Source organism: Pseudomonas sp. 382, assembly GCF_002759075.1.
Lineage (GTDB): Bacteria > Pseudomonadota > Gammaproteobacteria > Pseudomonadales > Pseudomonadaceae > Aquipseudomonas > Aquipseudomonas vlassakiae.
In genome coordinates, this window is the sequence record NZ_PEMX01000011.1 from 112,778 (window position 1) to 169,237 (window position 56,460).

General features: G+C 63.7%; 49 protein-coding genes and 11 tRNA genes (2 of these 60 only partly in view). 49 read left to right on the forward strand and 11 right to left on the reverse strand.

Translation table 11 applies throughout. The features are described from left to right. The 4 genes in view from mltG to CQW31_RS14955 are tightly spaced (at most 30 nt apart) and all read left to right on the forward strand, a layout consistent with a single transcriptional unit that may run on beyond the window. Positions 1–770 carry the 3' portion of an endolytic transglycosylase MltG gene (gene mltG, locus CQW31_RS14940; protein WP_054883754.1) on the forward strand. It extends 358 nt beyond the left edge of the window, so the window shows 770 of its 1,128 coding nt (coding positions 359–1,128); the start codon falls outside the window, past its left edge; the stop codon is at positions 768–770. A gap of 9 nt (positions 771–779) precedes the next feature. Further along, positions 780–1,412, forward strand: a complete 633-nt coding sequence (gene tmk / locus CQW31_RS14945; RefSeq protein WP_099814828.1) for a dTMP kinase — start codon at positions 780–782, stop codon at positions 1,410–1,412. Then, the gene (locus CQW31_RS14950; RefSeq protein WP_054883756.1) at positions 1,405–2,391 is read left to right on the forward strand and encodes a DNA polymerase III subunit delta'; all 987 of its coding nucleotides are present in this window, start codon (positions 1,405–1,407) and stop codon (positions 2,389–2,391) included. The genes tmk and CQW31_RS14950 overlap by 8 nt, the downstream gene beginning before the upstream one ends. A gap of 30 nt (positions 2,392–2,421) precedes the next feature. Further along, positions 2,422–3,204, forward strand: coding sequence for a TatD family hydrolase (locus tag CQW31_RS14955; protein ID WP_054883757.1), 783 nt, complete (start codon positions 2,422–2,424; stop codon positions 3,202–3,204). Positions 3,205–4,214: 1,010 nt separating this feature from the next. Here the strand turns inward: CQW31_RS14955 and CQW31_RS14965 are convergent. Continuing rightward, positions 4,215–5,348 carry an aminotransferase class V-fold PLP-dependent enzyme gene (locus CQW31_RS14965; RefSeq protein WP_099814829.1) on the reverse strand — a complete coding sequence of 378 codons (1,134 nt, stop codon included), beginning with the start codon at positions 5,346–5,348 and terminating at the stop codon, positions 4,215–4,217. Between the two features lie 71 nt (positions 5,349–5,419). Between CQW31_RS14965 and CQW31_RS14970 the strand changes: the two genes are divergently transcribed. The 5 genes from CQW31_RS14970 to CQW31_RS14990 all read left to right on the forward strand — a co-directional run bounded on the left by CQW31_RS14970 (position 5,420) and on the right by CQW31_RS14990 (position 8,891). After that, positions 5,420–6,055, forward strand: a complete 636-nt coding sequence (locus CQW31_RS14970; protein WP_054883760.1) for a TetR/AcrR family transcriptional regulator — start codon at positions 5,420–5,422, stop codon at positions 6,053–6,055. Between the two features lie 107 nt (positions 6,056–6,162). Then, on the forward strand, positions 6,163–7,131 hold the full coding sequence (locus CQW31_RS14975; protein WP_099814830.1) for a GTP 3',8-cyclase MoaA: 969 nt from the start codon (positions 6,163–6,165) through the stop codon (positions 7,129–7,131). Between the two features lie 66 nt (positions 7,132–7,197). Then, entirely contained in the window at positions 7,198–7,803 is a 606-nt protein-coding gene (locus CQW31_RS14980; protein ID WP_099814831.1) for a DUF4823 domain-containing protein, read from the forward strand. Positions 7,804–7,813: 10 nt separating this feature from the next. Then, positions 7,814–8,374, forward strand: a complete 561-nt coding sequence (locus CQW31_RS14985; protein WP_054883763.1) for a DUF1285 domain-containing protein — start codon at positions 7,814–7,816, stop codon at positions 8,372–8,374. A gap of 100 nt (positions 8,375–8,474) precedes the next feature. Further along, positions 8,475–8,891 carry a cupin domain-containing protein gene (locus tag CQW31_RS14990; RefSeq protein ID WP_099814832.1) on the forward strand — a complete coding sequence of 139 codons (417 nt, stop codon included), beginning with the start codon at positions 8,475–8,477 and terminating at the stop codon, positions 8,889–8,891. Between the two features lie 123 nt (positions 8,892–9,014). On the opposite strand, the gene CQW31_RS14995 is transcribed toward CQW31_RS14990, so the two are convergent. Together CQW31_RS14995 and CQW31_RS15000 are read right to left on the reverse strand one after the other, a co-directional pair. Next, positions 9,015–9,090: transfer RNA gene (locus CQW31_RS14995), tRNA-Asn, on the reverse strand. A 62-nt stretch (positions 9,091–9,152) separates the two neighbouring features. Next, positions 9,153–10,349 (reverse strand): amino acid aminotransferase, encoded by a 1,197-nt coding sequence (locus CQW31_RS15000; protein ID WP_054883765.1) that lies wholly within the window; start codon positions 10,347–10,349, stop codon positions 9,153–9,155. A gap of 287 nt (positions 10,350–10,636) precedes the next feature. Here CQW31_RS15000 and uvrB point away from each other — a divergent pair, with 287 nt between their 5' ends. After that, the gene (gene uvrB, locus CQW31_RS15005; RefSeq protein ID WP_099814833.1) at positions 10,637–12,652 is read left to right on the forward strand and encodes an excinuclease ABC subunit UvrB; all 2,016 of its coding nucleotides are present in this window, start codon (positions 10,637–10,639) and stop codon (positions 12,650–12,652) included. 144 nt (positions 12,653–12,796) lie between these two features. Here the strand turns inward: uvrB and CQW31_RS15010 are convergent, their stop codons facing one another. After that, positions 12,797–14,287: an MDR family MFS transporter gene (locus CQW31_RS15010; protein ID WP_178075572.1), complete on the reverse strand. Its 1,491-nt coding sequence runs from the start codon at positions 14,285–14,287 to the stop codon at positions 12,797–12,799. Positions 14,288–14,336: 49 nt separating this feature from the next. Then, the gene (locus CQW31_RS15015) at positions 14,337–15,392 is read right to left on the reverse strand and encodes an HlyD family secretion protein (protein WP_054885732.1); all 1,056 of its coding nucleotides are present in this window, start codon (positions 15,390–15,392) and stop codon (positions 14,337–14,339) included. Positions 15,393–15,534: 142 nt separating this feature from the next. Here CQW31_RS15015 and gltX point away from each other — a divergent pair, with 142 nt between their 5' ends. From gltX to CQW31_RS15080, 12 genes are all read left to right on the forward strand, one after another. Then, on the forward strand, positions 15,535–17,016 hold the full coding sequence (gene gltX / locus CQW31_RS15020) for a glutamate--tRNA ligase (protein WP_099814835.1): 1,482 nt from the start codon (positions 15,535–15,537) through the stop codon (positions 17,014–17,016). A gap of 334 nt (positions 17,017–17,350) precedes the next feature. Next, positions 17,351–17,426 (forward strand) — tRNA-Ala (locus tag CQW31_RS15025). A 72-nt stretch (positions 17,427–17,498) separates the two neighbouring features. Further along, positions 17,499–17,574: transfer RNA gene (locus CQW31_RS15030), tRNA-Glu, on the forward strand. Positions 17,575–17,627: 53 nt separating this feature from the next. Then, positions 17,628–17,703, forward strand: a tRNA-Ala gene (locus CQW31_RS15035). Between the two features lie 42 nt (positions 17,704–17,745). Next, a tRNA-Glu gene (locus tag CQW31_RS15040) sits at positions 17,746–17,821 on the forward strand. 64 nt (positions 17,822–17,885) lie between these two features. Beyond that, positions 17,886–17,961, forward strand: a tRNA-Ala gene (locus CQW31_RS15045). A 42-nt stretch (positions 17,962–18,003) separates the two neighbouring features. Continuing rightward, positions 18,004–18,079, forward strand: a tRNA-Glu gene (locus CQW31_RS15050). Positions 18,080–18,252: 173 nt separating this feature from the next. Further along, the gene (locus CQW31_RS15055) at positions 18,253–18,792 is read left to right on the forward strand and encodes a TetR/AcrR family transcriptional regulator (protein ID WP_054885734.1); all 540 of its coding nucleotides are present in this window, start codon (positions 18,253–18,255) and stop codon (positions 18,790–18,792) included. 24 nt (positions 18,793–18,816) lie between these two features. After that, positions 18,817–19,644 carry an alpha/beta hydrolase gene (locus CQW31_RS15060; RefSeq protein WP_054885735.1) on the forward strand — a complete coding sequence of 276 codons (828 nt, stop codon included), beginning with the start codon at positions 18,817–18,819 and terminating at the stop codon, positions 19,642–19,644. Positions 19,645–19,750: 106 nt separating this feature from the next. Further along, positions 19,751–20,185, forward strand: coding sequence for a thioesterase family protein (locus CQW31_RS15065; protein ID WP_099814836.1), 435 nt, complete (start codon positions 19,751–19,753; stop codon positions 20,183–20,185). A gap of 51 nt (positions 20,186–20,236) precedes the next feature. Continuing rightward, complete coding sequence (locus CQW31_RS15070) at positions 20,237–21,208, forward strand: tRNA-dihydrouridine synthase (RefSeq protein ID WP_099814837.1); 972 nt, start codon at positions 20,237–20,239, stop codon at positions 21,206–21,208. A 225-nt stretch (positions 21,209–21,433) separates the two neighbouring features. After that, positions 21,434–21,877, forward strand: coding sequence for an Hsp20 family protein (locus CQW31_RS15080; RefSeq protein WP_054885738.1), 444 nt, complete (start codon positions 21,434–21,436; stop codon positions 21,875–21,877). A 44-nt stretch (positions 21,878–21,921) separates the two neighbouring features. Here the strand turns inward: CQW31_RS15080 and CQW31_RS15085 are convergent, their stop codons facing one another. Both CQW31_RS15085 and CQW31_RS15090 read right to left on the reverse strand, forming a co-directional pair. Next, on the reverse strand, positions 21,922–25,218 hold the full coding sequence (locus tag CQW31_RS15085; RefSeq protein ID WP_099814838.1) for a PAS domain S-box protein: 3,297 nt from the start codon (positions 25,216–25,218) through the stop codon (positions 21,922–21,924). A 62-nt stretch (positions 25,219–25,280) separates the two neighbouring features. Continuing rightward, complete coding sequence (locus tag CQW31_RS15090) at positions 25,281–26,159, reverse strand: LysR family transcriptional regulator (protein WP_099814839.1); 879 nt, start codon at positions 26,157–26,159, stop codon at positions 25,281–25,283. A gap of 131 nt (positions 26,160–26,290) precedes the next feature. Here CQW31_RS15090 and leuC point away from each other — a divergent pair, with 131 nt between their 5' ends. The 21 genes from leuC to CQW31_RS15195 all read left to right on the forward strand — a co-directional run bounded on the left by leuC (position 26,291) and on the right by CQW31_RS15195 (position 46,391). After that, positions 26,291–27,724 (forward strand): 3-isopropylmalate dehydratase large subunit, encoded by a 1,434-nt coding sequence (gene leuC / locus CQW31_RS15095; protein ID WP_054885741.1) that lies wholly within the window; start codon positions 26,291–26,293, stop codon positions 27,722–27,724. Continuing rightward, positions 27,721–28,365: a 3-isopropylmalate dehydratase small subunit gene (leuD, locus tag CQW31_RS15100; protein WP_054885742.1), complete on the forward strand. Its 645-nt coding sequence runs from the start codon at positions 27,721–27,723 to the stop codon at positions 28,363–28,365. Before leuC ends, leuD begins: the two co-directional genes overlap by 4 nt. 85 nt (positions 28,366–28,450) lie before the next feature. Continuing rightward, positions 28,451–29,215, forward strand: coding sequence for a class I SAM-dependent methyltransferase (locus CQW31_RS15105; RefSeq protein WP_099814840.1), 765 nt, complete (start codon positions 28,451–28,453; stop codon positions 29,213–29,215). Positions 29,216–29,269: 54 nt separating this feature from the next. Next, a complete protein-coding gene (leuB, locus tag CQW31_RS15110) occupies positions 29,270–30,352 on the forward strand; it encodes a 3-isopropylmalate dehydrogenase (RefSeq protein WP_054885744.1) in 1,083 nt (360 codons plus the stop codon). 63 nt (positions 30,353–30,415) lie between these two features. After that, on the forward strand, positions 30,416–31,528 hold the full coding sequence (gene asd, locus CQW31_RS15115; protein WP_054885745.1) for an aspartate-semialdehyde dehydrogenase: 1,113 nt from the start codon (positions 30,416–30,418) through the stop codon (positions 31,526–31,528). Positions 31,529–31,747: 219 nt separating this feature from the next. Beyond that, positions 31,748–32,752 carry an aspartate-semialdehyde dehydrogenase gene (locus tag CQW31_RS15120; RefSeq protein WP_054885746.1) on the forward strand — a complete coding sequence of 335 codons (1,005 nt, stop codon included), beginning with the start codon at positions 31,748–31,750 and terminating at the stop codon, positions 32,750–32,752. Positions 32,753–32,824: 72 nt separating this feature from the next. Then, the gene (locus CQW31_RS15125; RefSeq protein ID WP_054885747.1) at positions 32,825–35,518 is read left to right on the forward strand and encodes a FimV/HubP family polar landmark protein; all 2,694 of its coding nucleotides are present in this window, start codon (positions 32,825–32,827) and stop codon (positions 35,516–35,518) included. 137 nt (positions 35,519–35,655) lie between these two features. Further along, positions 35,656–36,510, forward strand: a complete 855-nt coding sequence (gene truA / locus CQW31_RS15130) for a tRNA pseudouridine(38-40) synthase TruA (RefSeq protein ID WP_099814841.1) — start codon at positions 35,656–35,658, stop codon at positions 36,508–36,510. Positions 36,511–36,571: 61 nt separating this feature from the next. Further along, the gene (locus tag CQW31_RS15135; protein WP_054885749.1) at positions 36,572–37,192 is read left to right on the forward strand and encodes a phosphoribosylanthranilate isomerase; all 621 of its coding nucleotides are present in this window, start codon (positions 36,572–36,574) and stop codon (positions 37,190–37,192) included. A 222-nt stretch (positions 37,193–37,414) separates the two neighbouring features. After that, positions 37,415–38,308 (forward strand): acetyl-CoA carboxylase, carboxyltransferase subunit beta, encoded by an 894-nt coding sequence (accD, locus tag CQW31_RS15140; RefSeq protein WP_054885750.1) that lies wholly within the window; start codon positions 37,415–37,417, stop codon positions 38,306–38,308. After that, on the forward strand, positions 38,308–39,594 hold the full coding sequence (gene folC, locus CQW31_RS15145; RefSeq protein ID WP_099814842.1) for a bifunctional tetrahydrofolate synthase/dihydrofolate synthase: 1,287 nt from the start codon (positions 38,308–38,310) through the stop codon (positions 39,592–39,594). Before accD ends, folC begins: the two co-directional genes overlap by 1 nt. Before the next feature lie 4 nt (positions 39,595–39,598). Continuing rightward, positions 39,599–40,270, forward strand: a complete 672-nt coding sequence (locus CQW31_RS15150; protein ID WP_054885752.1) for an SPOR domain-containing protein — start codon at positions 39,599–39,601, stop codon at positions 40,268–40,270. Between the two features lie 242 nt (positions 40,271–40,512). Then, the gene (locus tag CQW31_RS15155) at positions 40,513–41,070 is read left to right on the forward strand and encodes a CvpA family protein (protein WP_054885753.1); all 558 of its coding nucleotides are present in this window, start codon (positions 40,513–40,515) and stop codon (positions 41,068–41,070) included. A 42-nt stretch (positions 41,071–41,112) separates the two neighbouring features. Next, on the forward strand, positions 41,113–42,618 hold the full coding sequence (purF, locus tag CQW31_RS15160) for an amidophosphoribosyltransferase (RefSeq protein ID WP_054885754.1): 1,506 nt from the start codon (positions 41,113–41,115) through the stop codon (positions 42,616–42,618). Positions 42,619–42,633: 15 nt separating this feature from the next. Further along, a complete protein-coding gene (locus CQW31_RS15165; protein ID WP_054885755.1) occupies positions 42,634–43,845 on the forward strand; it encodes an O-succinylhomoserine sulfhydrylase in 1,212 nt (403 codons plus the stop codon). Then, positions 43,845–44,615: an SDR family oxidoreductase gene (locus CQW31_RS15170; RefSeq protein WP_165837365.1), complete on the forward strand. Its 771-nt coding sequence runs from the start codon at positions 43,845–43,847 to the stop codon at positions 44,613–44,615. Before CQW31_RS15165 ends, CQW31_RS15170 begins: the two co-directional genes overlap by 1 nt. Positions 44,616–44,763: 148 nt before the next feature. Continuing rightward, a tRNA-Val gene (locus CQW31_RS15175) sits at positions 44,764–44,839 on the forward strand. A gap of 67 nt (positions 44,840–44,906) precedes the next feature. Beyond that, positions 44,907–44,983 (forward strand) — tRNA-Asp (locus tag CQW31_RS15180). 99 nt (positions 44,984–45,082) lie between these two features. After that, positions 45,083–45,159 (forward strand) — tRNA-Asp (locus CQW31_RS15185). 140 nt (positions 45,160–45,299) lie between these two features. Next, positions 45,300–45,376 (forward strand) — tRNA-Asp (locus tag CQW31_RS15190). 190 nt (positions 45,377–45,566) lie between these two features. Beyond that, positions 45,567–46,391 (forward strand): DUF2242 domain-containing protein, encoded by an 825-nt coding sequence (locus tag CQW31_RS15195; RefSeq protein ID WP_054885757.1) that lies wholly within the window; start codon positions 45,567–45,569, stop codon positions 46,389–46,391. 224 nt (positions 46,392–46,615) lie between these two features. Here CQW31_RS15195 and CQW31_RS15200 read toward each other — a convergent pair whose 3' ends face one another. Both CQW31_RS15200 and CQW31_RS15205 read right to left on the reverse strand, forming a co-directional pair. Then, a complete protein-coding gene (locus CQW31_RS15200) occupies positions 46,616–47,656 on the reverse strand; it encodes an AraC family transcriptional regulator (RefSeq protein WP_099814843.1) in 1,041 nt (346 codons plus the stop codon). A gap of 4 nt (positions 47,657–47,660) precedes the next feature. Next, positions 47,661–48,779: a nitrilase-related carbon-nitrogen hydrolase gene (locus CQW31_RS15205; protein WP_099814844.1), complete on the reverse strand. Its 1,119-nt coding sequence runs from the start codon at positions 48,777–48,779 to the stop codon at positions 47,661–47,663. A gap of 186 nt (positions 48,780–48,965) precedes the next feature. On the opposite strand from CQW31_RS15205, the gene CQW31_RS15210 reads away from it, so the two are divergent. Further along, the gene (locus CQW31_RS15210; RefSeq protein ID WP_099814845.1) at positions 48,966–51,002 is read left to right on the forward strand and encodes an NADPH-dependent 2,4-dienoyl-CoA reductase; all 2,037 of its coding nucleotides are present in this window, start codon (positions 48,966–48,968) and stop codon (positions 51,000–51,002) included. 53 nt (positions 51,003–51,055) lie between these two features. Beyond that, entirely contained in the window at positions 51,056–51,940 is an 885-nt protein-coding gene (locus CQW31_RS15215; protein WP_099814846.1) for a 1-aminocyclopropane-1-carboxylate deaminase/D-cysteine desulfhydrase, read from the forward strand. Here CQW31_RS15215 and cybB read toward each other — a convergent pair. Then, positions 51,931–52,476, reverse strand: coding sequence for a cytochrome b561 (cybB, locus tag CQW31_RS15220; protein WP_054885762.1), 546 nt, complete (start codon positions 52,474–52,476; stop codon positions 51,931–51,933). The genes CQW31_RS15215 and cybB overlap by 10 nt on opposite strands. A gap of 56 nt (positions 52,477–52,532) precedes the next feature. Next, entirely contained in the window at positions 52,533–53,513 is a 981-nt protein-coding gene (locus CQW31_RS15225) for a DUF1853 family protein (RefSeq protein WP_099814847.1), read from the reverse strand. A gap of 88 nt (positions 53,514–53,601) precedes the next feature. Between CQW31_RS15225 and CQW31_RS15230 the strand changes: the two genes are divergently transcribed. The 4 genes in view from CQW31_RS15230 to CQW31_RS15245 are tightly spaced (at most 13 nt apart) and all read left to right on the forward strand, a layout consistent with a single transcriptional unit that may run on beyond the window. Next, positions 53,602–54,492, forward strand: a complete 891-nt coding sequence (locus CQW31_RS15230; RefSeq protein ID WP_054885764.1) for an NAD(+) kinase — start codon at positions 53,602–53,604, stop codon at positions 54,490–54,492. Then, positions 54,492–55,463, forward strand: coding sequence for a metallophosphoesterase (locus CQW31_RS15235; protein WP_054885765.1), 972 nt, complete (start codon positions 54,492–54,494; stop codon positions 55,461–55,463). The genes CQW31_RS15230 and CQW31_RS15235 overlap by 1 nt, the downstream gene beginning before the upstream one ends. Beyond that, positions 55,460–56,338 carry a rhomboid family intramembrane serine protease gene (locus CQW31_RS15240; protein WP_099814848.1) on the forward strand — a complete coding sequence of 293 codons (879 nt, stop codon included), beginning with the start codon at positions 55,460–55,462 and terminating at the stop codon, positions 56,336–56,338. The genes CQW31_RS15235 and CQW31_RS15240 overlap by 4 nt, the downstream gene beginning before the upstream one ends. Before the next feature lie 13 nt (positions 56,339–56,351). Then, positions 56,352–56,460 carry the start of a YeaC family protein gene (locus tag CQW31_RS15245; protein WP_054885767.1) on the forward strand. The gene runs 152 nt beyond the window's last position, so 109 of the gene's 261 nt are visible here — the first part of the coding sequence; the start codon lies at positions 56,352–56,354; the stop codon falls past the right edge of the window.

The window sequence follows — 56,460 nt, forward strand, 5'->3', positions numbered from 1 at the left end:
CCTTCCGCCAGGTGCGTTCGGCGGTGGCCAGGCATGAAAAGCTCAAGCACACCCTGGATGGCCTTTCCGACGCTGAAGTGATGGACAAGCTCGGCCACACCGGCGTGTTCCCTGAAGGCCGCTTCTTCCCTGATACCTACCGCTTCGTGCGTGGCATGAGTGACGTCGAGCTGCTGCAGCAGGCCTACATGCGCCTTGACGAAGTATTGGCCAAGGAATGGGCCGAGCGCACCACTGACCTGCCTTACCGTGACCCCTACCAGGCCTTGATCATGGCCTCGCTGGTGGAGAAGGAAACCGGTATCCCTCAGGAGCGTGGGCAGATCGCTGGCGTCTTCGTCCGCCGCCTGCGCCTGGGCATGATGCTGCAGACCGACCCGACGGTGATCTACGGCATGGGTGAGCGCTATAACGGCAAGATTTCCCGCGCCGACCTGCGCGAACCGACGCCTTACAACACCTACACCATGACCGGCCTGCCACCGACACCGATCGCCATGGTCGGGCGGGAGGCGATCCATGCCGCGCTCAACCCAGCCGATGGCACCAGCCTGTACTTCGTTGCCCGTGGCGATGGCAGCCACGTGTTTTCCGATGACCTGGACGATCACAACTCGGCGGTGCGTGAGTTTCAGCTCAAGCGTCGTGCGGATTACCGCTCCAGCCCGGCGCCGCAAAGTGCGCCTGCAGACGCGGCCGAACCCGCCGAGCAGGATCCTGCCAGCGACGCCGCGCCGGCCGACGCGGCTACGCCCGACGAACAACATTAAGGACTGCCAGTGAGCGGCTTGTTTATTACCCTTGAAGGCCCCGAAGGCGCGGGCAAGAGCACCAATCGCGATTACCTGGCTGCGCGCCTGCGCGAGCTGGGCCTGGACGTGGTGTTGACCCGCGAGCCTGGCGGTACGCCGCTGGCTGAAAAAATCCGCGAGCTGTTGCTGGCTCCAAGCGCTGAAGTGATGGCCGCAGACACCGAACTGCTGCTGGTATTCGCTGCCCGTGCCCAGCACCTGGCCGAAGTGATTCGCCCGGCGCTTGCCCGGGGCGCGGTGGTGCTTTGCGACCGCTTCACCGATGCCACCTACGCTTACCAGGGCGGCGGCCGTGGCCTGTCGGTTGAGCGTATCGCTGCGCTGGAGCAATTCGTCCAGGGGGATCTGCGCCCGGATCTGACCCTGGTCTTCGACCTGCCGGTGGAAGTCGGCCTGGCCCGTGCTGCCGCCCGCGGTCGCCTGGACCGTTTCGAGCAGGAAGGCCAGGCCTTCTTCGAAGCTGTGCGCCAAGCCTATCTGCAACGCGCCCATGGCGCGCCGCAGCGCTACACCCTGCTCGACGCCGCCCAGCCACTGGAGGCCGTGCAGCGCGCCATCGATGCGCTGCTGCCGGGCATCGTGGAGCGTTGCCGTGGCTGAGGCCTACCCTTGGCAGCAGGCGCTGTGGCAGCAACTGGCCGGGCGTGCCCGGCACGCCCACGCTTACCTGCTGCACGGGCCGCAGGGCATTGGCAAGCGCGCCCTGGCCGAGCGGCTGATGGCGCGCCTGCTGTGCCAGCAGCCGCAGGCGCTGGATGCCTGCGGGCAGTGCAAGTCGTGCCTGTTGCTCAAGGCCGGTAGCCACCCGGATAACTTCGTGCTGGAGCCGGAGGAGGCCGACAAGCCGATCAAGGTCGATCAGGTGCGCGAACTGGTGTCGTTCGTCGTGCAGACGGCGCAGCTGGGCGGGCGTAAAGTGGTGCTGATCGAGCCGGTCGAGGCGATGAACGTCAACGCTTCCAACGCCTTGCTCAAGAGCCTGGAGGAGCCTTCGGGCGATACCGTGCTGCTGCTGGTCAGTCATCAGCCCAGCCGCCTGTTGCCGACGATCAAGAGCCGCTGCCAGCAAGTCGTCTGCCCACAGCCCAGCCTGGCGCAGAGCCAGGCCTGGCTGGCCACGGCGTTGCCCGACAGCGACGAGGCCGAGCGCGAAGAGCTGTTGACCCTCGCCGCCGGTTCGCCGCTGATGGCGGTCAGCCTGCAAGCGCAAGGTGTACGTGAGCAACGGGCCTTGGTGACTGACGGGGTGAAGAAGCTGCTCAAGCAGCAGCAATCGCCCAGTCAGCTGGCCGAGGCCTGGAGCAATGTGCCGTTGCTGTTGCTGTTCGACTGGTTCTGCGACTGGTCGCACTTGATCCTGCGCTACCAGTTGACCCAGGATGAAGCGGGGTTGGGCTTGGCCGACATGCGCAAGGTGGTGCAGTACCTCGCGCAGAAGGCCCGTCAGGGCAAGGTGCTGGAGGTCCAGGCATGGATCCTCGAACAGCGCCAGAAGGTGCTCGGCAAAGCCAACCTCAATCGTGTACTGCTGTTGGAAGCGCTGCTGGGCCACTGGCTGCAGCTGCCCGGTTCCCGCTGACTTTCCATCTTTTCATGTGTGCCGCCTCCCATGCTCGTAGATTCCCATTGCCATCTCGACCGTCTTGACCTGAGCGCCCATCAGGGCTCCCTCGATGCTGCCCTGCAGGCAGCGCGCGAGCGTGGGGTCGGGCATTTCCTGTGCATTGGCGTCAGCGCCGAAAATGCCGGGGCGGTGAAGGCGCTGAGCGAGCAGTACGCCGATGTCGACTGCTCGGTGGGCGTGCACCCGCTGGACCTTGCGCCGGGCGAGACGCCGGCACTGGAGTGGCTGCTGCGCGAGTTGGCGCACCCGCATGTGGTGGCGATTGGCGAAACCGGCCTGGACTACCACTACGAGCCGGAAGCCGCCGAGTTGCAGCAGGCGTCGTTCCGCCTGCACCTGGAAGCCTCGCGGCAGACCGGCAAACCGGTAATCGTGCATACCCGTGCGGCGCGGGCCGATACCCTGGCGCTGTTGCGTGAAGCGAACCTGCCGCAGGCGGGCGTGTTGCACTGCTTCACTGAAGACTGGGACATGGCCAAGGCGGCGCTGGACCTGGGTTACTACATCTCGTTGTCCGGTATTGTCACCTTCCGCAATGCCGATGCCCTGCGCGAGGTGGCGCGGCAGGTGCCGGTCGACCGTCTGCTGGTGGAAACCGACTCGCCGTACCTGGCGCCGATCCCGTATCGCGGCAAGCCGAACCTGCCGCAGTATGTACGGGAGGTGGCGGAGTATGTGGCATCGTTGCGTGGGGTCAGCTACCAGCAGCTGGCGGAGCAGACCACGGGCAATTTCAAGCGCCTGTTCCCGCTGGCACGAGTGGCCTGAGTCCAGACCAATTGCTTTTGCTTTTGCTTTTGCTTTTGCTTTTGCTTTTTGCTTTTGCTTCTAAGCGCGCGGTAGATCAGGCGACGCAGAGTGCGACTTCAGGAGGCCGAACGCAGGCGTCTGGAGGGCCAGGGTGCGCAGCACCCCTTCGGCGTAGCCGAAGGCGCGAGATGTAGACTTGCGCAGCAAGTCGTAGGCCGCGCGGGCCCGGAGGGCGCCGGAGTGAGGGGACCCCGGAGCGCAGCGCAGGGGCCGGATGATGGGAGCGGGGGTTTTTGCCTACTTTTTGCCCAGTCAAAAAGTAGGTCGCCGTAAAGGCGAAAAGCTGATTCAGCGCCACCATGGCGAATGAATGTAGACCTGATTTGTAAGCCCACTTCCAAAGCCAAAAGCCAAAAGCCAAAAGCACGAGCGCGATGGTTTTGATTTTTTTCGCATACATTCATTTGTGATGGCGACGCACAGTCACCTTTCCGCCCTTACGGCGGGTCACTTTTTGTCAAACGCGACAAAAAGTAACCAAAAAACGCTGGCTCCCATCATCCGGCCCCTGCGCTTCGCTCCGGGGTCCCCTCGCTCCGGCGTCTTCCGGGCCCGCGCGGCCTACGACTTGCTGCGCAAGTCTACATCTCGCGCCTTCGGCTACGCCGAAGGGGTGCTGCGCACCCTGGCCCTCCAGACGCCTGCGCTCGGCCTCCTGAAGTCGCATTTCGCGTTGTCTGAACTATCGCGCGCTTAGAAGCAAAATCAAAAGCCAGAGCCAGAGCCAGAGCCGGAGCCGGGCGGCTGGTGCCGGGCAAAAAAAACCCGGGTTCTGGGGGGGGAATCCGGGTTAAGACCATTAGGAGTAAAACAAAGGTACGCGGTCCCTGAGCACCTTTATCGGCGCGCCACTTGGGGGGGATGCGCCGCGCCAACACTTCAAGTATTAGCCAGCTTTGGCGCAGTGCCAGTGCTTCTCTGTTCGTTTTTTAAACAGATTTGGAATACGTCCGCTGTCCCTTCCTCCCTCAGCGCATGGCCAAGCGCCGTATTTGCTGGACAGCTTCGTCGATCAGCTGCTCACTGGTATAGAAATGTGGCGAAAACCGTATACCTGGCCCTCTCAGTGCGCAGATCGTCTGCTCCGCCATCAGGCTTCGATAGACAGCCGTGCTGTCCTGCCCCGCAAGGCTGAAAGTGACTATGCCCGCCCGTTTTTCCGGGGATACCGGGCTATGCAGGTGTACGCCGGGAATACTGGCCAAGCCCTGAAGCAGTTGCTCGACCCGCAGTTGCAAGTGCCGGCCAACCTCTGCCATGCCTATCTCCTCCAGCAATGACAAGCTGGCCTCCAGGGCGCACGCCCCCAGCATGTTCGGGCTGCCGCATTCAAAACGCCTTGCGCTGCGTGCCGGTTGCCACTCGCGACGGTCGAAATCGCCCAGCTGTTCGAGCATATGCCAGCCATAAGCGTGCAGCTTCAACTGCGGGCGCAGTGCCGCCCGGCAATAGAACAACCCCATGCCCTCAGGGCCCAGCATCCACTTGTGGCCGTCGGCCATGGCGAAGTCGCACTGAGCGTGCTGCACGTCGAAAGGCAGGGCGCCGATCTGCTGGATGGCATCGACGCAGAACAGGACATGACGTGCTTGACACCCCTCGCCAAGGCGGGGCAGGTCCAGGCGCAGGCCGCTGGCGAACTGCACGGCACTCACTGCCAGCAGGCGTGTACGCGGGCCGCAGGCCGCGAGCAGTGCCGCTTCAGGGTCAGGCCCGGCGAGGCTCACCTTGGTTACCTCGACGCCATGCTCGCCCAAGGCTTCCCAGACGACCCGGTTGGAAGGAAATTCCTCGTCGCTGATCACCACTTGGTCACCGGCTTGCCAGTCGAGGCCGAACGCGACCAGCGAAAGCGCCTCTGACGTGTTTTTCACCAACGCGATGTCTGCCTGGGACGGGGCGTTGACCAGGCGTGCCAGCCTTTCCCGCAGCCTGCGTTCGGTGGCCAGCCATGCCGGGTAGTCGCTTGCACCCAGGCGCACGTTGACCTGAGCAAAGCGTGCCACCGCCTCGCTGGCCCGGCGTGGCCAGGGCGCGATGGCCGCGTGGTTCAGGTAACGCAGCCCCGGCGCCTGGGCAAACTCATCGAGAAACATAGACATGGTTGGATGATCCGTGCAATTTGCTGCAAGTTAGGCATAATAAACCGCTTCAATGTCATCCAGTCCTTCCTATGCAGAAAGAACCTCGTAAGGTCCGTGAGTTTCGCCGTCGCGAACAGGAAATCCTCGATACAGCCTTGAAGCTGTTCCTCGAACAGGGTGAAGACAGCGTCACTGTCGAGATGATCGCCGACGCCGTGGGGATCGGCAAAGGCACGATCTACAAGCACTTCAAGTCCAAGGCGGAGATCTACCTGCGCCTGATGCTCGACTATGAGCGCGACCTGAACGCGCTGTTGCACTCGGCCGATGTCGATCGCGACAAGGAGGCGCTGTCGCGCGCCTACTTCGAGTTCCGCATGCGCGACCCGCAGCGCTACCGGCTGTTCGATCGCCTGGAGGAGAAGGTGGTCAAGGGCAACCAGGTACCGGAAATGGTCGAGCAGTTGCACAGCATCCGCGCTTCCAACTTCGACCGCCTGACCCAGCTGATCAAGGGCCGCATCAGCGAAGGCAAGCTTGAAGACGTGCCGCCGTACTTCCACTACTGCGCCGCCTGGGCGTTGGTACATGGCGCCGTGGCGCTGTACCACTCGCCGTTCTGGAGCAACGTGCTGGAGGATCAGGAAGGCTTCTTCCAGTTCCTCATGGATATCGGCGTGCGCATGGGCAACAAGCGCAAGCGTGATCCGGAAGCCACTCACTAAAGGCACTTGTCGTCAGCGGGTGAGCCCGGGGTGTAAAGGGGACTTGCAAAAACTTGAACCATGAGTCAAGTTTTGCCAGCCCCGATTCATCCATGCCGGAGTCATCCATGATCGTCGATCGTCAAGGCAGGCGTTTTCGCAACCTGCGCGTCAGCCTGACGGCTGCCTGTAATTACGCCTGCAGCTACTGTGTGCCGGACGGCAAGCGCCTGGTAGCAGCCCAGGATGAACTGTCCGCGGATGCCCTGGCGCGGGGCGTGGCTTACCTTATCGAAGCTGCTGGTATCGAGCGCTTGCGCATAACCGGTGGCGAGCCATTGGTCAGCCCTCGACTGGATGCCTTTCTGGCGGCGGTAGCCAAGCTCGACCTTGACGACATCACGCTGACCACCAATGGGCAACTGCTCACCCGCAAGCTGCAACGACTGCAGGCGGCCGGTATTCGCCGCTTGAACGTGTCCCTCGATACCCTCGATCCCCACGCGTTCCGCCGCATCGCACGAGGCGGTGACCTGGCCAGCGTGTTGGCAGGCATGGATCAGGCCAGCGCCATGGGCATGCGGATCAAGGTCAACATGGTACCGATGCGTGGGCAGAACCTCGACCAGGTGTTGCCGATGCTCGATTACTGCATGGCGCGGGGGTTCGAGCTGCGTTTCATCGAGCTGATGCGCATGGGGCACCTGGCCCGCGACAACAATGCCTTCCTGCAGCAGTTTGTCGGGCTCGATGCCTTGCTCGATGTGATCGGCGGCCGGTATGGCTACCAACAGGTCGACGCACCGCCGGATGCCACGGCGCTGCGCTACCAGATCCCGGGGCATGGCCATTTCGGCGTCATCGCCAATGAAAGCGTGCCGTTCTGCCGCACCTGCTCGCGGCTGCGCCTGTCCTCTACCGGCTGGCTGCACGGCTGCCTGTCCTCCGGCAATCGTCACTTTATCGGCGACCTGTTGGAGAAACCCCGTCATCAGGCGCTCCCTGGCTTGCAGCGGCTGCTGGTAAAAGCCCTGGCAGACAAGCAGGAACTGGCGTTTTCAGGGGGGGTAATGGTGATGAAGGTGATTGGCGGCTGAAGCTGGCGCAAAAGCTGCATCCGCCGGCTATTCGCCGGTTTTTCGTCACCGGTCACTGGAGGAAAGATGCGTAGCCTGGTCTTGCTGCTGACGCTGATGGCGTTGGGCGGTTGCATGAATGTCAGCGATATGGGCGAGGGCGTCCGTTACCACATGAGCGATGCCGGCTTGCTGGACCACAGCGATACCCGTCGTACCCTGTCGATTCGCCTGCAGCCTGATTCGTTCATCTTCATTGGCCAAGGCGCATTCATGCCGCCAGGCAAGGGCCCGCTGCCGAAGCAGAATGCCGTGGCCGATGAGGCCTTCAAGAGCTTCGTCGAGTACTTCCCGCTGGTGCGTCGCGCCCAAGGCCCGCTGGGGCTTGAAGAAGCGATTGTCCAGGCCCGCTCGGTGGGCGCCGACTACGTGTTGTATACCCGCTTCGCTCGCACCGATGACCGCATCGGTAATGGTGACGAGTGGTATGACGAGCAGGCGGTCGACCGCCTGGGTTGGGATACCGGGGTGGTGCAGATGATGCTGATCGAGACCAATACCCGCTACTTGATCGACACCGCACGGATCAAGAGCCGCGGCGGTTTGTTGACGTTCCACGACCAGTCGCCACAGGATTTGCTTGGCGCACCGATGCGCGAGTACGCTCGTAGCCTTCTGGGCATGAGCGAGTGAGGGCGGGGCGATGACGGATTCCGGCAAGGCCAACGATCTGTTGGCGCAAGTTCCCAAGCACAAGGGGCTGCCGCCGGTGCATCTGTGGAACCCGGATTTCTGCGGCGATATCGACATGCGTATTGCCCGCGATGGGACCTGGTACTACCTGGGTACGCCCATCGGGCGGAAACCTATGGTTCGCCTGTTCTCGACAATCATACGCCGCGATGGCGATGACTATTTCCTGATCACCCCGGTGGAGAAGGTCGGCATCCGCGTCGATGATGCGCCATTCGTGGCCGTGATGCTTGAGGTGGTGGGCAGTGGTGAGGCGCAGGTGCTGCGCTTTACCAGCAATGTCGAGGATCAGGCCGAAGCGGGGCCGCAGAACCCGTTGCGGATCGAGATCGATCCCGATACTCAGGAGCCGTCGCCCTATGTGCTGATGCGCAGCAATCTCGAGGCGTTGATCCATCGCAATGTGTTCTACCAACTGGTCGACCTGGCGGTGCCACGGGTAATCGATGGCGAGGAGTGGCTCGGGGTGTGGAGCCATGGCGTGTTCTATCCGATCGGGCGCAATTGCTGAGAGCGTTCCGGCTGGCCCCCTGCTTTTCCTTCTGATTGGCCGTTTGCACCCCGTGCCGCCGGGCCTAACCTGCAGGCAATCGCCAGTCAGGAGAAAGCCCATGAAATCTGCCAACTTTTCGTTTGCCTTGCTTATTGCCGCTGGATTGCTGGGTGGCCAGGCCACAGCCTGGGCCCACGGCGACGCCGCAGAACAAGTAAAAGTCCTTCAGCGACAACAGCCCTCGAATGCCCCAGGCAAGAGCGCCGTCATGCTCACAGTCAGCTATGCCCCCGGGCAAGCTTCACCTGCCCACCAGCATCCGGGGGCGGTAATGGCCTATGTGCTGGAAGGGGCGGTGATATCGAAGCTCAACGACGAACAGGAAAAGACCTACAAAGCCGGTGAATACTGGTACGAAGCGCCCGGCACCGAGCACAGCGTTTCGCGAAACGCCAGCAAGACCCGGCCTGCCAAATTGCTCGTATGGAGTCTGGTGGATGAAGGCAAGCCGGTGACTGAGCCGGTCAGGAAGTGATGTGTGGGCCCTGAGGTGCCTGGCTGGAGATCTTTGGCGCCTGAGAAATCGAGCGCCGCAACTCTTTCGCCATGCAACGAAAAAGCCCCCGATGCTTGCGCATACGGGGGCTTTCTCAGTGTTTGGCTCCGCGACCTGGACTCGAACCAGGGACCCAATGATTAACAGTCATTTGCTCTACCGACTGAGCTATCGCGGAATCTGCGCGTATCTTACCGATTGCCAGGAGGAAGTCAAGCGACCTCCTGACAAATCAATCAGTTACAGAACTTCAACGATGGCCTTGGTGACCACGTGAATGTTGCTCTGGTTCAGCGCGGCGACGGCGATGCGACCGGTGTCCAGCGCGTAGATGCCGAAGTCGTTCTTCAGACGGGCAACCTGCTCAACGGTCAGGCCCGAGTAGGAGAACATGCCCACCTGGCGGCCGACGAAGCTGAAGTCTCGCTTGGCGCCGTATTCGGCCAACAGCGCGACCATCTGCTTGCGCATGCCGTGGATGCGTTCGCGCATCTCGCCAAGCTCCGCTTCCCACATCTGGCGCAGCTCGGCGCTGTTGAGCACGGTGGCGACGATGGTCGCGCCGTGGGTCGGCGGGTTGGAGTAGGTGGTGCGAATCACACGCTTGACCTGCGAGAGGACGCGGGTGCTTTCGTCTTTCGAGGCGGTGACGATCGACAGCGCGCCGACGCGCTCGCCGTACAGCGAGAACGACTTGGAGAACGAGCTGGAAACAAAGAACTCCATGCCCGACTCGGCGAACAGGCGCACGGCAAAGGCGTCTTCGCCGATGCCATCACCGAAGCCCTGGTAGGCCATGTCGAGGAATGGCACGTGGCCCTTGGCCTTGACCACTTCCAGAACATTCTTCCAGTCGTCCAGGGTCAGGTCGACGCCAGTCGGGTTGTGGCAGCAGGCGTGCAGCACGACGATCGAACCGGACGGCAGGGCGTTGAGGTCTTCGAGCATGCCGGCGCGGTTGACGTCGTTGCTCGGCGCGTCGTAGTAACGATAGTTCTGCACCGGGAAACCCGCGCTTTCGAACAGCGCACGGTGGTTTTCCCAGCTCGGGTCGCTGATGGCAACCACGGCATTCGGCGAAACACGCTTGAGGAAGTCGGCGCCGATCTTCAGAGCGCCAGTGCCGCCCACGGCCTGCACGGTGACCACGCGGCCAGCGGCCAGCAGTGGCGATTCGGCACCGAACAGCAGTTTCTGTACGGCCTGGTCGTAGGTGGCGATACCATCGATCGGCAGGTAGCCGCGCGAGGCGTGCTGGGCTGCACGCTGGGTTTCGGCTTCGATCACGGCGCGCAGCAGCGGAATGCGGCCTTCCTCATTGCAGTACACGCCTACGCCCAGGTTGACCTTGTCGGTACGTGGGTCGGCGTTGAATGCTTCGTTGAGGCCCAGGATAGGGTCGCGGGGTGCCAGCTCGACAGCGGAAAACAGGCTCATTGTTACTTCGGCTCTGATTGGAGAGTGATAGGGCGTACACGCTCCAGCCGAATGCACTGAAGCGGTGCACAAACGGGGAGTCAGTATAGTGATACCGACCGGTCACTGCGACAGTCGGGCGCAGGTTTTCCGGCGATTTGCGCAAATATTTTTCGACCATTGGTCGAAATGCCCGGTCCACCGTAATGCGCACGCACAGCTTGGCCTTGATTCCGCCCCCTGGCGCGCGCATTTGGGTATAGACTACTGGCTAAATTTACAGTTACTGCGTTACCGCGAGGTCCGTCATGTCCGAGTTCCAGCTCGTCACCCGTTTCCAGCCGGCCGGCGACCAGCCCGAGGCCATCCGCCAGATGGTCGAGGGTATCGACGCAGGCCTGGCGCACCAGACCCTGCTAGGGGTGACCGGCTCGGGCAAGACCTTCAGCATCGCCAATGTCATCCAGCAGGTGCAGCGGCCAACCCTGGTGCTGGCGCCGAACAAGACTCTGGCGGCGCAGTTGTATGGCGAGTTCAAGGCGTTCTTCCCGAACAACGCGGTGGAGTACTTCGTCTCCTACTACGACTACTACCAGCCAGAGGCCTACGTGCCGTCGTCGGACACCTTCATTGAGAAGGATGCCTCGATCAACGACCACATTGAACAGATGCGCCTGTCGGCGACCAAGGCGCTGCTGGAACGGCGCGATGCGATCATCGTCACCACCGTGTCGTGCATCTACGGCCTCGGCAGCCCCGAGACTTACTTGAAGATGGTCCTGCACGTCGACCGGGGCGACAAGCTCGACCAGCGCGCCCTGTTGCGCCGGCTGGCCGACCTGCAATACACCCGCAACGAGATGGACTTCGCCCGTGCCACCTTCCGAGTGCGTGGCGACGTGATCGACATCTTCCCGGCCGAATCCGACCTCGAGGCCATCCGCATCGAGCTGTTCGATGACGAGGTCGAGAATATCGCCGCCTTCGACCCGCTGACCGGCGAGGTTTTCCGCAAGCTGCCACGCTTCACCTTCTACCCCAAGAGCCACTACGTGACCCCGCGGGAAACCCTGCTGGAGGCGGTGGAGGGCATCAAGGAAGAGCTGCAGGAGCGGCTCGAGTACCTGCACAAGGCCAACAAGCTGGTCGAAGCCCAGCGCCTGGAGCAACGCACCCGTTTCGACCTGGAGATGATCCTCGAACTGGGTTACTGCAACGGCATCGAGAACTACTCGCGCTACCTGTCCGGGCGCCCGGCCGGCGCGCCGCCGCCCACGCTCTACGATTACCTGCCCGCCGATGCCCTGCTGGTGATCGACGAGTCCCACGTCAGCGTTCCGCAGGTTGGCGCCATGTACAAGGGTGACCGCTCGCGCAAGGAAACCCTGGTCGAATATGGCTTCCGCCTGCCGTCGGCACTGGACAACCGGCCGATGCGCTTTGACGAGTGGGAGGCTGTCAGCCCGCAGACCATCTTCGTGTCTGCCACCCCAGGCCCCTATGAAGCCGAGCATGCCGGCCGGGTGGTGGAGCAGGTAGTGCGTCCGACCGGCCTGGTCGACCCACAAGTAGAAGTGCGCCCGGCGCTGACCCAGGTCGACGACCTGCTGTCGGAGATCCGCAAGCGCGTCGCCCAGGGCGACCGGGTGCTGGCGACCACGCTGACCAAGCGCATGGCCGAAGACCTGACCGACTATCTGGCCGACCACGATGTGCGGGTACGCTACCTGCACTCGGACATCGACACGGTGGAGCGCGTAGAAATCATCCGTGACCTGCGCCTGGGCACCTTCGATGTGTTGGTGGGCATCAACCTGCTGCGCGAGGGCCTGGACATGCCTGAGGTGTCGCTGGTGGCAATTCTGGATGCCGACAAGGAAGGCTTCCTGCGTTCCGAGCGCTCGCTGATCCAGACCATTGGCCGTGCCGCACGTAACCTCAATGGCCGGGCGATCCTGTATGCCGACAACATCACAGGCTCCATGCAGCGCGCCATCGATGAGACGGAGCGGCGCCGCGAGAAGCAGATCGCGTTCAACCAGGCCAACGGTATCGTGCCCAAGGGTGTGGTCAAGGACATCACCGACATCATGGAAGGCGCCACCGTGCCCGGCGCGCGCAGCAAGAAGCGCAAGGGCATGGCCAAGGCGGCGGAGGAGAGCGCCCGTTACGAGGCCGAGCTGCGAACGCCGGGCGAGATCACCAAGCGCATCAAGCAGCTGGAAGAGAAGATGATGCAGCTTGCCCGCGACCTGGAATTCGAGGCTGCTGCGCAACTGCGTGACGAGATTACCCAACTGCGCGAGCGGCTGATTACCAGCTGAAGCCCTTTGCGGCCCCTGTGGGAGCGGCCTTGTGTCGCGAAAGGGCTGCAAAGCAGCCCCAGGATGTCGGCTTCAATGCATCAATCGCCGGGGCTGCCTTGCAGCCCTTTCGCGACACAAGGCCGCTCCCACAAGGGCGCGATATCAGTGGGCTTCACCAGCCTTCAACCCCTCCGGCAGCTTCCGGGTCAACAACACCGCCACCATGCTCACCGCCAGCCCGATGCCGACAAAGTGGAAGGCATCGTTGTAGGCCATGATCAGTGCCTGCTGGTGGGTGATTTCGCTCAGCTTGCCCAACGCCGCATTGTCATTGCCCAGTCGCTCCGCCAATTGCGCCAGCCGCTCCGCCACCTGCGGGTTGCTCGGCACCACCGACTCCCTCAGGTAATCGAAATACACCTTGGTCCGCGCATCCAGCAAGGTTGCCAGCAAGGCGATGCCGATCGCGCCGCCCAGGTTGCGCAGAATGTTGAACAGGCTCGACGCAGACCCGGCATCCTGCGGCTGGATATACGCCGTGGCGATCAGCGAAATGGTCACCATGATCATCGGCTGGCCAAGGGCGCGGATGATCTGGATATGGTTGAACTGCGGCCCGGCGAAGTCCGGGTTCAACACTCCCGAGCCGAAGCTGGCGACCCCGAACAGGCAGAAGCCGAGGGCGCACAGCAGCTTGGGCGACACCACCTTCATCAGTTGCGGCACCAGCGGAATCAGAAACAGCTGCGGAATGCCCATCCACATGATCACTTCGCCGATCTGCAGGGCGTTGTAGCCCTGGATCTGTGCCAGGTACAACGGCAGCAGGTAGATCGAACCATAAAGCCCAACGCCCATGCCCAGGCTGGCAATGCTCGACAAGCCGAAATTGCGGTTGCCGAGGATGCGCAGGTTGATCAAGGGCTGCGGTTTGGACAGCTGCAGGATGACGAAGGTGGTCAGGCTGATCGCGGCGACAGTCGCCAAGCCGACGATCAGGTTCGACTCCAGCCAGTCTTTACGATGGCCCTCCTCAAGGAAGACCTGCAGGCAGCCCAGGCCCACGCCGAGGGTGACTATGCCGGCATAGTCGGTGCTTTTCAGCAGTTCCCAGTGCGCTTCTTTCTTCTCCAGGCCATAGAGCAGGCCGGCGATCATCACCAGCCCGGGCGGGATGTTGATATAGAAGATGTATTCCCAGCCCCAGTTTTCGGTCAGCCAGCCGCCAAGGGTCGGGCCGATCGACGGGGCGAAGGTGGCAGTCATGGCGAACATGGCCATGCCTTTGGCACGGTGATGCTCGGGCAATTTGATCAGGGTCAGGGTGAATGCCAGCGGGATCAGCGCACCGCCGGTGAAGCCCTGCAGGGCACGGAACAGGATCATGCTTTCGAGGTTCCAGGCCATCGAGCAGAGCAATGAGGACACCAGGAAACCGCCAGACACCCACACCGCCAGGCGCCTCGCCGAGAGCAGCTGAACCAGCCAGGCGGTCAGCGGAATCATGATGATTTCCGCCACCAGGTAGGAAGTGGATATCCATGAGCCTTCCTCCAAGGTCGCTGAAAGCGCGCCCTGGATGTCCTTGAGCGAGGAGTTGGTGATCTGGATGTCCAGCACGGCCATGAAGGCCCCCAGCATCACGCTCATCACCGCGATCCAGTCGCGCCGGGTCGGCTCCGCAGTCGGGCGGAGCAGTTGATCACCGGCCATCGTGGCCTTCGTCTTCGTGACGCAGGTCGACGGTGGCGGTGACCGACATGCCGGGGCGAATGCGCCCATGCAGCGGGTTGTCGGCGGCGAACGTCAGCTTCACCGGGATGCGCTGCACCACCTTGGTGAAGTTGCCGGTGGCATTATCTGGCGGCAGCAGGCTGAACTGCGCGCCGGACGCGGCGAACAGGCTATCGACGCGGCCTTCGATCGGGGTGTCGGGGTAGCTGTCGAACAGCAATTCGGCGCGCTGGCCGGGTTGCATCTTGCCGATCTGGGTCTCCTTGAAGTTGGCCTGCACCCAGATGTTCTCATCGGGCACGATCGACAATAGGTAGGCGCCGGCCTGTACGACCTGGCCACTGCGGGCATTGCGCTGGCCGATGGTGCCGCTGAGTGGCGCGCGAATCTCACAGCGGGTCAGGTTCAGTTCCGCCTGGGCCAGGTCGGCGCGGGCATTGGCGATCTGCGCGTCGAGGCGTTTGAGGTCGGCGGTCAAGGCGTTGACCTGCTGGCGCTGGCTTTGCAGGTCGGCACGCGCTTTGTCGACCTGGGAACCGGCCACATGGCTCTCTGCCGACAGGGTGGTCACCCGCTCTTCGGAGACGAAGCCGGGCTTGCGCAGCTTTTCGGCGCGGCTCAGGTCCAGGCGCGCGCGGTCGAACGTGGCCTGGTTGGCGGCGACCTGCGCCTGCCCTGCGGCGATCTGGCTGCCTTGCTGAGTCAGCCGACTCTGGGCCTGGGCATATTCGGCCTCACGGGTGGCGAGGGCGGCGCGGGCACGTTCCACGGCCAGCTCGAAGTCGGCGGCCTCCAAGCGCACCAGCAGGTCGCCCTTGTTCACGTGCTGATTGTCGTCGACCCGGACCTCGTCGATACGTGCGCCGAGCTGGCTGGAGATACGGGTGATTTCACCCTGCACGTAGGCATTGTCGGTGCTCTCGAAGAAGCGGCCCTTGAAATACCACTCGGCCAGGAAGGCGAGGGCGATGAGGGCCACCAAGGTGAAGAAGATCGCCAGGCGGCGTTTGAGTTGGGCAGGCATGGGGACTATCGTTCCAGAAATGTAAATGAATTTAACAGCGGCACATGGCCAGCCGACAAGTGACGTTCGCGCCATTGCTGGAGCCCGGTGCCTGCTCCCTGCTAACATCCCGCCTTTGTTTCATCTTTCGTTCGAGAATCTCATGACCACCGTTCGCACGCGTATCGCGCCATCGCCCACTGGCGACCCCCATGTCGGCACCGCCTACATCGCCCTGTTCAACTACTGCTTTGCCAAGCAGCACGGCGGTGAGTTCATCCTGCGTATCGAAGACACCGACCAGCTGCGCTCCACGCGCGAGTCTGAGCAGCAGATCTTCGACGCCCTGCGCTGGCTCGGCATCGAATGGAACGAAGGCCCGGATGTCGGTGGCCCGCACGGCCCGTACCGGCAGAGCGAACGTGGCGAGATCTACGCCAGGTACGCCAAGGAGCTGGTCGATGCCGGCCACGCCTTCTACTGCTTCTGCACCGCCGAAGAGCTGGAGCAGATGCGTGCCGAACAGATGGCCCGTGGTGAAACCCCGCGTTACGACGGCCGTGCCCTGCTGCTGAGCGCCGAAGAAGTGCAGCGTCGTCTGGCCGCCGGCGAGCCGCATGTGATCCGCATGAAGGTGCCGAGCGAAGGTATCTGCGTGGTACCGGACATGCTCCGTGGCGACGTCGAAATTCCATGGGACCGCATGGATATGCAGGTGCTGATGAAGAATGACGGCCTGCCGACCTACTTCCTGGCCAACGTGGTCGATGACCACCTGATGGGCATCACCCATGTCCTGCGCGGCGAAGAGTGGCTGCCGTCGGCACCGAAGCTGATCAAGCTGTATGAGTATTTCGGTTGGGAGCAGCCGAAGCTTTGCTACATGCCGCTGCTGCGCAACCCGGACAAGTCCAAGCTGTCCAAGCGCAAGAACCCGACATCGGTGACCTTCTACGAGCGCATGGGCTTCATGCCCGAGGCCATGCTCAACTACCTGGGCCGCATGGGCTGGTCGATGCCGGACGAGCGCGAGAAGTTCTCCCTGGCCGAGATGGTCGAGCACTTCGACCTGTCGCGTATCTCCCTGGGTGGCCCGATCTTCGACATCGAGAAGCTGTCTTGGCTCAATGGCCAGTGGCTGCGCGAGCTGCCGGTAGAAGAATTCGCCGCACGTGTGCAGAAGTGGGCATTCAACAGCGACTACATGATGAAAATCGCCCCGCATGTGCAGGGCCGGGTCGAGACATTCAGCCAGATCGCCCCGCTGGGTGGTTTCTTCTTCGAGGGCGCGCTCAAGCTCGATGCCAAGCTGTTCGAAAGCAAGAAGCTGTCCGCCGACCAGGTGCGCCAGGTGATGCAGCTGATCCTGTGGAAACTGGAAAGCCTGCGCCAGTGGGAGAAAGAGCGCATCACCGGCTGCATCCAGGCCGTGGTCGAAGCGCTTGAGCTGAAGCTGCGTGACGCCATGCCACTGATGTTCGCCGCCATTACCGGCCAGGCCAGCTCGGTGTCGGTGCTCGATGCCATGGAAATCCTTGGCCCCGACCTGACCCGCTACCGTCTGCGCCAGGCCCTGGACCTGCTCGGTGGTGTGTCGAAGAAAGAAAACAAGGAATGGGAAAAGCTGCTGGCCAACATCGCCTGATAGCCTTTCACTGGCCTGTAGGAGCGGCCTTGTGTCGCGAAAGGACCGCAACGCGGTCCCACGATTTCAGCTTCAAGGCAAATATCGCCGGGGCCGCGTTGCGGCCCTTTCGCGACACAAGGCCGCTCCCACAAGTTGATCCCAGGGCCCTTGATGTTCAGGTTTGGGCGGGCAGGGCGGTAAGTGATTGTTATCTGTGAAAAAAATTTTGAATATTTTCAAAATTTAGTTTGACAGCCCTGCGATCCGATCTTAATATGCGCCCCGTCCACAGCGATGAACGAAAACGAAACGCCAGGCACCCAGCCAGCGCTTCTGTTCAGAGCGACATTGTGGGGCTATAGCTCAGCTGGGAGAGCGCCTGCATGGCATGCAGGAGGTCAGCGGTTCGATCCCGCTTAGCTCCACCAAATTCCGCTTGGCAGCCATGGCTGTCGAGCAAGATCGGGTCCAGCAACCAGGTCTTGAAGGTAAGAAGGTTCGTCCCCTTCGTCTAGTGGCCTAGGACACCGCCCTTTCACGGCGGTAACAGGGGTTCGAGTCCCCTAGGGGACGCCAGTTTTGCACAAGCGATGTTTCAGGATGTCGCTGGGCCGAGAGGCTAGAAATCCGGGGCTATAGCTCAGCTGGGAGAGCGCCTGCATGGCATGCAGGAGGTCAGCGGTTCGATCCCGCTTAGCTCCACCAATTCTGCCAGGGTTCGATGCGTCGAATCTTCGCGAAGGTTACGTCCCCTTCGTCTAGTGGCCTAGGACACCGCCCTTTCACGGCGGTAACAGGGGTTCGAGTCCCCTAGGGGACGCCACTTTTACCCGCGTTTTGCGGGACTTAAAAAGGCTCGTTCGCATATTGAATGAGTCTTTTGTTTCGGGGCTATAGCTCAGCTGGGAGAGCGCCTGCATGGCATGCAGGAGGTCAGCGGTTCGATCCCGCTTAGCTCCACCAATTCTGCCAGGGTTCGATGCGTCGAATCTTCGCGAAGGTTACGTCCCCTTCGTCTAGTGGCCTAGGACACCGCCCTTTCACGGCGGTAACAGGGGTTCGAGTCCCCTAGGGGACGCCATTTTTTACCCGCGTTTTGCGGGACTTTTAAGGCTCATTCGATTATTGAATGGGCCTTTTGTTTTTCTCCCGCCGAAAAAAAGCTGCTGCCGACAAGCGGTGGCAAATTCTGCTTGCGAAAAAATATGATGGGAATAATATTTCGATCATCATATTTTGATCGGCAGCCGGCCAATGAGCGACAAGAAGAGCAAGACCCGCGAACGCATTCTCGAAGCCGCCCGCAGCGCGTTGATCCAGCATGGACCGGCCGAGCCGAGCGTCAGCCAGGTAATGGGCGCGGCGGGCCTGACCGTGGGTGGTTTCTATGCGCACTTCGAGAGCAAGGACGAACTCATGCTCGAAGCCTTCCGCCAGTTGCTGGGCGAACGGCGTGCCTTGCTCGCCCAGATGGACCCGAACCTCGATGGGCAAGGGCGCCGTGCGCTGGCGAGCGCCTTCTATCTGTCGCGCAAGCACCGTGACGCCGAGGTGCATGCCTGCCCGCTGCCGAACTCGCTCGGCGAGATGCAGCGCCTGCCTGCAGCCTTCCGTGAAGTGCTGGCCGAGCACATCGAGCTGATGACGGCGGCGATGGTCGACCGCCCGGAAGACGCCGACAAAGCCTTGGCTGACCTGGCCCTGATGATCGGTGGCCTGGCCCTGGCGCGGGCCTTGGGCCCGGGCGAGTTGTCCGATCGCATTCTGCGTGCCGCCAAGTCGGCAGTTCTCTGATACCCCTGGTCCTGGAGCAAGGCGATGACTACCCTGAGCTGGATTCGTGGCGTAAATGGCACCTTGGGTCGACTGGCCCCCGAGCACGTCGCCGGCAAGATGCGCCGTGCCTTCATGACCCCGCGCAACCTGCCGCCCCGGCAATGGGAGCTGCCGCTGCTGGCCAGTGCCGAGCGCATCACCTTGCGCTTCGGCTTGTCGGCCTTGCGTTGGGGCAAAGGGCCGACGGTGCTGCTGATGCACGGCTGGGAAGGGCGCCCGACCCAGTTCGCGGCGCTGATCGAAACGCTGGTGCGGGCCGGGCACACCGTGGTCTCGCTGGAGGGCCCGGCCCACGGTCGCTCGCCCGGCCAGCAGGCGCATGTGGTGCTGTTTGCCCGGGCACTGCTGGAAGCGGCTGCCGAGTTGCCGCCGCTACGTGCCGTGATCGGTCACTCCATGGGCGGTGCCAGCGTGTTGCTGGCGCTGCAGATGGGGCTGCGCGCCGAGGCCGCAGTGAGCATTGCGGCCCCGGCGCAGCTGCTGGGTGTGTTGCGTGGCTTTGCCCAGCGTCTGGGGTTGCCGGCGCGGGCCAGGGCGGCGTTCATCCGCCAGGTCGAGCGCGATGTCGGCATGCAGATCGCTCGCCTCGATGTCAGTGGCTACCAGCTGGAGCTGCCGGGGCTGGTGGTGCATGCTGCGGATGACGCGCTGGTGCCCGCGGGTGAGGCGCAAGTCATCCACAAGGCCTGGTTCGACAGCCGGCTGATGCTGCTGGAGGAGGGTGGGCATCAGCGCCTGCTGGCTGACCCGCGTCTGAGCGAGGCGGTACTGGAGCTGCTGGCCCGTGAGCCTTCGCGGCAGAGTGCCTGACTGTGGAAGCGGGCTTGCCCGCGAAGAAGCCGGGCAATCCACCACAAAGGCTGGACATTTGCCCGCTTGGCCATGCTAAATCCAGTTTTCCTTCAAGGAAGCAGGCATGAGCTGGGACCTGGCAGCACCATTCATCATCGACCTGCGCGTCGGAAGCGAGGACATCGATGGCCTCGGTCACGCCAACAACGCGGTCTACGTCACCTGGCTGGAGCGTTGCGCCTGGCGCCACTCCCAGCGCCTGGGGCTGGACCTGGCCGAATACCGGCGCCTGGACCGGGCCATGGCGGTGGTGCGCCACGAAATCGACTACCTTGCTGCGGGCTACGAGGACGATGAGCTGCAACTGGCCACCTGGATCATCGACTGGGACCAGCGCCTGCGCATGACCCGGCGCTTCCAGCTCAAGCGTCCACGTGATGGCGTGACCTTGCTGCGTGCCCAGACCACCTTTGCCTGCATCGAGCTGTCCAGCGGCAAGCCCAAACGCATGCCGGCGGAGTTTCTCGAGGGTTACGGGCCGGCGCTGATCGGCAACTGAAACCACGGCTTTTTTTGCTAGACTGCCGCCTTTTTCCGCCGAGACCCCGACATGCAAATTGCCCTGGCCCCCATGGAGGGGCTGGTCGACAACATCCTGCGCGACGTCCTGACCCGAGTGGGCGGCATCGATTGGTGCGTCACCGAGTTCATCCGCGTGTGTGACCGCCTGCTGCCGGCCTCCTCGTTCGACAAGCTCGCCCCTGAGCTGCGCCAGGGCGCGCGCACGGCCGCTGGCGTGCCGATGCGTGTGCAGTTGCTGGGCTCGGACCCGGTGTGCCTGGCAGAAAACGCCGCGCTGGCCTGCGAGCTGGGGGCGCCGGTCATCGACCTGAATTTCGGCTGCCCGGCCAAGACCGTGAACAAGTCGCGTGGCGGCGCGGTGCTGCTCAAGGAGCCGGAGTTGTTGCATGCCATCGTTCGCGAAGTGCGCCGTGCGGTGCCCGCGCATATCCCGGTCACTGCCAAGATGCGCCTGGGTTTCGATAGCCCGGATGGGGCGCTGGAGTGTGCCACGGCGTTGGCCGACGGCGGCTCGGCGCACCTGGTGGTGCATGCGCGAACCAAGGTCGAAGGCTACAAGCCACCCGCCCACTGGGAGTGGGTGGCGCGGGTGCAGGATGTCGTGCGTGTGCCGGTGTTTGCCAATGGTGAAATCTGGAGCGTTGACGACTGGCGGCGTTGCCGCGAGGTCAGTGGTGCTGAAGACATCATGCTGGGGCGCGGGCTGGTGTCGTGCCCGGACCTGGCCCTGCAGATCGCCGCGGCGCGCGATGGGCGCGAGTACCAGCCACTAAGCTGGGATGACTTGCTGCCGTTGCTGCGCGAGTTCTGGCGCCAGGCTCAGGCCAAGCTGTCGCCGCGCTATGCGCCTGGGCGGATGAAGCAGTGGCTGGCGATGCTGACCCGCAGTTATCCCGAGGCGGTGGTGCTGTTTGCCGAGTTGCGGCGTGAGGATGATTGCGCCCGCATCAGCCGGTTGCTTGGGGTTGAAGCGACATCCTTCGAGGCTTGTGTTGCCTGATCCGGCCTATTCGCGGGCGCGCCCGCTCCCACACGGATAGCACGGGATTTGAGGCCGGTGCTGTACCTGTGGGAGCGGGCATGCCCGCGAAAAACCTGACACTGATTCCATATTTTTTCAGCGATCCCCTTGAAAGCTTTCCCGCTGGCCATATCTCTTGAGTACGCGATGCCGAAGTCGGGTCGCGCAGTGACTTTACTTGCTGAACCTCAGGAGTTTATGACCATGACTACCGCTTTCTCTCTCGCTCCACTGTTCCGCCATTCCGTTGGCTTCGACCGTTTCAACGACCTGTTCGAGTCTGCGGCGCGCAATGAGGCGGGTAGCAGCTACCCTCCCTACAACGTGGAAAAACATGGCGATGACCACTATCGCATCGTGGTGGCCGCAGCCGGCTTCCAGGAGCAGGACCTCGACCTGCAAGTCGAAAAGGGTGTCCTGACCGTAATCGGTGGCAAGCGCGAGAACGGCACCGCTGAAGTGACCTACCTGCACCAGGGCATTGCCCAGCGTGCCTTCAAGCTGTCGTTCCGCCTGGCCGACCATATCGAGGTCAAGTCGGCTGGCCTGGCCAACGGCCTGCTCAGCATCGACCTGCTGCGCATCGTGCCGGAAGAAGCCAAGGCCAAGCGCATCCCGATCAATGGCGACCAGCCAGCACTGAACTGAGTTCAGGATGAAGAAAGGGCACCTTCGGGTGCCCTTTTTTCGTTTCAGTAATCTGCCGGTGCTTCCAGCAACATCTGCCTGAACTCCGGCAGCGGCAACGGCCGGCTGTGCAGGTAGCCCTGGTACAGGTAGCAGCCCAGGCGTTCGAGAAACGCCAGTTGTTCGGTCAGTTCCACCCCTTCGGCAATCACCGCCAGGTCCAGGCTGCGGGCCATGGCCACGATGGCGCGGACAATCTCGGCATCGTTGGGGTCATCGGGTGCGTCGCGGACAAACGTCTGGTCGATTTTCAAGGCATCCACCGGCAGGCGCTTGAGGTAGGTGAGCGAGGAATAGCCGGTGCCAAAGTCGTCCATGGCAAAGCTCACGCCATAGCGCTTGAGTTCACGCATCTTGCTGATGGTGTCTTCCAGGTTCTGGATGACGATGCCCTCGGTGATCTCCAGCTTCAGCATCTGCCGTGGCAGGCGGTAGTCATCCAGGCTGCGCAGTACCCGCTCGACGAAATCGTTCTGGCGGAACTGCCGCGGGCTGATGTTCACGCACAGGCTGAAATCACTGGCGTCGATCAGGCCGTCCTCGAGCATGTGCGCGCAGGCATCGCAGGCTTCGTCGAGAATCCAGCTGCCAACTTCCAGTATCAGGCCGCTTTCTTCCAGCACCTGGATGAACTGCGCCGGCGGTTGCTGGCCCAGTTGCGGATGATGCCAGCGCAGCAGCACTTCGGCACCGACGATGCGATTGTCGCGGGCATCGACCTGGGGCTGGAAATGCAAGGCCAGTTCGCCCCGCGCCAGGGCCAGGCGCAGGTCGCTTTCCATGCGCAGGCGCTCGCTGGCGGCCTTTTGCATGGTGGTATGGAACAGTTCGGTGGTATTGCGCCCGGAGTCCTTGGCCCGGTACAGGGCGATATCGGCGCGCTTGAGCAAGTCAGCCGGCGTGGTGCCGTGGTCGGGGATCAATGCCACGCCGATACTCGGCGTAACCTGCAGGCGCTGGCCATCCAGCGACATCGGTTCGGCCAGCAGTTCGCGCAGGGTGTCGGCCAGTTCGCGAACCTTGCCTTCCACGGCCTCGCGGCTGCCTTCCAGGCCGCTGAGCAGCACCACGAACTCATCGCCGCCCAGGCGCGCCACGGTGTCTTCCAGGCGCACACTGGCTTCCAGGCGGGCGGTAATGATCTTCAGCACTGTGTCGCCCACCGGGTGCCCGAGCGAGTCGTTGATGTGCTTGAAGTGGTCGAGGTCGAGGAACAGCAGCGCGCCGCGCAGGTTGTGGCGGCGCAGCAGGGCGATCTGCTGGCTCAGGCGGTCCATCAGCAAGGCGCGGTTGGGCAGGTTGGTCAGCGGGTCGTGGTAGGCGAGGTGGCGAATCTGCGCCTGGGCGTTCTTCAGCTGGCTGACATCGCGGGCGGTCAGCAGCAGGCAGTCCGCCTCGTTGAGGCTGATCGGCTCCACCGACACCTCCACGGTGAGGATGTCGCCGCGCTTGTTGCGCCCGAGCATCTCCCGGTGGTGCACCCGGCCACGCTCCTTGAGCTCGCTGAGCAGTGCGCTGCGCTGCTTGTCGTCGGCCCAGATGCCGATTTCGTAGACGCTGCGGCCGATCACTTCGTCAGCGCTGTAGCCCGTCAGCCGGCAGAAGCCGTCGTTGACCTCCAGGTAGCGGCCGCTGCGGCGTTCGGTGATGGTGATGGCGTCCGGGCTGGAGTGGAAGGCCTTGGCGAACTTCTCTTCGCTGGCTTTGAGCGCCGCTTCGGCGCGTTGCTGCTGGGTGATGTCGCGCAGCGTGGTGACGCTGCACGGCTGGTCATCGACGCTTATCAGGCGGCTGGCAATGACGCAGGTCAGTGGCGCGCCATTGCGGTGGTTGACCACCACCGCCACGTTGCTCAGTGCCTGCTCGCGGATCACCCGCTCGATGCGCTGGGCGCGTTCGATCGACTCGGCCCACAGGCCGATCTCTTCGGCGGTGCGGCCGATCACCTGTTCGGCGCTCCAGCCGAAGGTCTGGGTGAAGGCCGGGTTGATCTCGATGAACTGACCGGTGTCCTGGCGGGTCACGCAGATCGGGTCGGGGCTGACCTGGAACAGGCTGGCGAATTTTTCTTCCGAGGCGCTCAGGCGCTGTTCGCGCTCCACCTGCTCGGTGATATCCAGCAAGGTACCAGCCATGCGCAACGGGTTGCCCTGCTCATCGCGATACAGCCGAGCACGGCTTTCGATATAGCGCGAAGTGCCGTTTTCCAGCTGCACGCGGTAGGTGATCTGGTAGTTGCCAGCCGGGCCTTCGCGCAGGCTGCGGTAGGCCTGGCGCATGCTGGAGCGTTCGTGTTCCGGCACGCCTTCGAAGAACGAATCGAACGACTCGTGGAACGGCACCGGGTCCAGCCCGTGCAATTGTGCGGCGCGGGCCGAGCCGTAGAGCATGCCGCTGGGGATGTGCCAGTCCCAGGTACCCAGTTGCGCCGAGTCCAGCGCCAGGTCCAGGCGTTCCTGGCTGTCCTTGAGGGCCTGTTCGGCGCGTTTGCGCTCGGTGGTGTCGACAAAGGTGCTGATCAGGTAGGTCACGCCCTCCATCTCGATGCTCTGGGTGCACAGGATGCCGTCGTGGAGCTTGCCGGTGCTGGCGCGGAACTGCACTTCCATGATCGCCGGGCCGTGGTTGCCGCGGGTGGCCTCGATGACCTGGTGACGTTGTTCGGGGTTCACCCACAGGCCCAGCTCGATACTGGTCTTGCCGATCACCTGGCCGCCGGGCCAGCCGAACATGTCTTCGAAGTGCTGGTTGACCTCGATGATCATGCCGTCCTGGCGGCGGCTCAGCAAAATGGCGTTGGGGCTCAGGTGGAACAGCGTGGCGAAGCGCTTTTCCGAGTTGATCAGCGCGGTTTCCCGTTCGCGCTGACGGGTGATTTCGCGGATCACCCCGATCATCTGGCGCCGGCCGTGAGGGTCATGGGTCAGGCTGCCGTTGATTTCCAGCCAGTGCAGGGTGCCATCCGGCCACCGGATGCGATGGCGCATGGCTTGTTCCACCGGCTCGCCATTGACCACCGCGTGGAACAGTTGCCGGGTACGCGCACGGTCTTCTTCCGGCAGCAGGTCGAGGTAATCGATGTCGTTGGGCAGCGGGCGTTGCGGGTCGAAGCCGAACAGCGCCTGGGTGCCCCTTGACCAGCTGATCCTGCCGGTGTCGATATCCCACAGCCAGGCGCCCAGGCGTGCGCCGTTGAGGGCGGCCAGCAGCTGCGGGGCATTCTGCCAGGCCTGTTCCGATTCCTGCGGGTCGGCCGCTGGGATGCGCGGCAGGCGCGGAAAACGTTTTGCTGATTTGGGCATTGGTACCAGACCTTTGGCGTGTGACGCGTCCATGAAGTTGGAAATGCCGAGCTGACGGCCGGTCAGGCGGACCCTGCGTGGCTGTCGAGCAGGGCCATGAAGGCCCTGGCAGCGTTCGATAGCGTTCGCTCCGTGTGCAGAATGTAGCCTAGCTGGCGCGACAGCTGTATGCCGGGCAAGGCGATAGGTGCAACCTGATCATCCAGCATAGTCCGGGGCAGCACGCTCCACGCCAGGCCGATCGACACCATCATCTTGATGGTCTCCAGGTAGTTGGTGCTCATGGCGATGTTCGGTGTCAGGCCCTGGCTTTCGAACAGGCGCTGGACGATGTGGTGGGTGAAGGTATTGCCACCGGGGAAGACCGCCGGGTGCCGGGCGACATCGGCCAGGTTCACCGCCTGGTTGCTGGCCAGTGGATGCTCGGGCGCCGCCACGAAGTCCAGGGCGTCGTCCCAGACCGGAACGGCCTCGACTAGGTGGTGAGGCTCGGGGGCGAGGGTGATGACGGCGATTTCGGCGCGGCCGTGGAGGATTTCATCGTAGGCCTGTTCCGAATCCATGAACTGAATATCCAGCGCTACGGCGGGGTACTGACGGGTAAATGCCCGCAGCAGCGGCGGTAGGCGATGCAGGCCGATATGGTGGCTGGTTGCCAGGGTCAGGCGACCGCTCACCTCGCCGTTGAGGTTGGTCAGCGCCCGGCGGGTATCATCGAGAACGTTGAGGATCTGGTAGGCGCGGGGCAGCAGGGCGCGGCCGGCTTCGGTCAGGGTCACTTCTCGGCCCAGGCGATCGAACAAGCGCACGTCCAGTTGCTGTTCCAGGCCAGCGATGCGTTTGCTGATCGCTGGCTGGGTCAGAAACAGGCGCTCGCCGGCACCCGAGAAGCTGCCGGTCTCGGCAATGGCAATGAAAGCGCTGAGGTTGGCCAGGTCCACGATTTCGGATTCCTTTTGGTTATCCAAAGCATAAAAATTATGAATTTGAGTTATTCAATCTAACCCCATAGCATCGTCCGTACAAGCCAAGGGGTCTTTGGCATAGAAAGACGCTGATGAGGAACAGTCTGATGGCTGGCAAAACGCTCTACGACAAACTCTGGGAAGCCCATGAGGTCAAGCGCCGTGATGACGGCTCGTCCTTGATCTACATCGACCGCCATATCATTCACGAAGTGACGTCGCCCCAGGCCTTCGAAGGCCTGCGCCTGGCCAATCGCAAGCCGTGGCGCATCGATGCCAACATCGCCACCCCGGACCACAACGTGCCGACCACGCCAGAGCGCAAGGGCGGCATCGAAGCCATCGTCGACCAGGTGTCGCGCCTGCAGGTGCAGACCCTCGATGAAAACTGTGACGAATATGGCATCGTCGAATTCAAGATGAACGACGAACGCCAGGGCATCGTCCACGTCATCAGCCCGGAGCAGGGCGCCACCTTGCCGGGCATGACCGTGGTCTGCGGTGACTCGCACACCTCCACCCACGGCGCTTTCGGCGCCTTGGCCCACGGCATCGGTACCTCCGAGGTCGAGCATGTGCTCGCCACCCAGTGCCTGGTTGCCAAGAAGATGAAGAACATGCTGGTACGGGTTGAAGGCCAGTTGCCAGCCGGCGTCACCGCCAAGGACATCGTCCTTGCCGTGATCGGCAAGATCGGCACGGCCGGTGGTAATGGCCACGCCATGGAGTTCGCTGGCAGCGCCATCCGTGAATTGTCCATGGAAGGCCGCATGACCATCTGCAACATGTCCATCGAAGCCGGTGCCCGTGTGGGCCTGGTAGCGACCGACGCCACCACCATCGCCTACGTCGAAGGCCGCCCGTATGCGCCCAAGGGCGAGGACTGGAAGCGTGCCGTCGAGGCGTGGAAGGACCTGGTGTCCGACGACGATGCCGTGTTCGACACCGTGGTCGAACTCGACGCTGCGCAGATCAAGCCGCAAGTCAGCTGGGGCACTTCGCCGGAAATGGTCTTGGCCGTCGACCAGCGCGTGCCGGACCCGGCTGCCGAGCCAGACCTGATCAAGCGCGGTTCGATCGAGCGCGCCCTCAAGTACATGGGCCTCGCCGCCAATCAGGCGATTACCGACATCAAGCTCGACCGCGTATTCATCGGTTCGTGCACCAACTCGCGCATCGAAGACCTGCGCGCCGCCGCCGCGATCGCCAAGGGCCGCAAGGTTGCCGCGACGGTCAAGCAGGCGCTGGTGGTGCCAGGTTCGGGCCTGGTCAAGGCCCAGGCCGAACGTGAAGGCCTGGACAAGATTTTCCTCGAAGCCGGCTTCGAATGGCGTGAACCCGGCTGCTCGATGTGCCTGGCAATGAACCCGGATCGCCTGGAAAGCGGCGAGCACTGTGCGTCCACGTCCAACCGCAACTTCGAAGGCCGTCAGGGCGCCGGTGGCCGTACTCACCTGGTCAGCCCGGCCATGGCCGCCGCCGCCGCGGTGACTGGCCACTTCATCGATGTCCGCGAGTTGATCCAAGGGAGCGCAGCATGAAAGCCTTTACCCAGCACACCGGTCTCGTCGCGCCGTTGGATCGTGCCAACGTCGACACCGACCAGATCATCCCCAAGCAGTTCCTCAAGTCGATCAAGCGCACCGGTTTCGGCCCCAACCTGTTCGACGAATGGCGTTACCTGGATGTCGGTCAGCCGTACCAGGACAACAGCAAGCGCCCGCTGAACCAGGAATTCGTGCTCAACCACGCGCGTTACCAGGGGGCCAGCGTACTGCTGGCACGGGAGAACTTCGGTTGCGGTTCGAGCCGTGAGCACGCGCCCTGGGCACTGGACGAATACGGCTTCCGCAGCGTGATCGCACCGAGCTTCGCCGACATCTTCTTCAACAACAGCTTCAAGAACGGCTTGCTGCCGATCATCCTCAGCGACGAGGAAGTCGACGAGCTGTTCAAGCAGGTCGAAGCCAACCCGGGCTACCAGTTGACCATCGACCTGCAGGCGCAGGCGGTGACCCGCCCGGACGGCAAGGTGCTGCACTTCGAAATCGACGCGTTCCGCAAGCATTGCCTGCTCAATGGCCTGGACGACATCGGCCTGACCTTGCAGGACAGCGACGCGATCAAGGCATTCGAAGGCAAGCACCGCGCCGGCCAGCCTTGGCTGTTCCGTGATGCCTGACATTTGCAGGTGACAGTGCCGGCCCTTTCGCGGGCATGCCCGCGAAGAGGCCGGTCCTGGCAACAAAATTCTAAAGGATTGAATCATGATCAGCACCACCCACACCGATGTGGTCCAACGCCAGTTCGGCGAACAGGCCAGCGCCTACCTCAGCAGCGCCGTGCACGCCCAGGGCAGCGAGTTCGCCCTGTTGCAGGCCGCGCTGGCAGGGCAGGGCGATGCCCGCGTGCTGGACCTGGGCTGCGGTGCCGGTCATGTCAGTTTCCACGTCGCGCCCCTGGTCGCTGAGGTGGTCGCCTACGACCTCTCGCAATCGATGCTCGACGTGGTTGCCAGCGCCGCCAGCGAGCGCGGCCTGGGCAATATCACCACCGAATGCGGTGCGGCCGAACGCTTGCCGTTCGCCGACGCGTCGTTCGACTTCGTCTTCAGCCGCTATTCGGCGCATCACTGGAGCGACCTGGGCGTGGCCCTGCGCGAAGTGCGCCGGGTGCTCAAGCCGGGCGGCGTGGCAGCGTTCATCGACGTGATGTCGCCGGGCAGCCCGTTGCTCGACACCTACCTGCAGGCCGTGGAAGTGCTGCGCGACACCAGTCACGTGCGCGACTACTCGGCCGCCGAATGGCAGCGCCAGGTCAGCGAAGCCGGCCTGCACGTGCGCAGCCACACGCGCCAGCCACTACGCCTGGAATTCAGCAGCTGGGTCGAGCGCATGCGCACCCCCGAGCCGATGCGCGTTGCCATTCTCCAATTGCAGCAAGCCATGGGCGCAGAAGTACGGCAGTATTACCAGATCGAGGCCGATGGCTCGTTCAGCACCGATGTGCTGGTGTTGTGGGCCGAGCGATAAGAACTTTTCGGTGAGGCCCACATGGCCGCACCGCGTGAATGTATAGAGGAAAGCATGAGCAAGCAGATTCTGATTCTCCCAGGTGATGGCATCGGCCCGGAAATCATGGCCGAGGCGGTCAAGGTGCTGGAGTTGGCCAACGACAAGTTCCAGCTCGGCTTCAGCCTCGAGCACGACGTGATCGGCGGCGCCGCCATCGACAAGCACGGCGTACCGCTGGCTGACGAGACCCTGGAGCGTGCCCGCAAGGCCGACGCCGTGCTGCTGGGCGCCGTAGGCGGCCCGAAATGGGACAAGATCGAGCGTGACATCCGCCCGGAACGCGGCTTGCTGAAAATCCGTTCGCAACTGGGCCTGTTCGCCAACCTGCGCCCGGCCATTCTCTACCCACAATTGGCCGATGCATCTTCGCTGAAGCCGGAAATCGTCTCGGGCCTGGATATCCTCATCGTCCGCGAGCTGACCGGCGGCATTTACTTCGGTGCCCCGCGGGGTCAGCGCGAGCTGCAAGGTGGCGAGCGCCAGGCCTACGACACCCTGCCCTACAGCGAAAGCGAAGTGCGCCGTATCGCCCGGGTCGGCTTCGACATGGCCCGCGTGCGTGGCAAGAAGCTGTGCTCGGTGGACAAGGCCAACGTCCTGGCCTCCAGCCAGCTGTGGCGTGAAGTGGTCGAAGATGTGGCCAAGGACTATCCGGACGTCGAACTGAGCCACATGTACGTCGATAACGCTGCGATGCAGCTGGTTCGCGCACCGAAACAGTTCGACGTGGTAGTGACCGACAACATGTTCGGTGACATTCTGTCGGATGAGGCTTCCATGCTGACCGGTTCCATCGGCATGCTGCCTTCAGCCTCCCTGGACGCCGAAAACAAGGGCATGTACGAGCCTTGCCACGGTTCGGCCCCGGACATCGCCGGGCAGGGCATCGCCAACCCGCTGGCGACCATCCTGTCGGTGTCGATGATGCTGCGTTACAGCTTCAACCAGCAGGCGGCAGCCGAGGCGATAGAGAAGGCGGTCAGCATCGTGCTGGACCAGGGCCTGCGCACCGGTGACATCTGGTCGGCCGGCTGCAACAAAGTAGGCACGCAGGAAATGGGCGACGCAGTAGTCGCAGCGCTGCGGAATCTGTAATCTCTCTGGCCCGCCACCAAAAACTCGAGGTGGCGGCCCACTTTTAGCAAAGGTGTAGTTGCGATGAAACGTGTAGGTCTGATCGGTTGGCGCGGTATGGTCGGTTCCGTGCTCATGCAGCGGATGCTGGAGGAGCAGGATTTCGACCTTATCGAGCCGGTGTTCTTCACCACCTCCAACGTAGGTGGCCAGGGCCCGAACGTGGGCAAGGATATTGCTCCGCTCAAGGACGCTTATTCGATTGAAGAACTCAAGACCCTCGACGTGATCCTGACCTGTCAGGGCGGCGACTATACCAACGAGGTGTTCCCCAAGCTGCGTGAAGCCGGCTGGCAGGGTTACTGGATCGATGCCGCTTCGTCGCTGCGCATGCAGGACGATGCGGTGATCGTGCTGGACCCGGTCAACCGCAAGGTCATCGACCAGCAGCTCGATGCCGGTACCAGGAACTACATCGGCGGCAACTGCACGGTCAGCCTGATGCTGATGGGCCTGGGCGGCCTGTTCGAAGCTGGCCTGGTCGAGTGGATGAGCGCCATGACCTACCAGGCGGCTTCCGGTGCTGGTGCTCAGAACATGCGCGAGCTGATCAAGCAGATGGGGGCTACCCATGCAGCCGTTGCCGATGACCTGGCCAACCCGGCCAGCGCCATCCTCGACATCGACCGCAAGGTGGCTGAAACCATGCGTGGCGATGGGTTCCCGACCGAGAACTTCGGCGTGCCGCTGGCCGGTAGCCTGATCCCGTGGATCGACAAGGAGCTGCCCAACGGCCAGAGCCGCGAAGAGTGGAAGGCCCAGGCCGAGACCAACAAGATCCTCGGCCGCTTCAAGAGCCCTATCCCGGTCGATGGCATCTGCGTGCGCATCGGCGCCATGCGCTGCCACAGCCAGGCGCTGACCATCAAGCTGAACAAGGATGTGCCTCTGGCCGACATCGAAGGCATGATCAGCCAGCACAACCCGTGGGTGAAACTGGTGCCGAACCAGCGCGAGATCAGCATGCAAGAGCTGACCCCGACCAAGGTGACCGGTACCCTGAACATCCCGGTTGGCCGCCTGCGCAAGCTGAACATGGGGTCGCAGTACCTGGGCGCGTTCACCGTGGGTGACCAGCTGCTGTGGGGCGCCGCCGAACCGCTGCGGCGCATGCTGCGGATCCTGCTGGAGCGTTGATCGCTTGGGCTGCACCGAAAACCCGCGCTGGTGACAGCGCGGGTTTTTTTATGCCTGCACTGGCCTCTTCGCGGGTGAACCCACACAGGAAAAACACAGACCCTCAAGATAGCGCTGTACCTGTGGGAGCGGGTTCACCCGCGAAGAGGCCAGCACAGACAAAAGCCTACAATCCAAGTAAAGTGCCGCCCCCGCCGTTTCAGCAAAAGGATCCCTAGCATGACCACTCCCCTGGATATCGCCGTCGTCGGCGCCACCGGCAGCGTCGGTGAAACCCTCGTGCAGATCCTCGAAGAACTGGCCTTCCCGGTTGGCACCCTGCACCTGCTGGCCAGCATGGAATCGGCGGGCAGCAGCATGATGTTCGCCGGCAGGAAGCTCAAGGTGCGTGAGGTCGACAGTTTCGACTTCGCCCAGGTCAGGCTGGCCTTCTTTGCCACCAGTCCGGCCGTCAGCCGCAGTTTTGCCAGCAAGGCCGAGCAGGCCGGCTGCACGGTCATCGACCTTTCCGGCGGCCTGGACAATGCCCTCGCCGTGGTGCCGGAGGCCAATGGTGACAGTGTCGCCAGCCTCAGCCTGCCTGCACGCATCACCAGCCCCAGCTGCGCCGCCGTGGCCCTGGCGGTTGCCCTGGCACCGCTCAAGGGCCAACTGGATATCGAGCGGGTGCAGGTCATGGCTGCCTTGGCGGTGTCGGCGCAAGGCCGTGAAGCGGTCAGCGAACTGGCCCGGCAAACCGCCGAGCTGCTCAATGCCCGGCCACTGGAGCCGCGCTTCTTCGATCGCCAGATGGCCTTCAACGTGCTGGCCCAGGTCGGGGGCGTCGACGAGCAGGGGCATACTGCCGTAGAGCGCCGCCTGGTGGGTGAACTTCGCGTGCTGCTGGGTCTGCCGGAACTGAAGATTTCCGTGAGCTGCATTCAAGTCCCGGTGTTTTTCGGCGATAGCTTCAGTGTGGCGGTGCAGAGCCGTCGCCCGGTCGATCTGGGCCAGGTCAACCAGGCACTGGAACAGGCCGAAAGCATCGAGCTGGTGGCAAACGACGATTATCCGACCCCGGTCGGTGACGCAGTCGGCCAAGACGTGGTCTATGTTGGTCGTGTACGCCATGGAATTGACGAAAAACAGCAGCTCAACCTTTGGTTGACCACTGACAATGCGCGCAAGGGCGCTGCTTTGAACGCCGTACAGGTGGCGCAATTGTTGATTAAACACATGGTGTAAAAGATACTGGCGAGCACTTTTGTCCCACGCCGCACGCAGGTTTTTGGGACGATTCATACAAGGGAAGAGGTCATGCTTCGAATTCGCAAACTGGTTCTGGCCATGGCGGCAGCTTCGGCGCTGACGTCTGGCATGGCGAATGCCCTGGGGTTGGGTGAACTGACATTGAAGTCGGCACAGAACCAGCCTCTGGACGCCGAGATCGAACTGCTCGATGTGCGCGACCTCACCGCAGCCGAAGTGGCGCCGAGCCTGGCGCCACCGGAAGAGTTCAGCAAGGCCGGTGTGGAGCTTCCAGGCTACCTCGAAGACCTGACGTTCACCCCGGTGATCAACCCCAACGGCAAGAGCGTGCTGCGGGTCACTTCCAGCCAGCCGTTGCCTGGCCCGGTGGTCAAGTTCCTGGTCCAGGTGATGTGGCCGCAGGGCCGCCTGCTGCGTGACTACAGCGTGTTGCTCGACCAGGCCAAGGCCCAGGGCCAGCAGCCTGCTGCCGGCAATGTCAACCCGGCCACCAGCAGCGCAGGCAGCTACACCACCAAACGCCGCGACACCCTGTGGCAGATCGCTGCCCGCAACACCCAGGGCGGTGGCTCGGTGCAGCAGACCATGATCGCCATCCAGGCACTCAACCCGGATGCCTTTATCGGCAACAACATCAACCAGCTGAAGGTGGGCCAGGTCTTGCGCCTGCCCGATCAGCAGCAGATTCAGAGCATTCCCCAGGGCGAAGCCAATCGCGAAGTGGCCGAGCAGTACGCCGCCTGGCGTGAAGGCCGGCGCCTGGGGCCGCGTGCACGGCAGCTGGATGCCACCCGCCGCGGTGCCGCCGATGCCGCGCCCGAGCGTATCGCCCAGGGTGACAACCTGCGCCTGGTCAGCCCCGGCACGCAGGCTGGCGGCAACAGTGCCAAGGCCATCAGCGACACGCTGGCGGTGGCCCAGGAAAGCCTGGATACCAGCCGTCGTGACAACGAAGAATTGAAAAGCCGGGTGAGTGACCTGCAGAGTCAGATGGACAAGCTGCAGAAGCTGATTCAGCTGAAGAATGACCAGTTGGCGCGCCTCGAAGCCCAGGGGGCGGCAGCTGAAGCACCGCCTGCGGGCGCCTTGCCGGGTGAGCCGGCCCCTGCGCAGCCACCTGCGGCAGGTTTGGCCCCGGCCGAACCGGTGGTCGCGCCAGCGCCGGCAGCAGTCGATACGGCCCCGGCTGCAGCTCCCGCCGACGAGGTTGCGCCTGCACAGCCAGGTGCCATCGATGAGATGCTGGCCAATCCTGTGGTGCTGGGCCTGATCGCCGGCTCCGCGTTCCTCGTGCTGTTGCTCCTGCTGTTGCTGCTGGCGCGCAAGCGCAAGGCGCAGCAAGAGGCGGAAAAACACCTGCGCATGGCCCGCGCGCTGGCTGAGGAAGGCGAGCGCAGCCCGGACCTCGACCTGCCACCGAGCAGCTTCGATGGGCTGGAAGTGTCCGCGCCGAGCGTCACCCTGTCGCCTGCCGTGGTGGCGGCTTCTGCTGCCGCTGCCGTGGCCGCGGAAAAACCGGCCGCCCCCGCACCTGCGGCCGCGGTTGCCGAGCCCGAGCCGGTACAGGACCCGAATGCCGAATTGCTGGCTGAGGTGGATCTGAGCCTGTCGCGTGGTCGCCTGAACCACGCGGCCGACCTGCTGGAAGCAGCAGTGGCGGCGCAGCCGGAGAATGACACCCTGCGCCTCAAGCTGATGGACGTTTACGCTCGCCAGGGCGACCACAGCGCTTTCGTCGAGCAGGAGCGCAAGCTGCCTGGCAGCGAAGCGAACACGGCGCAGGTCAACAGCCTCAAGGAGCGCTACCCGGCCATGCTGGGGCTCGCTGCCGCCGCTGGCGTGGGGGCTGCGGCACTGGCCGCGGAAATGGACGAGCAGTATGTCCAGGAGTTGCTGCAGGAACAGCCGCAAGCGCCAGCCGAAGCGCAGCCTGAGCCGCAGGCGGTGGTCGAGCCGGAGCCGGCAACTGAGCCTGATCTGGAAGCAGCCGCCGAGGCTTTCACCGAGACCTCGGTACTCGATGATAACGACCTGGACAGCGCCTTCGACCTGAGCCTGGGGGATGATCTGCCGTTAGATGATCAGCTCGAGCCGCCGACGCTGGATGAGCCGTCACTGGCTCAAGCGCAGGTGCCCGCTGAACCGGCAGCCGTGGCGCCGGAAACCGATGCCGATGCCGATTTCGAAGCCTTGCTGGCCCAAGCCCAGGCCGAGCCGCAGAGCGTCGACGACCTGGCCGATTTCGACCTGTCCGATTTCGATCTTGACAGTGGCGAGGCGGCTGCCCCGGCTGCGGCGGAAGAAGAGCCGGTGGATGTCGCCGCCGAACTGGCAGCCTTCGACACGCTCCCGGAATTCGAGCCGATTTCCGAGCTGGAACTGCCGGAAGACTTCGATCTTTCGTTGTCACTGGAAGACGACTCGCCGGCGGCCAAGAGTTTTGCCTCGGAGCTGAACGACGTCAACGCCGAGCTGGACAAGCTGTCGCAGAGCCTGGAGTCGCCATCCCTGGAGCCACACTTCACCGCCGAGGACGCCGCAGCCGAACCCGAGCCGCTGGATGACCTGGACTTCGACTTCTTCTCCGGTGCCGACGAAGTGGCGACCAAGCTCGACCTGGCGCGTGCCTATATCGACATGGGCGACCATCAAGGGGCTCGTGACATCCTCGACGAAGTGGTCAAGGACGGTGATGACGGCCAGCGTCAGGAAGCCGAAGAGATGCTCTCGCGCCTGGTCTGAGTGCGCCTTCGATGGCCTCTTCGCGGCTTCAGTCGCGAAGAGGTCATCGAAGCTCATGCAAAATCAATGGCAGCCCTACACGGCTGCCGTTGTCGTTATAATCCCGCCATTCCGTATCACCCACAGGTTTCACGCTCTTGGACATCATCGACACTGCCGGCTCCGAATCGGCCGCCGAAGGCTTCACCCGCATTGCCCTGGGTGTGGAATACAAAGGCTCGCGCTATCGCGGCTGGCAGCGCCAGGCCAGCGGCGTGCCCAGCGTCCAGCAGGCCCTGGAGCAGGCGCTGTCGAAGGTGGCCGACGAGCCGATCAGCGTCATCTGTGCCGGGCGCACCGATGCCGGCGTGCACGGCTGCGGGCAGGTCGTGCATTTCGATACCCGCGCCGTACGTGACGAGCGCGCCTGGACCCTGGGCACCAATTTCAACCTGCCCCACGACATCAGCGTGGTCTGGTCGCGGCCGATGCCGGCGGACTTCCATGCGCGCTTCAAGGCTTGTGCCCGGCGCTACCGCTATGTGATCTACAACGACCCGATTCGTCCTGCGCACCTGGCCGAGGAAGTGACCTGGAACCACCGCCCGCTCGACGTCGGGCGCATGGCCCAGGCCGCCCAGTACCTGCTCGGTACCCATGATTTCAGCGCCTTCCGCGCCAGCCAGTGTCAGGCCAAGTCGCCGATCAAGCATATCCACCACCTGCGTGTGACCCGCCATGGCCAGATGATTGTGCTGGACGTGCGTGCCACCGCTTTCCTGCACCACATGGTGCGCAATATCGCCGGCGTGCTGATGACCATCGGTGCGGGTGAGCGTCCGGTCGAGTGGGCGCGCGAGGTGCTGGAAGGGCGTAACCGCCGCGAGGGCGGCGTTACCGCGCACCCTTACGGCTTGTACCTGGTGCAAGTGGAGTACCCGGAAGAGTTCCAGTTGCCGCAGCGTTACATCGGTCCACACTTTTTGACCGGTTACGAGGCGTTGGCCGACTGACGCGTCAAAAGTCATTTGCTAACATCGGGCCCTTCACAAGTTCACTCAGGGTTTGCAGTCCATGAGCAACGTTCGCAGCAAGATCTGCGGGATTACCCGCATCGAGGACGCGCTGGCCGCCGCCGAGGCGGGCGCCGATGCCATCGGCTTCGTCTTCTATGCCAGGAGCCCGCGTGCCGTGGACGTGCGCCAGGCACGGGCGATCATTGCCGAGCTGCCGCCGTTCGTGACCACGGTCGGGCTGTTCGTCAACGCCTCGCGTTGTGAGCTGAACGAGATCCTCGAGGTGGTGCCCCTGGACCTGCTACAGTTCCACGGCGATGAGACCCCGGCTGATTGCGAAGGCTATCATCGCCCCTGGATCAAGGCGCTGCGGGTGCGCCCCGGCGATGACCTGGAGGCCGCCTGCCAGCGCTATGCCGGCGCCCGCGGCATTCTCCTCGACACTTACGTGGCCGGTGTACCAGGTGGTACCGGCGAGGCCTTCGACTGGTCGCTGGTCCCGGCGCGGCTGAGCAAGCCGATCATCCTCGCGGGCGGGCTGTCGGCCGGCAACGTCGGCCAGGCAATCGCCCAGGTGCGCCCGTATGCGGTGGATGTCAGTGGCGGTGTGGAGCAGGCCAAGGGCATCAAGGATGCAGCGAAGATCGAAGCCTTCATGCGTGCGGTGAAACAGGCGTGACCGCAGATGTGACGGCTGGCGGCGCGCCATCGTCCATAGGTTTCGCAGCCCTGCGGGGCGGCCAGCGGCAAGCCGCGTGGCCAAACGACAGATTGAAGACGGCGCGGTGCGCAGGCAGCCCCTGTGGCCGGGTCGTCATCGTTTCATAGAAGAATTTGAGCTCAAGGGCAGGGCATGGCCGGCCAGTCCGGTCCCCGTCCGCCAATACTGGAGAAAGAAAGCATGAGCAACTGGTTAGTCGACAAACTGATCCCTTCGATCATGCGTTCCGAGGTGAAGAAGAGCTCGGTGCCGGAAGGCCTGTGGCACAAGTGCCCGGCCTGCGAGGCCGTGCTGTATCGTCCGGAGCTGGAAAAGACCCTGGATGTCTGCCCCAAGTGCAACCACCACATGCGCATAGGCGCACGTGCCCGCATCGACATCTTCCTCGACCCGGAAGGCCGCGCCGAACTTGGTGCCGAGCTGGAGCCGGTCGACCGCCTGAAGTTCCGTGACGGCAAGAAGTACAAGGACCGCCTGGCTGGTGCGCAAAAGCAGACTGGCGAAAAAGACGCCCTGATCTCCATGAGCGGCACCCTGATGGGCATGCCGATCGTGGTCAGCGCCTTCGAGTTCTCGTTCATGGGGGGCTCCATGGGTGCCATCGTCGGTGAGCGTTTCGTGCGTGCCGCCAACTACGCCCTGGAAAACCGCTGCCCGATGGTCTGCTTCTCCGCCTCCGGCGGTGCGCGCATGCAGGAAGCGCTGATCTCGCTGATGCAGATGGCCAAGACGTCGGCCGTGCTGGCACGCTTGCGCGAAGAAGGCATCCCGTTCATCTCGGTGCTGACCGACCCCGTCTACGGCGGCGTTTCCGCCAGTCTGGCAATGCTTGGCGACGTCATCGTCGGTGAGCCGAAGGCCCTGATCGGCTTCGCCGGTCCACGTGTGATCGAGCAGACCGTGCGCGAAAAACTGCCGGAAGGCTTCCAGCGCAGCGAGTTCCTGCTGGAGCATGGCGCCATCGACCTGATCATCTCCCGTGGCGAACTGCGCCCGCGTCTGGCTCGCCTGCTGGCCCAAATGACCGGCCAGCAGACCCCGGAACAGGCCCGTGAGGTCGCTGCGGTCGCGTGATGAAACAACGATCCCTGGGCGAGTGGCTCGCCTACCTCGAGCAATTGCACCCCTCGGCCATCGACATGGGCCTGGAGCGGTCGCAGAAGGTGCTTGCCCGGCTGGCGCTGGGCAAACTGGCGCCACGGGTGGTCACCGTGACCGGTACCAACGGCAAGGGCTCGACCTGCGCCTTCGTGGCCTCGCTGCTGCGGGCCCAGGGGCTGAAGGTGGGGGTGTACAGTTCGCCCCACCTGTTGCGCTACAACGAACGGGTGCTGATCGATGGCCAGCAAGCCAGCGATGAGCGCCTGTGCGAGGCCTTCGCCGCCGTCGAGGCGGCGCGGGGCGAGATTTCCCTGACCTACTTCGAGATGGGCACGCTGGCGGCGTTCTGGTTGTTCTACCAGTCGCAGCTGGATGCCGTGGTGCTCGAAGTGGGGCTCGGTGGCCGCCTGGACACCGTGAACGTGGTGGATGCCGACCTGGCGCTGGTAACCAGCATTGGCGTCGACCATGTCGAATACCTTGGCGATACCCGCGAGCAGGTGGCCTTCGAGAAGGCTGGCATCTTCCGCCAGGGCAGGCCGGCGCTGTGCGGTGACCTCGATCCGCCGAAGCCGTTGCTGGACAAGGCCGCCGAACTGGCGGCGCCGCTGTTCCTGCGCGGCCGTGATTTCGATCTGGCAAGCTGCGAAGGCGGCTGGGACTGGCGCGGCGTCACTGCAGATGGCAAACCGGTAGCATTGCACGGTTTGCCGCTGCTCGACCTGCCCATGGAAAACGCTACCCTGGCCCTGCAGGCCTACCTGCTGATGGGCTTGCCGTGGGAAGCCGGGCAGATCCGTCAGGCCTTGCTCGACACCCGCATCACCGGCCGTCTCGACCGTCGCCAGTTGACCTGGCAGGGTAGGCGCGTGGAGCTGTTGCTGGATGTCGGGCACAACCCGCACGCCGCCGAATATCTGGCCCGCCGCCTGGCTGCGCGTCCATTGAAGGGGCGGCGCCTGGCAGTGTTCGGCCTGCTCGCCGACAAGGACCTGCACGGCGTCATCGCGCCGCTGCACGGCTTGGTCGACGAGTGGGCGGTGGCGCCGCTGCATACCCCGCGCAGCCGTCCGGCTGGCGAATTGGCCGCTGCCTTGACGAACCACGGCGCCGCGGTGAAGTCTTACCCCAGCGTCGACGCAGCCCTTGAAGGGCAATGCGCGCAGGCGACGGCGGATGATCAGATTCTGCTGTTCGGTTCGTTTTTCTGTGTCGCCGAGGCCCTGGAATGGCTGGAGCGGCAGGCCCTGGAGGGGTGACTAGATGGCAGTGCTGGACAAAGGGATGAAGCAGCGCATGGTGGGTGCGTTGGTGCTGGTGGCGCTGGCGGTGATTTTCCTGCCAATGCTGTTCACCCGCCAGGACGAGATGCGCCAGGTACATGTCGACGCCCCGCAGGCGCCGGCCATGCCGACCCTGCCGGAAGTCAAGGTTGAGCCGGTGACGGTGCCGGAGCCGCAGCCGCTGCCTGAACAGCCCGAGCAGACCGAGCAGCCGCCAGTGGTGGTCAGCGAGTCGACGGCGCCGGTGAAGGCGCCGAGCCAGCCGATCACGCCGTCGCCGCAGGCCCAGGTGCAAGCCCAGCCCAAACCGCAGGCGGCAGCGCAAACGCCAGCACCCGCTGCCAAGCCGGCCGCGCCAGTGCCGACTGCACCAGCGCCTGCACCTGCACCGTCGAAGATCGATGCCAATGGCCTGCCGGTAAGCTGGTCGATCCAACTGGCCAGCCTGTCCAGCCGGGCCGGCGCCGAGAACCTGCAGAAGACCCTGCGCAGCCAGGGCTACAACGCCTACATCCGTTCGGCCGGTGGCATGAACCGGGTGTATGTCGGGCCGTTGATCGAGCGTGCCGAGGCAGACAAGCTGAAAGACGTGATCAACCGCCAGCAGAAGCTCAATGGCTTCGTGACGCGCTTCCAGCCTGAAAAAGGCTGAGTGCAGCGCGGCCCCTGTAGGAGCGGCCTTGTGTCGCGAAAGGGCCGCAAAGCGGCCCAAGAGTTTCAGCGAAATAGCGAAATTGCCGGGGCTGCTCTGCAGCCCTTTCGCGACACAAGGCCGCTCCTGCAGTAGGGGATGCAGGCCTGAAAACCTGACTCAGGGATCCACCTGACATTCCGCTTACTCCCAGCCTTTTGCTCTGGTAAAATGCGCCGCCTCAAACGTCTGCAGGCAGCACCGTGGCCTTTACCCTGGTTGATTGGGCGATCATCGCGATCATCGCCGTCTCCACACTGATCAGTCTCAAACGCGGCTTCGTCAAGGAGGCCTTGTCCCTGCTCATCTGGATCGTCGCAGGGGCGGTCGCCTGGATGTTCGGTGGTTCGCTTTCGGTGTACCTTGAGAGCTATATCCAGACGCCGTCGATGCGCACCATCGCTGGTTGCGCCATTCTTTTCGTCGCCACCTTGCTGGTGGGCGCCATGCTCAACTTCCTGATCGGCGAGCTGATCCGCGTGACCGGGCTGTCCGGCACCGATCGTTTCCTCGGCATGGCCTTTGGTGCCGCGCGCGGGGGCCTGCTGGTGGTGGTAGCGGTCGGCCTGCTAAGCCTGGGGCCGGTGCAGCAAGACAGCTGGTGGCAGGAATCTCGCCTGATACCACAGTTTCTATTGGTCGCTGACTGGTCGAAAAACCTGATCCTGGGTTTCACTCATCAGTGGTCTTCAAGTGGGGTGATCAGCGCTCCGGCTGATCTTCCATTCAAGGAGCAGTTGCTCGGGCCGGCAAAGCCCTGAGTGCTGTTCGTTCAAGTTTTATCAAAGTAGGGGTTGCGTCGCATGTGTGGCATCGTCGGTATCGTCGGTAAGTCGAACGTCAATCAGGCGCTGTATGACGCGCTTACGGTCCTCCAGCACCGCGGCCAGGACGCTGCCGGTATCGTGACCAGCCACGACGGCCGGTTGTTCCTGCGCAAGGACAATGGCCTGGTGCGCGATGTCTTCCAGCAGCGCCACATGCAGCGCCTGGTCGGCAACATCGGCATCGGCCATGTGCGCTACCCGACTGCGGGCAGCTCGACGTCGGCCGAGGCTCAGCCGTTCTACGTCAACTCGCCGTATGGCATCACCCTGGCGCACAACGGCAACCTGACCAACGTCGAGCAGCTGGCCAAGGAGATCTACGAGTCCGACCTGCGCCACGTCAACACCAATTCCGACTCGGAAGTGCTGCTGAACGTGTTCGCCCATGAGCTGGCCGTGCGTGGCAAGCTGCAGCCGACCGAAGAAGACGTGTTCGCCGCGGTTTCCCACGTGCACAGCCGTTGCGTCGGCGGCTACGCGGTCGTTGCGATGATCACCGGCTACGGTGTCGTCGGCTTCCGTGACCCGAACGGCATCCGCCCTGTGGTGTTCGGTCAGCGCCACACCGACGAAGGCGTGGAATACATGATCGCCTCGGAAAGCGTCGCCCTCGACGTGCTCGGCTTCACCCTGATCCGCGACCTGGCGCCGGGCGAAGCGGTGTACATCACCGAGGAAGGCCAGCTGTTCACCAAACAGTGCGCCGATGCGCCGAAGCTGCAGCCGTGCATCTTCGAGCACGTCTACCTGGCCCGCCCGGACTCGATCATCGACGGTATTTCGGTGTACAAGGCCCGTCTGCGCATGGGTGAAAAACTCGCCGACAAGATCATGCGCGAGCGCCCGGAACACGACATCGACGTGGTCATCCCGATCCCGGACACCAGCCGTACTGCAGCGCTGGAGCTGGCCAACCGCCTGGGCGTGAAGTTCCGCGAAGGCTTCGTCAAGAACCGCTACATCGGCCGTACCTTCATCATGCCTGGGCAGGCCGCCCGCAAGAAGTCGGTGCGCCAGAAACTCAACGCCATCGAGCTGGAATTCCGCGGCAAGAACGTGATGCTGGTGGACGACTCGATCGTGCGCGGCACCACGTGCAAGCAGATCATCCAGATGGCCCGCGAAGCCGGCGCCAAGAACGTCTACTTCTGCTCCGCAGCCCCTGCGGTGCGCTACCCCAACGTCTACGGCATCGACATGCCGAGTGTTCACGAACTGATCGCCCACAACCGTACCACCGAACAGGTGGCCGAGTTGATCGGCGCCGACTGGCTGGTCTACCAGGACCTGCCGGACCTGATCGACTCGGTCGGTGGCGGCAAGATCAAGATCGATCACTTCGATTGCGCAGTGTTCAACGGTGAATACGTCACCGGCGACATCGACGAAGCCTACCTTGACCGTATCGAGCAGGCCCGTAACGACCTGGCCAAGGTCAAGAACCAGGCGGTCAGCGCGATCATCGACCTCTACAACAACTGATTTGGGAGCGACGGCATGACGGATCAATGGGATGCCGGGCGACTGGACAGTGACCTCGAGGGTGTCGGTTTCGACACCCTGGCGGTGCGCGCCGGTCAAAACCGTACACCGGAGGCCGAGCACAGCGAAGCGCTGTTCCTGACCTCCAGCTATGTGTTCCGCACGGCGGCCGATGCCGCTGCGCGCTTTGCCGGCGAAACGCCGGGCAACGTCTACTCGCGCTACACCAACCCGTCGGTGCGTGCCTTCGAAGAGCGCCTGGCGGCCATGGAAGGCGCCGAGCAGGCCGTGGCCACCTCCACCGGCATGGCGGCGATCCTCGCCGTGGTCATGTCGCTGTGCAGTGCCGGCGACCACGTGCTGGTGTCGCAGAGCGTATTCGGCTCGACCATCAGCCTGTTCGAGAAGTACTTCAAGCGCTTCGGTGTGCAGGTGGACTACGTGCCACTGGTCAACCTCGCTGGCTGGGAAAAGGCCATCAAGGACAACACCAAGCTGCTGATCGTCGAGTCCCCGTCCAACCCACTGGCCGAGTTGGTCGACATTCCTGCGCTGGCTGAAATTGCTCACGCCCGTGGTGCCATGCTGGTGGTGGACAACTGCTTCAGCACCCCGGCCTTGCAGCAGCCGCTCAAGCTGGGTGCCGACATCGTGTTCCACTCGGCCACCAAGTTCATCGACGGCCAGGGCCGTTGCATGGGCGGTGTGGTCGCCGGCCGTGCCGAGCAGATGAAGGAAGTGGTGGGCTTCCTGCGCACAGCAGGGCCGACCCTCAGCCCCTTCAACGCCTGGATCTTCACCAAGGGCTTGGAAACCCTCAAGCTGCGCATGCGTGCGCACTGCGAAAGCGCCCAGGTCCTGGCCGAATGGCTGGAGCAACAGGAGGGCGTGGAGAAGGTGCATTACGCCGGCCTGCCAAGCCACCCGCAGCATGAGCTGGCCAAGCGCCAGATGAGCGGCTTCGGTGCGGTGGTCAGCTTCGAAGTCAAGGGTGGCAAGGAAGGTGCCTGGCGCTTCATCGACGCTACCCGGGTGATCTCGATCACTACCAACCTGGGTGACAGCAAGACCACCATCGCCCACCCGGCTACCACCTCCCACGGCCGCCTGACGCCGCAGGAGCGAGAAGCGGCGGGCATCCGCGACAGCCTGATCCGGGTTGCCGTGGGCCTGGAAGACGTGGCTGACCTGCAGGCGGACCTCGCCCGTGGGCTGGCGGTTCTCTGATGGAAATCCGCGGCGGTGTACCGGGCCATAATGGTCGGGTTGCCCTGGTCACCGGTGCCGCCCGCGGCATTGGCCTGGGTATTGCCGCCTGGCTGATCTGCGAAGGTTGGCAAGTGGTGCTCAGCGACCTCGACCGTCAGCGCGGTGCCAAGGTGGCCAAGGCGCTGGGCGAAAACGCCTGGTTCATCACCATGGACGTGGCCGACGAGGCCCAGGTCAGTGCCGGGGTGTCCGAGGTGCTCGGTCAGTTCGGGCGGCTGGATGCGCTGGTGTGCAACGCGGCCATTGCCAACCCGCACAACCAGACCCTCGAAAGTTTGAGCCTGGCGCAATGGAACCGGGTACTGGCGGTCAACCTCAATGGGCCGATGTTGCTGGCCAAGCATTGTGCGCCGTACCTGCGCGCGCACAATGGTGCGATCGTCAACCTGACCTCGACGCGTGCCCGGCAGTCCGAACCGGACACCGAGGCCTACGCGGCGAGCAAGGGTGGCCTGGTGGCCTTGACCCATGCGTTGGCCATGAGCCTGGGGCCGGAGATCCGCGTCAACGCGGTGAGCCCGGGCTGGATCGATGCCCGTGACCCGTCCCAGCGCCGTGCCGAACCCTTGACCGAGGCCGACCATGCCCAGCATCCGACGGGCAGGGTGGGTACGGTGGAGGATGTGGCAGCCATGGTCGCCTGGCTGCTGTCGCGCCAAGCCGGGTTCGTCACCGGCCAGGAGTTCGTGGTCGACGGCGGCATGACCCGCAAGATGATCTACACCTGAGCAGGCAGCGGTAAGGCAAGGGGACCGAAAGGTCCCTTTTGCGTTTTTGCCTTTTTTGAAAAAAATTCAACGGGGCTATTGACTTAGCATCGGCACCTGCGTAAATTTCGCGGCCTCAGCGAAGCAAACGCAACAAGCAACATCGCGAGGGTGATTAGCTCAGCCGGGAGAGCATCTGCCTTACAAGCAGAGGGTCGGCGGTTCGATCCCGTCATCACCCACCACTTCCTGAGACTGTTTCTAGCGCTGGACGCTTCCGATGAAGCCGATAGCCGGAGAGAAACGCACTGCGCAGCGGTAGTTCAGTCGGTTAGAATACCGGCCTGTCACGCCGGGGGTCGCGGGTTCGAGTCCCGTCCGCTGCGCCATTTTTCAGTAACAGATGGGTGCCTGGCACCGGTCTGGAGCCGAAGGCGAAATGCCTGAGGCTGATCCCAGTTTCAATCAGGCGCAAGCCTGAACGATACGCAGCGGTAGTTCAGTCGGTTAGAATACCGGCCTGTCACGCCGGGGGTCGCGGGTTCGAGTCCCGTCCGCTGCGCCATCTTCGTTTCGAGGTCCCTAGAACACCTTGAAGCACACACAAACGAAGCGATCAGACGTCGCTTTTTTTGTGCCTGCCCCGAGGCCATCGCGCCGCAAGGGTAGACCCAGGTTTCAATCGGGCGCAAGCCTGAATGATACGCAGCGGTAGTTCAGTCGGTTAGAATACCGGCCTGTCACGCCGGGGGTCGCGGGTTCGAGTCCCGTCCGCTGCGCCATCTTCGCCTCAAGGCCCCTTGAACGCCTTGAGGCAACGAGAAAGCGACCTTCGGGTCGCTTTTTTCGTTTCTGCGCCCTGCTGGCGACCAGATTTACACGATCCTGACACACTCTTCACCGATCAACGGTTCCTGTGCTTGCCTGCAGTGATGCACAATAGACCTCTTTTTGACTTACCCGGAATTCGCAATGACCAGATCATCCGTCTTTGGTGCGCTCGGGCTGGCCCTGGTGCTGGCGGGCGTGACCGGTTGCTCTTCGAAGAAAGCCGCCATCTACGAGCACGAGAACTTCGACGACTCGGGGACCTACTCGCGCAGCTTCCCGGTGACCGATGCCGGCTCCTGCGAAGCGGCGCGTCGCGCGTTGCTCAGCCAGGGCTACATCATCACCAGCAGTGGCGCCAACCAGGTGATGGGCAACAAGAGCTTCCAGCAGAACAGCGAAAACCACCTGCAGATCAGCTTCAACGTGACCTGCGCGCCAGACGTCAACGACGACAAGCGTTCGACCATGTTCGCCAACGCCTTGCAAGACCGTTACAGCCTGAAGAAGTCCAACAGCTCTGCCAGCCTGGGTGTCGGCGTGCTCGGTTCGGTATCCATGCCGATCGGCTCCAGCGATGACTCGATGGTCAAGGTCGCCAGCGAGACGGTGACGGCGGCGCAGTTCTATGATCGCTACTTCGCCCTGGTCGAAAGTTTCCTGCCGAAACCGAAGAAGGTCGCCAAGGCCAAGGTCGAAGCGCCTGCGCCAAAGCCTGAGAAGCCGGCGCCAGACCTGGGCTTGCCGGAGCAGGCCTCGGCAGCCCCGGCCGTTGCAGCGCCGGCGCCTGCGCCATTGGTTGAAGCCGCTCCCGCACCTGCGGCGGCTGTGCCTGCCAGTGAAGCCGCAGCCAAACCCGTGGTCGATGATAGCCAGGGCTCGCAACCGGTGGCACCGCCAGCAGAGGCCGCACCGATCCAGGTGCAGCAGGATACGCAGCCTGCGCAGGAGGCACCGGCGTCGCTTTAATTCGCTGTTACAGAAGCTTGGCGATAACTTCCTGAACGCCTGCTACGTTTACCACTCATAAGCTTGTCATCATTCCTTCACCCGGCCCGTTTAGGTTGAAGGCATGACCAACGAAGACAGATGAGAAGAGGACGCAGGACGATGGATGACTATCAGGAAGAGCTGCTCGAGTTTCAGGCTTTCGAACTGGATCCGCCAGAACCGGCAGACGACGCCACGGAGCTTTAACCTGCCCGCCGCTGGCTGCGGCGAAATTCCCCCGGCGTAAGGCCCGTCCAGCGCTTGAATGCGCGTTGGAAGGCCTCTGCCGATGCAAACCCCAACAAATAAGCGATCTCGCCAAAGGCCAACTCCGTATCGCGGATGTAGGCTTCGGCAAGGTCGCGTCGCGTGTCGTTGAGCAGGTCACGAAAGCGCGTGCCTTCTTCCGCCAGCTTGCGGCGCAGCGTCCAGGTGGGCAGTTGCAAGCGCAGCGCCACTTCTTCCAGGTCAGGTTCCCGGCCGCCATTGAGCAGCGGGCCGAGGAGATGGGTAATGCGCTCGCCCAGGCTGCGCACGCGAGTGCGCTGGAGCATTTCTGCTTCACACAATTGCAGCAGGTGGCTGAAGGTGCTCGGGCAATGCTGTGGATTGGTCTGGTCGAGCGTGCTGCGGCCCAGCCGCAGACGATTGGCGCTGGCGCCGAACTGCAAGGGTGTGCTGCACAGTGGCTGGTATTGCGCAGCGTAGCCAGGCGCGTCGAATTCCACTTCCAGGCGCTCGGCCTGCACGGGGACGTCGCTCAGGGCGGCAAGCTGCGCCAGCCAGCCGCCCAGCAGTGAGTCGACCACAAAGCGGTTGTAGTCGTTGTAGGGGCTGATCGAGTAGAACGTAAGCCACGCGCCGTGCGCGTCTTCGTGATAGCAGCAATGGCCGCGGTAATTGGCCGCATACAGTGGCTCGAAGCGCAGCAGTGTACGTGCCGCCTCGCCCAGCGTAGGGGCCTGGGCTGCGGTGACACCGGCCAGCCCGGCCTGGGCCAGGCGGCTCAGCCGGCCCATGCGCAGGCCCAGCGCCGGGTCGCCGCACAGCGCGATGGCCGCATGCCCCAGGTGCATATAGCGAGGAATCGACAGCCGAGCCCCGGCTTCGGCCAGGCGTTCGGCACCGAGCCCGTATTGCAGCAGCAGCGGTGTCGGATCATGGCCTTGCTCGCGCAGGGCCTGGGCCAGGGGCTGGACGAAACCGACCGAAAGGTCGCCCAGGCGCACGCGGGGGCGGCTCATGTGCCTACAGCCACAGGTTCAAGAGGCGTGCGCCGTGGCTCGGTGGGCCCGACAGCAACTCACCTGCCTGATGGGCAAAGCCCTGGCCATCGCTGCCTTGCTCCCAGAACTGCCCACGCATGAACACGCTCATGCTGCTGACGCCGTCACCTGCGGCCTGGGTGAGGCGTTGCCAGGCGGTCTGTTCGCTGACCTCGCCGCGTTGCAGTGGCAACCGGGCAGCCGCGGCCTGGTGGCGATTGCCTCGCCAAGGGCTATCCCAACTGCCTTTACCGCTGAGGAAGACCGGGTTGGCGATCAACTGGACCTGCTGCTCCTGCAACTGACGCTGGTTCTGCGGATACCAGCTGTCGCTGCCGATCAGCACCCCAAGCCGCCCGGCAGGGGTCTGCAGCACGTGCAGCGGGAAGTGCCGGCCATGGTGTATATAGCGCCGTGCTTCGCTGTCGGGGTATTGCTGGTGCTGTGGTTGGCCCAACAGCGAGCCATCGGCGGCAAATACCAGGCTGCTGTTGAACAGTGGCCCTTGACCAGCGTGCAGTACACCGTGCTCGACGTACGGGGCGGGCAGCACGATCGAACCCGCCACCAGGGTCACGCCGAACTCCTTGGCCAGGCCGCCGAACAGTTGCTGGTAATCGCTGGCCATCTGGCGGGCCTTCATGCGCAGGTGGGCATCGGCGCGCCGGTCATCGCCATTGGCGCTCAGCATGGCCAGGCCATAGAGCAGCGGGTTGCTCAGCTCCAGCCATTGCTCGGCGTCGCGATTGCGGGTGGCCTGGAACAGCTCGTTCTTTTCGCCCCGTGCCCACAGCCAGGTGCCGATGTGCTCCGGCAGTACCACGACCGTGCGCGGGCCGATCAGGCCTTGGGCGCGCGCTTGTTCCAGGTAGGCGGAAAGCTTGCGGTGCAGCCGTTGCAGGCTCTGGTAGTCGCTGGGGAACAGCAACGGCTCGATACCGAGCAGGTTGCCGTGCTCGCCGGGCACGCCATGGTTGAGCGCCAGTTCGATGCGCAAATCGGAGAGGTAATGGCCCTCCGGGCGCTGTTGGGTCCAGAAACCGTAGCCGCACAGAGCGGTGATCATTACCAGCGCCAGGGCGCCTGCCAGGAGTTTTCGCATCAAGCGGTACAGCGCCTTGGGAATCGAGGGTTCCCTAGGGTAGTCCCGCTGCGCGGGAGGATCAATAAGTTGTCAGTTTCGATCATTGAGCGCGTTCAAATGGCTGTTTACTGTCGCAGGCAGACAAACGACGGGGCCCGCCGAGGTACCCGCACTCCGTGATCACGCCACCTGGGGAACCGTACCATGGCTGCCGACCGCTACCCACATTTGCTGGCCCCGCTCGATCTGGGCTTCACCACCTTGCGCAACCGCACCCTGATGGGCTCGATGCACACTGGCCTCGAGGAGCGCCCGGGCGGTTTCGAGCGCATGGCGGCCTATTTTGCCGAGCGCGCCCGTGGCGGCGTCGGCCTGATGGTCACAGGCGGTATCGCCCCGAACGATGAAGGCGGGGTGTACTCCGGCGCGGCCAAGCTCAGTACCAAGGAAGAAGCCGACAAACATCGCATCGTCACCCAGGCCGTGCATGAGGCCGGCGGCAAGATCTGCCTGCAGATCCTGCATGCCGGCCGCTACGCCTACAGCCCGCGCCAGGTGGCGCCCAGCGCGATCCAGGCACCGATCAACCCGTTCAAGCCCAAGGAGCTGGATGAAGCGGGCATCGAGAAGCAGATCGCCGACTTCGTCAACTGTGCCGTGCTGGCCCAGCGTGCCGGCTACGATGGCGTCGAGATCATGGGGTCCGAAGGCTACTTCATCAACCAGTTCCTCGCCGCCCACACCAACCATCGCACCGACCGCTGGGGTGGCAGCTACGAGAACCGCATGCGTCTGGCGGTGCAGATCGTCACCCGTGTGCGCGAGGCCGTAGGGCCAAACTTCATCATCATCTTCCGCCTGTCGATGCTTGACCTGGTCGAAGGCGGCAGCACCTGGGACGAGATCGAGGTGCTGGCCAAGGCCATCGAGCAGGCCGGCGCGACCCTGATCAACACCGGTATCGGCTGGCACGAGGCGCGCATCCCGACCATTGCCACCAAGGTGCCGCGTGCGGCGTTCAGCAAGGTCACCGCCAAGCTGCGCGGCGCCGTGAACATTCCGCTGATCACCACCAACCGTATCAATACCCCGGAAGTGGCGGAAACCGTGCTGGCCGAGGGCGATGCCGACATGGTTTCGATGGCCCGGCCGTTCCTCGCCGACGCCGACTTCGTCAACAAGGCGGCCGCAGGGCGTGCCGACCAGATCAACACCTGCATCGGTTGCAACCAGGCCTGCCTGGACCACACCTTCGGTGGCAAGTTGACCAGTTGCCTGGTCAACCCGCGCGCCTGCCACGAAACCGAGCTCAACTATCTGCCGGTACGTGCCGTGAAGCGCATCGCCGTGGTCGGCGCTGGCCCTGCCGGCCTGGCAGCGGCCACCGTCGCGGCCGAGCGTGGCCATGAAGTGACGCTGTTCGATGCCGCCAGCGAGATTGGCGGGCAGTTCAACGTGGCCAAGCGGGTACCGGGCAAGGAGGAATTCCACGAGACTTTGCGCTACTTCCGCAACAAGGTGAAAAGCACCGGCGTCGATCTGCGCCTGAATACCCGGGTCGATGTGCAGGCGCTGGTAGCGGGTGGCTACGACGAAATCATCCTGGCTACCGGTATCGCGCCGCGTACCCCGGCCATCCCTGGTGTCGGGCATGCCAAGGTGCTCAGCTACCTGGACGTGCTGCTCGAGCGCAAAGCGGTGGGCAAGTCGGTCGCGGTGATTGGTGCGGGCGGTATCGGTTTCGACGTTTCCGAGTACCTGGTGCATCAGGGCGTGGCCAGCAGCCAGGACCGCGACGCGTTCTGGAAAGAGTGGGGGATCGATACCCACCTGGAGGCACGCGGTGGCGTTGCCGGGATCACGGCCGAGCCGCATGCGCCGGCGCGCCAGGTGTACCTGTTGCAGCGCAAGAAAACCAAGGTCGGCGACGGGCTGGGCAAGACCACGGGCTGGATTCACCGTACCGGGCTGAAGAACAAGCAGGTGCAGATGCTCAATGGCGTCGAGTACCTGCAGATCGACGATGCTGGCCTGCACATTCGCGTTGGCGAAGGCGAACCGCAGGTGTTGGCGGTGGACAATGTGGTGATCTGCGCCGGGCAGGAGCCGTTGCGCGAGCTGCATGAAGGGCTGGTTGCGGCGGGGCAATCGGTGCACCTGATCGGCGGTGCCGATGTGGCGGCCGAGCTGGATGCCAAGCGGGCGATCAACCAAGGCTCTCGACTGGCCGCTGAGCTCTGAGAACGCCGGGGCCGCAAAGCGGCCCCGGCGATTTCACTGATAAACTCCGCTCCATGCATTTACCTCAAGCTCCACTACAGCGTCTGAATCTACCTTGGCTGACAAAAGCCAAAGTTCAAGCCGCCATCCTGCGCCTGGACCTGATCGATCCCCTGATCAGCGGCAACAAGTGGTTCAAGCTCCGCCACCACTTGCAGCATGCCCATGGCGCAGGCGCCCCCGGCCTGATAAGCCTCGGCGGCAACCACTCAAACCACCTGCACGCCCTGGCTGCCGCAGGCAAACGCTTTGGCTTCGCCACCGCCGGCCTGCTGCGCGGCCACCGGCAAGACACCCCGACGGTGCGCGACCTGCAAGCACTGGGCATGCAATTGCACTGGCTGGGCTACGGCGGTTATCGGGCACGTCATGAGCCGGGCTTCTGGGAGCTTTGGCAGGCTCGATATCCAGGCTGGCATTGTATTCCCGAGGGCGGCGGCGGGACGGCGGGTGCCGAAGGGTGTGCGCTGATCGTCGAGCAAGCCCGTTCGCAGCTGTCAGCGCTGGGGTGGTCTGGCTACGACGCCTGGTGGCTGGCAGCAGGTACCGGCACCACCGTGGCCGGCCTTGTACGTGGCGAAGCAGGGGACCACCTCGTGCATGGCGCCCTGGCGGTGCCGCAGGGTCATGGCGTGGCGCAGACAGTCGCTGCACTGGCTGGCTCACAAGGCTACCAACTGCACGACGCCAGCCGCGGTGGCTTTGCCAAGTTCGATGATGATCTGCTGGCCTTCATCGCTGAGGGTGAGCGGCACTCTGGCGTGCCGCTGGAAGCCGTGTATACCGGCAAGGCCTTGCTGGCCCTGCATGATCAGGTCGAGGCCGGGCTGTTCGCGCCCGGTACCCGCCTGATCTTCGTCCACACCGGTGGCCTGCAGGGCCGGCGCGGTTACTTGTAGGGCAGCATGCGCAGCAGCGTGTTGTCGCGTTGCACGTAATGGTGGTACAGCCCGGCCAGTGCATGCAGGCCGATCAGCCAGTAACCCCAGCTAGCGACCCGCTCGTGCCAGCCCTTGATGAACTTGGCCTGGTCAGGGTCAGGGCCGATAAGGTGCGGCAGCTCGAGGCCGAAGAAGGGCACGGGTTTGTCGGCGGCACTGAGGATCAGCCAACCGGCCACGGGCAGGCCGATCATCAACAGGTACAGCGCCAGGTGCACCAGGTGGGCAATGCCTGTCTGCCAGGCCGCTGGCTTGGGCACGATCGGCGGGGTCGGCCGGCTCAGGCGCACGGCCAGGCGCAGCCAGACCAGCACGAACACACTCAGGCCAAGCATGAAGTGCAGGTCTTTCATCAGGTTGCGTTCAGCGCTGTCCTTGGGGAACAGGCCGCGGAATTCGATACAGGCGTACACGGCGGCCAGCAGCAGAACCATCAGCCAGTGCAGGGCGATGGACAGGCGTGCGTAACGGGGTGCTGGGGTGGATGAAACCATGATCGGTCCTCGTCATCGGTTGGTAATGGCGCTCTTGGTGGCGCTCAGATAGCACTCTACTGGCTATTTGAAACAAATCTTTGCGCTGGGTCTGTGAAAATTCTGTTGTCAGGTAAATGTGGCCAACAATCCGCCACCAGAAACACCCGCTCGACTTCCTGCCAGGCGCCCTCGCCATCCGGCTCCAGCCTGACCAGCAACTGCGCCGGGGCATGCTCATCCAGCCCGGCCAGCCAAGCCTCGAACTGCGGCACGCTCCAGCATGCGTCGGGCTCTGCCCGTGCCGGTGCCAGCCAGGCATGCCTCGGCAACGGTTGCCAGCGTTGGTCTGCTGTGGTTTCCCAGTGCTGTCGGCGTACCCAGCGCCCGCGCAGATGCTCGGGATTGGCACCCGCAGGCGCCTCGGCGTGCCCCGGCCATGGATAGAACAGGTAGCCACCAAGCCACAAGTGCGCCTGCACTTGGTCGGCCCCTACGGCAGCCAGTGCTTCGCGACTCCGCGCATCCGCCGACATGGGCAGCTGGTGCCCGGCCAGGTGGGCCAGTTTGCTGCCGAGGCGATCGTGGCAGCCAGGCCCGAGCCAGTGCGCCGGATCACCTCCGTTGCCCGCGCTCGGCCCCAGGTAAAGTTTGATGGCCAACTCCAGATGATGCGTGCCCTCGCCGTCGCGCAGCAGAATGTCCAGCTCGCCCAGGGTCCGTCCCCCCGTGCGAATCGCCAGGTTGGACGCCAGCAGCTCGACCCCGGGCGCTTGTTTCAGGGCGAACTGCCACAGAGCTTCGTAGTACAGCCCCAGGCGCCGGCTGGTGATCCTTGCCAGCCAGTCGCGCAAGGGCAGGTCATCGGCATCCAGTGCGCGCAACCAGTCGTGCAGGTGCTGCGGATCGGCCGCCCAGGCGCTACCCGCCAGCGGATGGCGCTGGGGGCAGGGCGGGGCGCTGAGTAGCGCGGGCGACAGCAGGGTCCACGCCAGGTCGCGCACGGCAGGTCGGCGCAAGCGACGGGGCAGCTCATGGAACTGGGCGAAAGGCGTCATGCTGCGAGCATAGCCGGTTTGCCGCTACCCGGTCGTTTCGCCCATAATCGCGACATCGTCACCCGCCGCAGAGCCTTGCAGGAGCCCCATGGAGCAATTTCGCAATATCGGTATCATCGGCCGCCTTGGCAGCTCGCAGGTGCTCGACACCATTCGCCGACTGAAAAAATTCCTCCTCGAGCGCCATCTGCACGTGATCCTCGAGGACACCATCGCCGAAGTGCTGCCCGGCCACGGCCTGCAAACCTCCACGCGCAAGTTGCTGGGCGAGGTCTGCGACCTGGTCATCGTGGTCGGTGGCGACGGCAGCCTGCTCGGTGCCGCCCGCGCCCTGGCCCGGCACAATGTGCCGGTGCTGGGTATCAACCGCGGCAACCTGGGCTTCCTCACCGATATCCGCCCGGACGAGCTGGAACAGAAGGTTGCCGAAGTGCTCGACGGCCATTACCTGGTGGAAAACCGCTTCCTGCTGCAGGCCGAGGTGCGCCGCCATCACGAGGCCATTGGCCAGGGCGATGCGCTCAACGACGTGGTCCTGCACCCGGGCAAGTCGACGCGGATGATCGAGTTCGAGATCTACATCGACGGCCAGTTCGTCTGCAGCCAGAAGGCCGACGGCCTGATCGTCGCCACCCCGACCGGTTCCACCGCCTACGCCCTGTCGGCCGGTGGACCGATCATGCACCCCAAGCTCGACGCCATCGTCATCGTGCCGATGTACCCGCACACCCTGTCGGGGCGGCCGATCGTGGTCGACGGCAACAGTGAGCTGAAGATCGTGGTGTCCAAGGAGCTGCAGATTTACCCGCAAGTGTCCTGCGACGGCCAGAACCACTTCACCTGCGCGCCGGGCGACACCATCACGGTCAGCAAGAAGCCGCAGAAGCTGCGCCTGATCCACCCGCTCGACCACAATTACTATGAGGTGTGCCGCACCAAACTCGGCTGGGGCAGCCGCCTGGGAGGCAGGGACGACTGATGCTCGATCCGGCGCGCAGTTTCGACATCATCGGCGACGTGCACGGCTGTGCACTGACCCTCGAACGCCTGCTCGACGCCCTCGGCTACAAACGTGTCGGCGGGGTCTGGCGTCACCCGTGGCGTCAGGCGCTGTTCCTGGGCGACATCGTCGACCGTGGCCCACGCATCCGCGAGGCGCTGCACATCGTCCATGACATGGTCGAGGCCGGCCAGGCGTTCTGCATCATGGGCAACCACGAGTACAACGCGCTCGGCTGGGTCACCCCGGCACTGCCCGGCAGCGGCAAGTCGTTCGTGCGCGAACACACCCCGCGCCACGCCCGGCTGATCGACGAAACCCTGACCCAGTTCGCCCATCACCCGGGCGACTGGCACGACTTCGTGCAGTGGTTCTATGAACTGCCGCTGTTCGTCGATGCCGGGCGCTTCCGCCTGGTGCACGCCTGCTGGGACCCACGGTTGATCGAACCGCTGCGTCAGCAGTACCCGGGCGGGCGTATCGACGAGCACTTCATCCAGGCGTCGGCGGTGCCCGGCAGCTTTGCCGCCACCGTGTGCAACCGCCTGCTGCGCGGCACCGACATGCGCTTGCCGGACGGCCTGACCCTGACCGGCGGCGACGGCCTGACCCGCGCCTTCTTCCGCACCAAGTTCTGGGAAGAAGACCCGCAGACCTACGGCGACATCGTCTTCCAGCCTGATGCGCTGCCCGAAGACGTAGCCCGCACGCCACTGAGCCACAGCGAAAAAAATGCCCTGCTGCGCTACGCCGAGGACGAACCCCTGCTGTTCGTCGGCCACTACTGGCGCAGCGGCCGCCCGGCACCGATCCGTGCCAACCTGGCGTGCCTGGACTACAGCGCGGTGCTGTATGGCAAGCTGGCGGCCTACCGGCTGGATGATGAAACCCGCATCGACCCGCACAAGTTCGTCTGGGTCGACGTCGAACGCCCCCAGGCCAACCAATGAAAATCATCGAAGTGATGCGCCTGCCGCTGTCGGTCGACCTCAGCGGCTTCGTCCACCTGCTGCAGCGCCTGCAGGTACCGCACCGGGTCAGCGAGGAGGGCGAGGAGCAGGTGCTCTGGGCCCCCGACACCCTGGTTGCCGACGTGCGCGAGCTCTACCAGCGCTTCCCCGACGGTAACGCCGACGTGCAACTTGCGCCGGACCCTGTGGGAGCGGGCGTGCCCGCGAAAGCCCCATCCTTGGCGGACCAGGCCAAAGCCTGCAAGGTCACCGCCACCATCCTCGTCCTGTGCCTGATCGTCGCCGGCCTCACCAGCCTGGGCGACAACCTCGACGCCATCAGCTGGTTCACCTTCCTCGACTTTCGCGTTCAGGGCGAGTACCTGCATTTCACCCCATTGGCCCAGGGCCTGGCCGAAGGCCAATGGTGGCGCCTGGTCTCGCCCATGCTGCTGCACTTTGGCGTGCTGCACCTGGCCATGAACGGCCTGTGGTACTGGGAGCTGGGGAAGCGTATCGAGCTGCGCCAGGGCCCCTGGCTGCTGCTCGGCCTGACCCTGCTGTTCAGCCTGGTGTCCAACCTGGCCCAGCACTACACCAGTGGGCCGAGCCTGTTCGGCGGCCTGTCCGGCGTGCTGTACGGTCTGCTCGGCCACGTCTGGCTGTACCAGTGGCTGGCGCCCAACCCCTATTTCAACCTGCCCAAGGGCGTGCTGGTGATGATGCTGATCTGGCTGGTGATCTGCCTGACCGGCGTGGTCGGCCAGCTTGGCTTCGGCCAGATCGCCAATGCCGCCCACGTCGGCGGGCTGCTCATCGGATGCCTGACCGGGCTCTTGGGCGGGGCGCTGGCCCGGCGTAAACTGTCGGCTTGAATCAGGAGACACTATGTCCACTTTCGCGCAAATGATCGAAAACATCACCCCGGAAATCTACCAGAGCCTGAAGCTGGCCGTGGAAATCGGCAAATGGTCGGACGGGCGCAAGCTCACCGCCG

Excerpts from the sequence above, each read along its gene's own strand:
- CQW31_RS14955 (WP_054883757.1), top strand. The coding sequence starts at position 2,422 with ATGCTCGTAGATTCCCATTGCCATCTCGACCGTCTTGACCTGAGCGCC.
- asd (WP_054885745.1), top strand. The coding sequence starts at position 30,416 with ATGAAACGTGTAGGTCTGATCGGTTGGCGCGGTATGGTCGGTTCCGTG.
- CQW31_RS15165 (WP_054885755.1), top strand. The coding sequence starts at position 42,634 with ATGACGGATCAATGGGATGCCGGGCGACTGGACAGTGACCTCGAGGGT.
- CQW31_RS15080 (WP_054885738.1), top strand. The coding sequence starts at position 21,434 with ATGACTACCGCTTTCTCTCTCGCTCCACTGTTCCGCCATTCCGTTGGC.
- CQW31_RS15125 (WP_054885747.1), top strand. The coding sequence starts at position 32,825 with ATGCTTCGAATTCGCAAACTGGTTCTGGCCATGGCGGCAGCTTCGGCG.
- CQW31_RS15240 (WP_099814848.1), top strand. The coding sequence starts at position 55,460 with ATGAAAATCATCGAAGTGATGCGCCTGCCGCTGTCGGTCGACCTCAGC.
- CQW31_RS15215 (WP_099814846.1), top strand. The coding sequence starts at position 51,056 with ATGCATTTACCTCAAGCTCCACTACAGCGTCTGAATCTACCTTGGCTG.
- leuC (WP_054885741.1), top strand. The coding sequence starts at position 26,291 with ATGGCTGGCAAAACGCTCTACGACAAACTCTGGGAAGCCCATGAGGTC.
- CQW31_RS14990 (WP_099814832.1), top strand. The coding sequence starts at position 8,475 with ATGAAATCTGCCAACTTTTCGTTTGCCTTGCTTATTGCCGCTGGATTG.
- CQW31_RS14965 (WP_099814829.1), bottom strand. The coding sequence starts at position 5,348 with ATGTCTATGTTTCTCGATGAGTTTGCCCAGGCGCCGGGGCTGCGTTAC.
- CQW31_RS15000 (WP_054883765.1), bottom strand. The coding sequence starts at position 10,349 with ATGAGCCTGTTTTCCGCTGTCGAGCTGGCACCCCGCGACCCTATCCTG.
- CQW31_RS15085 (WP_099814838.1), bottom strand. The coding sequence starts at position 25,218 with ATGCCCAAATCAGCAAAACGTTTTCCGCGCCTGCCGCGCATCCCAGCG.
- CQW31_RS14975 (WP_099814830.1), top strand. The coding sequence starts at position 6,163 with ATGATCGTCGATCGTCAAGGCAGGCGTTTTCGCAACCTGCGCGTCAGC.
- uvrB (WP_099814833.1), top strand. The coding sequence starts at position 10,637 with ATGTCCGAGTTCCAGCTCGTCACCCGTTTCCAGCCGGCCGGCGACCAG.
- CQW31_RS15070 (WP_099814837.1), top strand. The coding sequence starts at position 20,237 with ATGCAAATTGCCCTGGCCCCCATGGAGGGGCTGGTCGACAACATCCTG.
- CQW31_RS15195 (WP_054885757.1), top strand. The coding sequence starts at position 45,567 with ATGACCAGATCATCCGTCTTTGGTGCGCTCGGGCTGGCCCTGGTGCTG.
- CQW31_RS15055 (WP_054885734.1), top strand. The coding sequence starts at position 18,253 with ATGAGCGACAAGAAGAGCAAGACCCGCGAACGCATTCTCGAAGCCGCC.
- CQW31_RS15120 (WP_054885746.1), top strand. The coding sequence starts at position 31,748 with ATGACCACTCCCCTGGATATCGCCGTCGTCGGCGCCACCGGCAGCGTC.
- CQW31_RS15060 (WP_054885735.1), top strand. The coding sequence starts at position 18,817 with ATGACTACCCTGAGCTGGATTCGTGGCGTAAATGGCACCTTGGGTCGA.
- CQW31_RS15210 (WP_099814845.1), top strand. The coding sequence starts at position 48,966 with ATGGCTGCCGACCGCTACCCACATTTGCTGGCCCCGCTCGATCTGGGC.
- cybB (WP_054885762.1), bottom strand. The coding sequence starts at position 52,476 with ATGGTTTCATCCACCCCAGCACCCCGTTACGCACGCCTGTCCATCGCC.
- CQW31_RS14980 (WP_099814831.1), top strand. The coding sequence starts at position 7,198 with ATGCGTAGCCTGGTCTTGCTGCTGACGCTGATGGCGTTGGGCGGTTGC.
- CQW31_RS15205 (WP_099814844.1), bottom strand. The coding sequence starts at position 48,779 with ATGCGAAAACTCCTGGCAGGCGCCCTGGCGCTGGTAATGATCACCGCT.
- CQW31_RS14970 (WP_054883760.1), top strand. The coding sequence starts at position 5,420 with ATGCAGAAAGAACCTCGTAAGGTCCGTGAGTTTCGCCGTCGCGAACAG.
- CQW31_RS15150 (WP_054885752.1), top strand. The coding sequence starts at position 39,599 with ATGGCAGTGCTGGACAAAGGGATGAAGCAGCGCATGGTGGGTGCGTTG.
- CQW31_RS15235 (WP_054885765.1), top strand. The coding sequence starts at position 54,492 with ATGCTCGATCCGGCGCGCAGTTTCGACATCATCGGCGACGTGCACGGC.
- gltX (WP_099814835.1), top strand. The coding sequence starts at position 15,535 with ATGACCACCGTTCGCACGCGTATCGCGCCATCGCCCACTGGCGACCCC.
- CQW31_RS15170 (WP_165837365.1), top strand. The coding sequence starts at position 43,845 with ATGGAAATCCGCGGCGGTGTACCGGGCCATAATGGTCGGGTTGCCCTG.
- accD (WP_054885750.1), top strand. The coding sequence starts at position 37,415 with ATGAGCAACTGGTTAGTCGACAAACTGATCCCTTCGATCATGCGTTCC.
- CQW31_RS15135 (WP_054885749.1), top strand. The coding sequence starts at position 36,572 with ATGAGCAACGTTCGCAGCAAGATCTGCGGGATTACCCGCATCGAGGAC.
- CQW31_RS15200 (WP_099814843.1), bottom strand. The coding sequence starts at position 47,656 with ATGAGCCGCCCCCGCGTGCGCCTGGGCGACCTTTCGGTCGGTTTCGTC.
- leuB (WP_054885744.1), top strand. The coding sequence starts at position 29,270 with ATGAGCAAGCAGATTCTGATTCTCCCAGGTGATGGCATCGGCCCGGAA.
- folC (WP_099814842.1), top strand. The coding sequence starts at position 38,308 with ATGAAACAACGATCCCTGGGCGAGTGGCTCGCCTACCTCGAGCAATTG.
- CQW31_RS15015 (WP_054885732.1), bottom strand. The coding sequence starts at position 15,392 with ATGCCTGCCCAACTCAAACGCCGCCTGGCGATCTTCTTCACCTTGGTG.
- CQW31_RS15230 (WP_054885764.1), top strand. The coding sequence starts at position 53,602 with ATGGAGCAATTTCGCAATATCGGTATCATCGGCCGCCTTGGCAGCTCG.
- CQW31_RS15065 (WP_099814836.1), top strand. The coding sequence starts at position 19,751 with ATGAGCTGGGACCTGGCAGCACCATTCATCATCGACCTGCGCGTCGGA.
- CQW31_RS15105 (WP_099814840.1), top strand. The coding sequence starts at position 28,451 with ATGATCAGCACCACCCACACCGATGTGGTCCAACGCCAGTTCGGCGAA.
- CQW31_RS15225 (WP_099814847.1), bottom strand. The coding sequence starts at position 53,513 with ATGACGCCTTTCGCCCAGTTCCATGAGCTGCCCCGTCGCTTGCGCCGA.
- CQW31_RS14985 (WP_054883763.1), top strand. The coding sequence starts at position 7,814 with ATGACGGATTCCGGCAAGGCCAACGATCTGTTGGCGCAAGTTCCCAAG.
- leuD (WP_054885742.1), top strand. The coding sequence starts at position 27,721 with ATGAAAGCCTTTACCCAGCACACCGGTCTCGTCGCGCCGTTGGATCGT.
- purF (WP_054885754.1), top strand. The coding sequence starts at position 41,113 with ATGTGTGGCATCGTCGGTATCGTCGGTAAGTCGAACGTCAATCAGGCG.